Source organism: Pseudomonas sp. MWU16-30322, assembly GCF_020515535.1.
GTDB classification, from domain to species: domain Bacteria; phylum Pseudomonadota; class Gammaproteobacteria; order Pseudomonadales; family Pseudomonadaceae; genus Aquipseudomonas; species Aquipseudomonas fluorescens_H.
Genome location: NZ_JAIWYL010000005.1, coordinates 57,672 through 115,342, shown reverse-complemented (window position 1 = coordinate 115,342; position 57,671 = coordinate 57,672). Strand labels below are relative to the sequence as shown.

The window sequence follows — 57,671 nt, the reverse complement described above, 5'->3', positions numbered from 1 at the left end:
CGCCACTTCGAGCACCAGCAAAACCGTGATCCTGTCGAAAAGCAGCAAGGCCGATCACGACGTCGATTACCTGTTCGGTCAGGTCTCCATCGACAAGCCGTTCGTGGACTGGAGCGGCAATTGCGGCAACCTCTCGGCGGCGGTCGGTTCGTTCGCCATCAGCAACGGTCTGGTGGATGCCAGTCGCATTCCGCACAACGGTGTGGCGGTGGTGCGCGTATGGCAGGCCAACATCGGCAAGACCATCATCGCCCACGTGCCGATCACTAACGGCGAAGTGCAGGAAACCGGTGATTTCGAACTCGACGGCGTGACCTTTCCGGCCGCCGAAGTGCAACTGGAGTTCATGGATCCGGCAGCGGAAGAAGAGGGCGGCGGCGGTTCGATGTTCCCCACCGGTAACCTGATCGACGAGCTGGAAGTGCCGGGTGTCGGCACGTTCCAGGCGACCATGATCAACGCCGGGATTCCGACGATTTTCGTCAACGCCGCAGACATCGGCTACACCGGCACCGAGCTTCAGAGCGCGATCAACAGCGATCCGAAAGCGCTGCAGATGTTCGAAACCATCCGCGCCTACGGTGCATTGCGCATGGGGCTGATTGCGAATCTGGACGAAGCGGCCAAGCGACAGCACACGCCGAAAGTCGCGTTCGTCGCCAAACCTGCGGATTACGTGGCGTCCAGCGGCAAGGCGATTGCCGCCGGCGATGTGGATCTGCTGGTGCGCGCATTGTCGATGGGCAAATTGCACCACGCGATGATGGGCACGGCGGCGGTGGCAATCGGCACGGCGGCAGCGATCTCCGGGACTCTGGTGAATCTCGCGGCGGGCGGTGTCGAGCGCAACGCGGTGCGCTTCGGCCATCCGTCCGGGACGCTGCGCGTAGGCGCCGAGGCCAGCCTGGAACACGATGAGTGGGTGGTGAAAAAAGCCATCATGAGCCGCAGTGCACGCGTCCTCATGGAAGGCTACGTACGCATCCCCGGCGACGCCTTCTGACCCAACACCGAACAAAACTGTGGGAGCGGGCTTGCTCGCGAAAGCGGCGTATCAGGCAATAGAGATGTCGACTGACACGACGCCTTCGCGAGCAAGCCCGCTCCCACACTGGATTGCATTTCAACCGGGATAATCAATCCGCAAAGTAATGCTCGTGTGCCAGGCGATACTTTCTGACACTACACCGACCAAAAACTGTGGGAGCGGGCTTGCTCGCGAAAGCGGCGTATCAGGCAACAGAGATATCGACTGACACGACGCATTCGCGAGCAAGCCCGCTCCCACAGTGGATTGCATTTCAACCGGGATAATCAATCCGCAAAGTAATGCTCGTGTGCCAGGCGATACTTTCTGACACTACACCGAACAAAACTGTGGGAGCGGGCTTGCTCGCGAAAGCGGAGTAGCAGGCAATAGAGATGTCGACTGACACGACGCCTTCGCGAGCAAGCCCGCTCCCACAATGGATTGCATTTCAACCGGGATAATCAATCCGCGAAGTAGTGCACGTGTGCCAGGCGATACTTTCTGACACTACACCGACCAAAACTGTGGGAGCGGGCTTGCTCGCGAAAGCGGCGTATCAGGCAACAGAGATATCGACTGACACGACGCCTTCGCGAGCAAGCCCGCTCCCACAATGGATTGCATTTCAACCGGGATAATCAATCCGCAAAGTAATGCTCGTGTGCCAAGCGATACTTTCTGACACTACACCGACCAAAAACTGTGGGAGCGGGCTTGCTCGCGAAAGCGGAGTATCAGGCAATAGAGATGTCGACTGACACGACGCCTTCGCGAGCAAGCCCGCTCCCACAGTGGATAATTGCAACCTGACATCTCCCACAGTGAATTGCATTTCAATCATAAGAAAAATTAGTCCTGAACCGAGGTCCCATCAACGAACCACTGCAAGAGTGAATCGAACATGAGCGCCAACGTCGACCTGAACAACCGCCCAGACTACGACCGTGTCCTGCAGGACATCGCCGATTACGTCCTCACCTTCAACATCGAATCTGCCGAAGCCCTCGACACTGCCCGCAACTGCCTGATGGACACCCTCGGTTGTGGCTTGCTGGCGCTGCGTTTTCCCGAATGCACCAAACACCTTGGCCCTCTGGTCGAAGGCACCGTGGTGCCGTTCGGGGCGCGGGTGCCGGGCACTTCCTATCGCCTCGACCCGGTGAAAGCCGCGTGGGACATCGGCTGCATCGTGCGCTGGCTCGACTACAACGACACCTGGCTCGCCGCCGAGTGGGGGCATCCGTCGGACAACCTTGGCGGAATTCTCGCGGTGGCCGATCACCTGTCGCAAAAACGCGTTGCCAATGGTGAGAAACCGCTGACGATTCGCGATGTACTTGAAGCGATGATCATGGCCCACGAAATTCAAGGCGTGATCGCGCTGGAAAATTCCTTCAATCGCGTCGGCCTCGACCACGTGCTGCTGGTGAAAGTCGCTTCGACCGCCGTCACCGCCAAACTGATGGGCGCCAATCGCGAGCAGTTGCTGTCGGCGTTGTCCCATGCGTTTGCCGATGGTCAGGCGCTGCGCACCTATCGCCATGCGCCGAACGCCGGGTCGCGCAAGTCATGGGCGGCGGGGGATGCGACCAGTCGTGGCGTGCGTCTGGCCGACATCGCCCTGCGTGGCGAGATGGGTATTCCCGGGGTGTTGACGGCCAGGCAGTGGGGCTTCTATGACGTGTCGTTCAGCCACACCAACAATGATCTGGCGCTCAAGCCCGAAGGCAAACGTGCCTTCAGTTTCTCACGGCCCTACGGCAGTTACGTGATGGAAAACGTGCTGTTCAAGATCAGCTTCCCCGCCGAGTTCCACGCGCAAACGGCCTGCGAAGCGGCGGTGACCCTGCATCCGTTGGTGCGCAACCGCTTGCATGAAATCGACCGCATCGTCATCACCACCCATGAGTCGGCGATTCGCATCATTTCCAAGGTCGGGCCGCTGGCCAACGCTGCCGACCGCGACCACTGCCTTCAGTATATGACCGCCGTGCCGCTGGCGTTCGGCAATCTGGTGGCCGAGCAATACGAGGACGATTTCCACGCCGCGCACCCGATCATCGATGTGTTGCGCGAGAAGATGGTCATCGTCGAAGACCCGTGTTTCACCCGCGAGTATCTGGAGGCCGACAAGCGCTCGATTGCCAACGCGGTGCAGGTGTTTTTCAAGGACGGATCGAGCACCGAGAACGTGGTGGTGGAATACCCGATCGGCCACCGTCGCCGCCGCGCCGATGGCATCCCGTTGCTGGAGGACAAGTTCAAGGCCAACCTGGCGACGCGTTTCACCGGCCAGCGCAGCAACGAGATCTTCACCCTGTGCAAGGATCAGCAAGCGCTCGAAGCCACGCCGGTCAATCGCTTCGTCGACCTGTTCGTGATCTAGGCCAACGCCAGAGGTGTCGCGGGCTACAGGCTGCCCTCGACATCCTCCAGGCTGAAGGTTTCGGTGTGGTCGTCGTAGGAGAAAATCTCCGCATAACGACCCCAGGCGATCACCACTTCCAGGGTTCTCTCGACGAACGCTTCGGTCAGCGAGTCCTGCAGTTCCTGCTCGAAACGCACCCGTGGCGCGCGGTGACCATTGCGCTCCAGCAGCACCTGACGGATGCGCGCGGCCAGCGGTACGTGGCGAATCAGGTGTTCGGCGAACAGGGTTTTGCGTTCCTGGGTGCCGTAGTCGGCGAACAGTTTGCCGGCGTCGGTCAGGGTGATGTCGGCGCCTTTGAGTTCAGCGAAACCGAGGTGCTCGATCATCTCGGCCACGGGGAACAGGTCATCGACTTCCAGCAGACGCCGTTCAGCCACGGTGGGCAGGCCGGCGTGGCCGTTGTAGGGTTCGGCGGCGATGGTTTCGATCAGACCGGCCATCAGGTTGGTCGAGACCTCAGGCAGCGGACTGCTCATTTTCAGCTCGGGCTTGCCGACGCTGGCATCGGCGCTGCGCCGGTCAGTCATCTGCGCGTAAATGTCGTCGACCATCTGCCGGAAAGCCGGATCCAGGCGGTTGCGTGGATGGGCGAACGGCACTTTGATTTCCGCCACCACCCGACCCGGGTTGGACGACAACACCAGAATGCGGTCGCACATCAGCACCGCTTCTTCGATGTTGTGGGTGACGATCAGGATCGATTTGATCGGCAGTTGCTTGCCGCTCCACAGGTCCAGCAGATCCGTGCGCAGGGTTTCGGCGGTCAGTACGTCCAGTGCCGAAAAGGGTTCGTCCATCAGCAACAGGGTCGGGTTGACCACCAGCGCGCGCGCGAAGCCCACGCGCTGGCGCATGCCGCCGGACAACTCGCGCGGGTAGGCGTTTTCGAAACCGTCGAGGCCGATCAGGTCGATCGCCGCCAGCGCCCGTTTACGCGCAGCCTTGCGTTCGACCTGCAAGGCTTGCAGGCCGGCCTCGACGTTTTCCAGCACCGTCAGCCACGGGAACAGGGCAAAGGTCTGGAACACCATCGCCACACCTTCGGCCGGGCCGTGCAGCGGCTGGCCGTTGTACAGGACATCGCCCGATGACGGTTCGATCAGGCCGGCAATGATCCGCAGCAAGGTGGATTTGCCGGAGCCGGAGCGCCCGAGCATGCCGACGATCTCGCCTTCGCGCAGGGTCAGATCGACCCCGCTGAGCACTTGCAGTTCTTCCTTGCCCTTGCCAAACACCCGGTTCACATCGCTGAGCGAGTAGATTTCGGGGCTGGCGGCGGTTTGTTCGGTATAGGTATTCATCGCAGCGAGTCCCATCAGTTCAGGCGCAGTTTGTTTTCGGCCACGGCGTACATCGGTCGCCAGACCAGACGATTGAAGGCCACGACAAAGATCGCCATGACCACCACGCCGAGGGTGATTTTCGGAAAATCTCCGGCGGCGGTGGTCTGGGCGATATAGGCCCCGAGACCGTGGGCAACGACTTTGTCCTGCCCCCAGGAGACGAATTCGGAAACGATACTGGCGTTCCACGCACCGCCCGAGGCGGTAATGGCGCCGGTCACGTAGTACGGGAAAATGCCCGGCAGCATGACCTTGCGCCACCACAACCAGCCGCGAATGCGGAAGTTGGCGGCGGCCTCCTTGTAGTCATTGGGGAAGGCGCTGGCCCCGGCGATCACGTTGAACAGGATGTACCACTGCGTGCCGAGCACGATCAGCGGGCTGAGCCAGATGTCCGGGTTCAACTGGTAGCGCAGGATCACGATGACGAATACCGGGAACAGCAGGTTCGCCGGAAACGCCGCGAGGAACTGCGCCAGCGGCTGGATCTTTTCCGCCAGCGCCGGACGCAGGCCGATCATCACTCCCAGCGGCACCCAGATCAGCGAAGCAATGAGAATCAGACCGGCCACTCGCAGCAAGGTAAAGAACCCCAGCAGCAATACATGGCCGACCTCGGCGAGCGTCACTTCTGTGCCGACATACAGGACGATGTGATAAAGCGCATAAGCCGTCAGCAGCGCGATCAAGGTGCCCCAGATCCAGTCGATCATTTTCGATCTGCTCGGGTTGTCCGCGCTGAGGGTGTGGCGCGCCGCACGCGGCAGGTTCAAGCGCATGTTGCCCAGCCGGCTGATGGCGCGGCTGAACGGGCGCAGCAGGCGCTGGATCAAGCGGGTGCGCTGGATCAGGTTCAGTACCCAGGATTCGGGCGCGGCGGTCTGCGAGGCGGTGTTTTCCATGCGGAACTTGTCGGCCCAGGCCACCAGCGGGCGGAACAGGAACTGGTCGTAGATCAGGATCACCACGATCATCGTCAGGATCACGTAACCCACCGCGTGCAGGTCTTTCTGCGCGATGGCCATAGCCAGATACGAGCCGATACCCGGCAGGGTGATGGTCTGGTCCCCCACCGTGATTGCTTCCGACGCCACCACGAAGAACCAGCCGCCGGACATGCTCATCATCATGTTCCACACCAGCCCGGGCATGGCAAAAGGCACGTCGAGTTTCCAGAAACTCTGCCAGCCGGACAGTTGCAGGTTGGTCGACACCTCCACCAGATCCCGCGGCAGCATGCGCAGCGACTGATAGAAGCTGAACGTCATGTTCCACGCCTGACTGGTGAAAATGGCGAAGATCGCAGCAAATTCCGCCCCGAGTACCCGGCCGGGAAACAACAGCAGAAAAAAGGTCACGGTGAACGAGATGTAGCCCAGGACCGGCACCGATTGCAGGATGTCCAGCACCGGCACCAGCAGTTTTTCGGCGCGCCGGCTTTTCGCGGCCAGGGTGCCGTAAAGCAGGGTGAACACCAGTGCCGCGACCATCGCCGCGAGCATGCGCAGGGTGGTGCGCATGGCGTATTCAGGCAGGTTGCTCGGGTCGAGGGAAATCACCTCGCTCTGCAAGGTGGCGATCGGTGCCCAGGTTTCCCGGGCGGTGATCGAGAAAAACAACAAGAAGCCGATCACCAGCGGCATGGCGATCAGGTCCCAGCGATTGGGCAGCAAGCGCCGGGTCGTGGCCGGGATGTAGTGACGGAACACTTTCTTCATACGCAGTGATTCCAGCGGTGTCCAAAGGGGCGCGGCAGTCTGAGCGTAGCTTCTGTCTGCACGACCCACCGAGAATGAGCGGATGCTCGTTCTTCAGGTTCAAGTGGGAGGTGAATGTTGCGGGCCCGCTGAATTCATCAGGCCAGGAGGGCTGGCGCATCCGGTTTGGGAACCGGATGCGCTGCTTGCGCGAATTGTATATTTCCAGATGTTACAAAGACGTAAAGACAGTGTCTGTTTTAAGTGAAGAAATTTTCATCCGGTAAATGCCCGTCTGCCTACGCGAAACGCAGGATTACCCGGCGATTGTTGCGGCTTTTCTTCTCGATTTTTTCGCAATACACCCGGCCGATTTCCCGGGTGTTGTGCACATGGGTGCCGCCACAGGGCTGGATGTCGACGCCGCTGACCTCGACCATGCGCAAGTCACCCTGAATGACGGGCGGCTTGACCGTCTTGCTGCCGGTCCTCTCCAGCAAGGCGGGGTACTCGGCGGCCGGCATCGACAGGGTATTGACCGTGCAGGCCTGTTCGATCAGCGCGTTGAGGTCGCGGGTGATGCTGTCCTTGTCGAGGGTCATTTCCGGCAGATCGAAATCCAGTCGGCCCTTGTCGGCGCTGATGCTGCACCCGGTGACCGGCGCATTGATCAGCGCACCGAGCAGATGCAGGCAGGTATGCATCTTCATGTGCTGATAGCGCCGCTCCCAGTCGAGGCTGGCGTTGACCAATGCGCCGGTACACAGCTGCGGCGGGCACTCCTGCACTTGATGCCAGATGATCGACGGCAGCAGGGGATCGCGCACCGTTCCGGTGACTTCGATCCGCGTGCCATCCACCAGACTGAAATGCCCGGTGTCACCCGGTTGCCCGCCACCGGTTGGGTAGAAAAGGGTGTGTTCCAGCACGACGGCCTGATCGACCACTGCGATGACTCGGGCACCAAAGGCGCGCCGGTAGGGTTCGCTGTTAAACAGGCTGAGGGTTTCCATGGTGTGTACCGACATTTGAACCTCCGATGTTCAAAGTTGAGTGGTGTGTGAGCCCTTGTGCTCACGTCGGGTCGTGAGTTTTCAGCGTTTGAGCGGTAGCTTGGTGATCGCGAAACCGGCAAGCAGGATTGCCGAGTACAGCATCAGGTCCCGCGAGATCGGCGTGCCTTCGTACCAGGCGCCGATGAGCAGGGCGAATACCGGGAAGATGATGAACACGAACGACAGCAGCACCGGGCTCAGGCGTTTGAGCAGGATGAAATACACGATAAAGCCGCCCACTGACGCCACCAGTCCGAGGTACAGCAGAGCGCCCCATGAGCGCGCGGTCACGTCCTTGAATACCGGTGCTTCCACGTTCAAGCCGACAATAAATAACATCAGCCCGGCGATGCCGATCGGCAGGGTGTTGTAGGTGATCACGCTGATCGCGCTGCCGTGCTTTTTGGTCACCACGTAGCACAGCGCATGCAGGATCGCTGCGCACAGAATCGCCAATACGCCGAGCCATTCCGCCTGATCCAGATGCAGGCCCTGGCTGCGAATGATCATGAACAGACTGGCGAAACCGATGGCGATACCGAGCATCTGTGTGGGGAGGATTTTCTCGCGCAGAAACAGCGCGGAAAAAATCAGGATAAACACCGGCATGCAACTGAACAGCAGCGCTGTCAGACCGGACGAAACGTGCATCTCGCCGTAGTTGAGCAGGTAGTACGGCAGGCTGAAGTACGACAGCGTGACGAACACGAAAAACCAGCGGCTCTGTCGCGGGAACAGCAGCGGTTCCCTGCGCAGTGCGGCGAAGCTCAGGAACAGCGGAAAGGCGATCAGAAAGCGCAGGCCCGCGGCGGTCAGTGGCGGCACGCTTTCCACGGCAATCTTGATCCCCAGCCACGTAGTGCCCCAGCTCAGGCAGACGATCAGAAACAAGGTGCTGGTGAGCAATCCGGCGAGCCAGGGTTTGCTGATGTTCAGCGGTGCGCTGATGGCAGTCGACATGCTTGGTGCTCCGCAGCAATGGAATTGACCCGGTTGTTGAAAAGGGCTATCCCTGATTGAACCTGTTTTCAGCACGCTATTCGGGGCGACAATGACTGTCAAAGTAAGTATTGCCATGGTGTCAATCCTCCGCGACGGCCTCGCCAACGGGGTGGGGGTGAAGTACAAGCGCCTGGCGGATGCGGTGCAGCAGGCCATCGCCGAAGGCGTGATTGCGGCGGGAGCGAAATTGCCGCCGCACCGGCTGTTGGCCGATAGCCTGGGCGTGACCATCGGCACCATCAGTCGCGCCTATGGCGAACTGGAGCGGGTCGGTCTGGTGGTGGCCCGCGTCGGCGATGGCACTTATGTGCGTGAGCGCGGGATGGAGCGGCCGCAGGACAAGGGCTTTCGCAATGTCAGCGATGAGCCGCGCGCCTGTTTCGACATGAGCCGCAATCAGCCGATCCCTGGGCAGGAAGCGGCATTCATGAGCCAGACCCTGCACAGCCTCGCCAGTGATCCACGAGGCTTGCAGCAGTTGACCGGTTACACCGTCGAAAGTGGTTTGCTGCGGCATCGGCAGGCGGGGGCGCGTTGGTTGAGTCATGGCGCGTTTCAGCCGCACGCCGATCAGGTGTTGTGCGTCAATGGCGGCCAGCATGGCTTGCTGTGCGCCTTGATGGGCCTGCTCAAGGCCGGCGATACGCTGGTTACCGAGCATCTGACTTACCCGGGGCTGATCAGCGTCGCACGCCAGTTGGGGATCAAACTCATCGGTGTCGCAATGGATGACGAAGGGCTGCTGCCGGCAGCGCTGGACGACGTCTGCCGGCAGCATCGCGTCTCGGCGCTGTACTGCACGCCGACGATTCAGAACCCGACGGCGGCAGTCATGTCGGTGCCACGGCGTGAGGCGATTGCCGACATCTGTCGCCAACACAATCTGCTGATTTTCGAAGACGACGCACATGCGGTACTGGCCCGCCAGCGACCGTTGCCGCTGAGCCATTTCGCCGCCGAGCGCGCGGTGTTGATCGGCAGTCTGAGCAAGGCGGTTTCAGCCGGTCTGCGGGTCGGTTATCTGCATGCACCGCAAGCGCTGATCGGGCGCCTGAGTGCGGCCATTCGCGGCACCTGCTGGATGGCCAATCCGCTGGCGATGGAGTTGGCGAGCCGCTGGATCGACAACGGCATGGCCGAGCGTTTGCTGGATGAGCAGATCAGCGAAATCGGCCGGCGCAAGGCGCTGGTCGCGCCGGTGTTGGCGGGGCTCAATTACAAGGCGGATGCGCATAGCCCGCACTTCTGGATTGAGGTGCCGGAGCTGTGGCGCGCATCGCAGATTGCTGCGGAGCTGAAGGAAAACAACTACCTGGTGGCCACCGCCGAGGCCTTTGCGGTCGGGCATGCAGCGGTGCCGCAGTTCATTCGAGCGAGTGTATGCAATGCGGTGGGAGATGACCGGTTGTTGCTGTCCGGGTTCGAGGCTTTGGCGCGGGCATTAACGGAAACCGTGTAATCGTTCTTCGCGAGCAAGCCCGCTCCCACAGGCGATCGCGTTTCAACTGGAGGAACTCGATCAACCTGTGGGAGCGGGCTTGCTCGCGAAGGCGTCAGAACAGACGCCACAAATCTATTTGAACCGCCGCTCCACGCCTTTCTCCACCAGAATCTTCGCCGAAATCTCTTCCACCGAAAAATGCGTGGAGTTGATGTGCGGGATGTTCTCGCGGCGGAACAGGTTTTCCACTTCACGCACTTCGAATTCGCACTGGGCGTAGCTCGAATAACGGCTGTTGGGCTTGCGCTCGTTGCGGATCGCGGTGAGGCGATCCGGGTCGATGGTCAGGCCGAACAGCTTGTGCTGATGGGCGCGCAGGGCGGTCGGCAGGGTCAGGCGCTCCATGTCGTCTTCGGTCAGCGGATAGTTGGCCGCGCGAATGCCGAATTGCATCGCCATGTACAGGCACGTCGGCGTCTTACCACAACGCGACACGCCCACTAGTATCAGATCGGCCTTGTCGTAATAGTGGGTGCGCGCGCCGTCGTCATTGTCGAGAGCGAAGTTCACCGCCTCGATCCGCTCCATGTAATTGGAGTTGTGCCCGATCGAATGCGACTTGCCGACGGTATAGGAAGAATGCTCGGTCAGTTCCTGCTCCAGCGGGGCGAGGAAGGTCGAGAAAATGTCGATCATGAAACCATTGGAGGTCGCGAGAATCTCACGGATGTCCTGATTGACGATGGTGTCGAAGATGATCGGGCGCATGCCGTCGGTTTCAGCGGCTTTGTTGATTTGTTGTACCATGGCCCGCGCTTTGTCCGCGTTGTCGATATACGGCCGCGTGACTTTGCTGAAGGTAATGTTTTCGAACTGCGCCAGAAGGCTTTGACCCAGGGTTTCGGCAGTGATGCCGGTGCCATCGGAGATAAAGAAAGCAGATCGTTTCATTTGCACCTTGGGCCTTAAGCTAGTCATCAATCTTGGATATGATAGGCGCGATTGCCGGCCGCCAATGGCCCGCATTCTCACTTATTTTCCAGGTCCAGGCCATACAGCCGGCCAACGCTCCCCCGAGCTGCCGGTTTCTGAGCTTTTCCAACACAGTTAGTGGAGAGATCACCTTGGTAGAGTACGTAGTTTCCCTCGATAAGCTCGGCAAACACGATGTTGAGCATGTGGGGGGCAAGAACGCATCCCTGGGCGAGATGATCAGCAACCTGGCGGGTGCCGGTGTGTCGGTCCCCGGCGGCTTTGCCACCACCGCGCAGGCCTATCGCGACTTTCTCGAACTGAGCGGCCTCAACGATCAGATCCACAAGGCTCTCGACGCCCTGGACGTCGATGACGTCAATGCACTGGCCAAGACCGGTGCGCAGATCCGTCAATGGATCATGGACGCCGAATTCCCTGAAACACTCAATGCCGAGATCCGCACCGCGTTCGCCGCGTTGTCGGCCGGTAACCCTGATGTGGCCGTGGCCGTGCGTTCTTCCGCCACCGCCGAAGACTTGCCGGACGCCTCGTTCGCCGGTCAGCAGGAAACCTTCCTGAACATCCGTGGCGTGGAAAACGTCATCCGCGCCGCCAAAGAGGTGTTCGCTTCGCTGTTCAACGACCGGGCGATTTCCTACCGCGTGCACCAGGGCTTCGACCACAAACTGGTCGCCCTGTCGGCCGGCGTGCAGCGCATGGTGCGTTCGGAAACCGGCACTGCCGGCGTAATGTTCACCCTCGATACCGAATCCGGTTTCCGTGACGTGGTGTTCATCACCGGCGCCTACGGCCTGGGCGAAACCGTTGTTCAAGGCGCGGTCAACCCCGACGAATTCTATGTGCACAAGGGCACGCTGGAAGCCGGTCGTCCGGCGATCCTGCGTCGCAACCTCGGCAGCAAGGCGATCAAGATGATCTACGGCGACGAGGCCAAGGCCGGTCGTTCGGTGAAGACCGTCGATGTCGACAAGGCCGAGCGTGCGCGTTTCTGCCTGACCGACGCCGAAGTCAGCGAGCTGGCCAAGCAGGCGATGATCATCGAGAAGCACTACGGCTGCCCGATGGACATCGAGTGGGCCAAGGACGGTGACGACGGCAAGCTGTACATCGTGCAGGCCCGTCCGGAAACCGTGAAGAGCCGCACCCAGGCCAACGTCATGGAACGTTACCTGCTGAAAGAAACCGGCACCGTGCTGGTGGAAGGTCGTGCCATCGGCCAGCGCATCGGCGCCGGTAAAGTGCGGATCATCAAGGACGTCTCGGAAATGGACAAAGTCCAGGCCGGCGACGTGCTGGTCTCCGACATGACCGACCCGGACTGGGAACCGGTGATGAAGCGCGCCAGCGCCATCGTCACCAACCGTGGCGGGCGTACCTGTCACGCGGCGATCATCGCCCGTGAGCTGGGGATTCCGGCGGTTGTGGGTTGCGGCAACGCCACCCAACTGCTGAAGGATGGCCAGGGCGTGACCGTGTCCTGCGCCGAAGGTGACACCGGTTACATCTTCGAAGGCGAGCTGGGCTTCGACGTCAAGAAGAACTCCGTGGACGCCATGCCGGAGCTGCCGTTCAAGATCATGATGAACGTCGGCAACCCGGACCGCGCCTTCGACTTCGCGCAACTGCCGAACGCCGGTGTCGGCCTGGCCCGTCTGGAATTCATCATCAACCGCATGATCGGCGTGCACCCGAAAGCACTGCTGAACTACGACGGCCTGCCGCAGGAAATCAAGGACAGCGTCGACAAGCGCATCGCCGGTTACGACGATCCGGTTGGCTTCTACGTCGAAAAACTGGTTGAGGGCATCAGCACCCTCGCTGCCGCGTTCTGGCCGAAGAAGGTCATCGTGCGTCTGTCGGACTTCAAGTCCAACGAATACGCCAACCTGATCGGCGGCAAGCTGTACGAGCCGGAAGAAGAAAACCCGATGCTGGGCTTCCGTGGCGCTTCGCGTTACATCAGCGAAGCGTTCCGCGATTGCTTCGAACTCGAGTGTCGCGCGCTGAAACGCGTACGCAACGAGATGGGCCTGACCAACGTCGAAATCATGGTGCCGTTCGTCCGTACCCTCGGCGAAGCCAGTCAGGTGGTCGATCTGCTCGCCGAAAACGGCCTGGCCCGTGGCGACAATGGCCTGCGCGTGATCATGATGTGCGAACTGCCATCCAACGCGATTCTCGCTGAAGAATTCCTCGAATTCTTCGACGGTTTCTCGATCGGTTCCAACGACCTGACTCAGCTGACCCTGGGCCTGGACCGTGACTCCGGGATCATCGCGCACCTGTTCGACGAGCGTAATCCGGCGGTCAAGAAGCTGTTGGCCAACGCGATTGCCGCGTGCAACAAGGCCGGCAAGTACATCGGCATCTGCGGCCAGGGCCCTTCGGACCACCCGGATCTGGCCAAGTGGCTGATGGAGCAGGGCATCGAAAGCGTGTCGCTGAACCCGGACTCCGTACTGGAAACCTGGTTCTTCCTCGCGGAAGGTCAGGCCCAGGCTTGATCCATATGTGAACGGCCATCCTCCCCTGTGGGAGCGGGCTTGCTCGCGAAGACGGAATAAGATCCGCCAAAAATGTTGGCTGATACACCGCTTTCGCGAGCAAGCCCGCTCCCACAAAGGTCGGGGGCTTTGAGATTGAAGTAGGGCGGGCTCCTGTAGATGCCGCCCTTTTTTGTGCAAGAGCATTATGCAAAGCAGCAGCAACCTGTTTCCTGTCGCCCTGATCAGCGCCGAACGTCGCGGTGATCTGAGCGAAGATGTGTATCGATTGAAACCCGGCAACAGTCCCGACTGGTCCGTGGAAATCGCCGTGACCCGCCTGGGCATGGCCGATGACACGACACCGCGCGGCGTGCCGGTGATTTTGCTGCACGGCAGTTTTTCCAATCGGCGCTTCTGGTTTTCCCCCAAAGGGCTGGGGCTGGGCGCGTACCTGACGCGTCTGGGTTTTGATGTATGGATTCCGGAGATGCGCGGCCATGGCCTGTCGCAGCGCAACCAGGACTACCGCCGCAACCGCGTGGCTGACTACGCCCGGTACGATCTGCCGGCGATTGCCGCGTTCGTGCGCGAGCAGAGCGGGCAGGTGCCACACTGGATCGGTCATTCGCTGGGCGGCATTACATTGGCGGCGGCGCTGGGTGGCGAATACCTTGGCGAGCCAGCCGTGGCTTCCGCGGCGTTTTTCGGCACGCAGGTCAGTCGCACGTACTGGCCGCTGAAGATTCCACCGGTGGAGTGGAGCGGGCGCTTCATTCTCAAGCGTTTCGCGCAATTGTCCGGCTCACGCCTCAAGCGCGGCCCGGAGGACGAGCCGATCGGTCTGGCGCTGGAAAGCATGCGCTGGTACGGCTTGTTTGGACGTTTTGGTGACAAGGACAAGGATTGGTGGGCCGGCCTGGCCGAGGTACAGGTGCCGGTGCTGGCCGTGACGGCAGCGGGCGATCATCAGGATCCGGCGTGGGCCTGTCGCAAGCTGTTCGAGCAGATCGGCTCCGAGCACAAGCAATTCGTCAATCTGGGGCGTGAGCAGGGCTTCAGTGACAATTTCGGTCACGTCGAGATGCTGGTGAGCAAGGCTGCACAGGCCGAAGTCTGGCCGCTGGTGGCGCGCTGGCTGCAGGACCAGCAGACGCCATTGCTCGGCGACAAGCCGGATCTGGCGGCCGCGGGTTGAGGCCAAGGCTCTGAAAAGGGCATTTCGCTCAGGTCGGCTTGCGGCTAAGATATGACGCATTGTGCGGTTCTGGTCATAATTGATGGCTGTTTAGCTATTACGTTTCAGCGTATGTTCAGGTTCATTCAGCGAACATTGCATGAATCAGGGTAAACAGCGACTGCCGGAGCTCGTCTCAAAAGAATGCGGCATCCTAGATCGTCTTCCTTTAACAGGAGTTTCTCGATGAACCATTACCTCACGCCTGACCTGTGCGACGCCTATCCGGAGCTGGTGCAGGTGCTGGAACCGATGTTCAGCAATTTCGGCGGCCGTGATTCTTTCGGCGGCGAAATCGTGACCATCAAATGTTTCGAAGATAACTCGCTGGTCAAAGAGCAAGCCGAACTCAAGGGTGATGGCAAAGTGCTGGTGGTCGATGGCGGCGGTTCGCTGCGTCGCGCGCTGTTGGGCGACATGATCGCCGAGAAAGCCGCGAAAAACGGTTGGGAAGGGTTGGTGATCTACGGTTGCATTCGTGACGTCGACGTCATCGCCCAGACCGATCTCGGTGTCCAGGCCCTGGCCAGCCATCCGATGAAGACCGAAAAACGCGGTCTCGGCGACCTTAACGTACCGGTGACTTTCGCCGGCGTGACGTTCCACCCGGGCCAGTACATTTATGCGGACAACAACGGCGTGATCATCTCGCCGAGCCCGCTGAAGATGCCTGAATAAACAGCGGCAGAACAAAGGGATGCGGATGTTCGAGGAAGAAAACGCGCAGTGGGGGCTGGTGCATGCCCTGGTGCTGGACGGTAAGGGCGGTGCGCGTTCGATAGCCAGGACCGAGCTCGACGATCTGCAGCTACAGGCCCATGAGAGTCTGTGGCTGCATTGGGATCGCAGTCATCCGCAAACCCAGACCTGGCTGCGCAAATCCAGCGGCCTGAATGAATTTGCCTGCGACCTGCTGCTGGAAGAGAACACTCGGCCGCGCCTGTTGCCATTGCCCGATGCCGAACTGCTGCTGTTTCTGCGCGGGGTCAACCTGAATCCAGGTGCCGAGCCGGAAGACATGGTTTCGGTGCGGATTTTCGCCTCGGCGCAACGGGTCATCTCCCTGCGTCTGCGCCCGCTGCGCGCCACCGATGAGTTGTTGGCGCTGTTGAGCGAGGGCAAAGGTCCGAAAACGTCCTCCGAACTGATCCTGTATCTGGCGCAATTCCTCACCCACAAGGTGCAGGATCTGGTCACGTGCCTGTCGGAACTGGTCGATGAAGAGGAAGAGCGGCTGGATGCCGACGAACGGTATACCCCCGAGCATGGCTCGATTTTGCACATCCGCCGCCGGGCTGCCGGACTGAAGCGTTTCCTCGCGCCGCAGCGGGATATTTTCGGACAGCTGACGCGGATAAAACTGCCATGGTTTGTCGACGATGACGCCGACTACTGGAACGAATTGAACAACAGCCTGACCCGCTATCTCGAAGAGCTCGAATTGACCCGAGAGCGCATGGGGCTTGTGCTGGAGGCTGAAGACCGGCGTTTGAACGTGCGCATGAATCGCACGATGTATCGCTTCGGCATCATCACCTGTATTTTTTTGCCGATGAGTTTTCTCACCGGTCTGTTGGGCATAAACGTGGGCGGAATTCCGTTCTCGAGCAGCCCTTACGGCTTCCTGATCGCCTGTCTGACGGTGTTGGCGATGGCCTTTGGTCAATGGTGGTTATTCCGCCGTTTGCGCTGGGTATGAATATGCAATATGTGACCCGACCAAATTTGCCCGCGTCTTTCACAGACATCACGAGAGGTGCGTATGCACGATCCGTTTGAACAGTCTTTGCGCGACATGCTCAACGCCTCGCCGTCCAGCCGTGACGACGATGCATGCCTGGGTCGCGTGCTCAAAACCGCCAACCGCCAGGTTGGCGCCGGTGATCTGTTCAGCCTGCTGGGCCGCTGGCTGCCCGCGCTGATGATCGCCCTGAATAATGGATCGGCCCACGTTTCGCCGGTTTCCCGTCTTCGTAAAACTACCGCTCGCACTGCTGATAAGGCTGATTGAATATGGAACTTGATCTCTGGACTCAGAGCCTCGTCACTGCAATGACTGCGTTGTGGACCAAAGTCGCTAATTTCATTCCGAACCTGTTCGGCGCACTGGTGGTGCTGCTGTTGGGTTTCGTGGTGGCCAAGCTGCTCGATACCTTGCTCTCCAAATTGCTCGCCAAACTGGGCCTTGATCGCCTGATGGGCGGCACCGGACTGACCAAGTTGATGTCGCGTGCCGGGCTTCAGGTACCGATCTCGACCTTGATCGGCAAGATCGTCTACTGGTTCGTTTTGCTGATTTTTCTGGTTTCCGCGGCAGAGTCCCTTGGACTTGAGCGAGTTTCAGCTACGCTGGACATGCTGGCGTTGTATTTGCCGAAAGTTTTCGGCGCCGCGCTGGTGTTGCTGGTGGGCGTATTGCTTGCGCAACTGGCCAACGGGCTGGTGCGCGGCGCGGCAGAAGGCGTAGGGCTGGACTATGCTTCAGGTTTGGGCCGAATTGCCCAGGGGCTGGTGATCATCATCAGCATCTCGGTCGCGATCAGTCAGCTTGAAGTCAAGACCGACCTGCTTAACCATGTAATTGTCATTGTATTGATTACCGTTGGTCTGGCGGTTGCGCTGGCGATGGGATTGGGAAGCCGGGAAATTGCCGGTCAGATTCTTGCGGGAATCTATGTGCGTGAGTTGTATCAGGTTGGGCAACAAGTGCGTGTTGGCGAGGTCGAAGGCCAGATCGAAGAGATCGGCACGGTTAAAACCACATTGCTGACCGATGACGGTGAGCTAGTCTCACTCTCCAATCGGATCCTGCTGGAACAGCATGTGAGTAGCCGCTAACCCGGCAAACCCTGCTAATGTATGCCGCCGCAAAATGCCCTGAGAGGGTAGCGGCGGACATTGACCTGACTGTCGGCACGACTTGTTTTGAATAAAGCCCAAACGCTATCCACGCGCTATGACCCCCGTGAGCTCTCTGATGAGGAGTTGGTCGCGCGCGCGCATACCGAGCTGTTTCACGTAACGCGCGCCTATGAAGAGCTGATGCGGCGTTACCAGCGAACATTATTTAACGTTTGTGCGAGATATCTTGGGAACGATCGCGACGCAGACGATGTCTGTCAGGAAGTGATGCTGAAGGTGCTGTACGGCCTGAAGAATTTCGAGGGGAAATCGAAGTTCAAAACCTGGCTGTACAGCATCACTTACAACGAATGCATCACGCAGTATCGGAAAGAACGGCGAAAGCGTCGCTTGATGGACGCCTTGAGTCTGGACCCCCTGGAAGAAGCGTCGGAAGAAAAGGCGCCGAAACCCGAGGAGAAGGGCGGACTCGATCGCTGGCTGGTGTATGTGAACCCGATTGACCGTGAAATTCTGGTGCTACGATTTGTCGCAGAGCTTGAATTTCAGGAAATCGCAGACATCATGCACATGGGTTTGAGTGCGACAAAAATGCGGTACAAACGTGCTCTAGACAAATTACGTGAGAAATTTGCAGGCATTGCTGAAACTTAGTTCAGCGCAAATATCTCTTACGTGTAGGCAAGTTCTGATAGACTTGCCGCCGAGTTGTCCCCCGGTTTGCGGGACTGCTTCACAATCACCAGATGGGGATTTAACGGATGAAACTGAAAAACACCTTGGGCTTGGCCATTGGTTCTCTTATTGCCGCTACTTCGTTCGGCGCATTGGCACAAGGCCAAGGCGCAGTTGAAGGCGAGATCAACTACAAGAAGCAGTACAACGACAGCATTGATCATGTCGAAGACGGCTTCAACCCAGGCGCCAAAATCGGTTACTTCCTGACCGACGACGTCTCGATCAACTTCGGCTGGGATCGTAACAACCACACCCGTTCGAACGACGGTACCGGTAGCCAGAAACTGCGCGGTGACAACTTCGGTCTGACTGCTCAATACCACTTCAACAACGCTGGCGACGCTCTGCGTCCATACGTTGAAGGTGGCGTTAAGCACGGCAACCTGACCAACGTAGCTGCTGACGGCCACACCGGTCGCGACCAGTCGACTTTCCTGACTGCTGGCGCTGGCGTTAAGTACTACTTCGCCGAAAACTTCTTCGCCCGTGCTGGCGTAGAAGCTGACTACAAACTGGACAACGGCCGTTGGGACTACGCTCCATCGGTTGGTCTGGGCGTGAACTTCGGTGGTGGCGGCAAGCCAGCTCCGGCTCCAGTTCCAGCTCCAGAGCCAGTTGCAGAAGCTCCAGTTGAAGCTCCAGTTGCTGAAGTTGTTCGTGTTGAGCTGGACGTCAAGTTCGACTTCGACAAGTCGGTCGTCAAGCCTAACAGCTACGCTGACATCAAGAACCTGGCTGACTTCATGAAGCAGTACCCAGCGACTCACACCACTGTTGAAGGTCACACTGACTCCGTCGGTCCTGACGCTTACAACCAGAAACTGTCTCAGCGTCGTGCAGACGCTGTTAAGAAAGTTCTGACTCAGCAGTACGGTGTTGAATCGTCCCGCGTTAACTCGGTTGGCTACGGCAAAACCCGCCCAGTTGCTGACAACAGCACTGAAGCTGGCCGCGCTGTAAACCGTCGCGTAGAAGCGCAGGTTGAAGCTCAAGCTAAGTAATTAGCTCGCCGCTTTGAGAAAAGCCCGGCCTAGGCCGGGCTTTTCTTTGTCTGCGATTTGGTGTTGAAGCCATAAGCCCGGCTATAATCGCCACCTCTTTTCGCCGCCCGAGTCATCGCCGCCCATGTACACCCTGGCCCGTCAGCTGTTGTTCAAACTTTCCCCGGAAACTTCCCACGATCTGTCGCTTGATCTGATCGGCGCGGGTGGGCGTTTGGGCCTCAACGGCTTGCTGTGCAAGAAGCCGGCGAACGTTCCGGTGACGGTCATGGGCCTGGACTTCCCGAACCCGGTGGGTCTTGCGGCCGGTCTGGACAAGAACGGCGCGGCCATCGACGGCTTCTCGCAGTTGGGTTTCGGTTTCGTCGAAATCGGCACCGTGACCCCGCGTCCGCAGCCGGGCAACCCGAAACCACGGATCTTCCGCCTGCCGGAAGCCGAGGCGATCATCAACCGCATGGGCTTCAACAACCTGGGTGTGGATAACCTGCTGGCGCGGGTCGCCGCGGCCAAATACACGGGTGTGCTGGGGATCAACATCGGCAAGAACTTCGACACCCCGGTCGAGCGTGCAGTGGATGACTACCTGATCTGCCTGGACAAGGTGTATGCCCACGCCAGCTATGTCACGGTCAACGTCAGCTCGCCGAACACCCCGGGCCTGCGCAGCCTGCAGTTCGGTGATTCGCTCAAGCAGTTGCTGGCGGATCTGGCCACGCGCCGCGCCGAACTGGCCCTGCGCCACGGCAAGCACGTACCGCTGGCGATCAAGATTGCCCCGGACATGACCGACGAAGAAACCGCGCAGGTTGCCCAGGCATTGATCGAAACCGGGATGGACGCGGTGATCGCCACCAACACCACCCTGAGCCGCGTTGGCGTCGAAGGCATGGAGCATGGTGACGAGGCGGGCGGTCTGTCCGGCGCTCCGGTGCGCGACAAGAGCACGCATACCGTGAAGGTGTTGGCGGCTGAGCTGGGTGGTCGTTTGCCGATCATCGCGGCGGGCGGGATCACTGAAGGCAAGCATGCGGCGGAGAAGATCACCGCGGGTGCGAGTCTGGTGCAGATTTACTCGGGCTTTATCTATAAAGGCCCGGCGCTGATTCGCGAATCGGTCGACGCCATCGCCGCCCTGCGCTGAGGATTGCTGAGGGCTTCTGTGGCGAGGGAGCTTGCTCCCGCTGGGTTTCGAAGCTGCCCCAGGTTTTTCAGGTCGCGAGGATTCAGCATTTGCGACTGCTGCGCAGCCGAGCGGGAGCAAGCTCCCTCGCCACAGGGGATTGCATTTTCAGGCATAAAAAAGGGCTCCTCGAAGGAGCCCCTGGGCCGCAGCCCGCCGTCCGGGAAGGACGTGCATGGTAAGTCGCTATAAATTCAGATTGTCGTATTGCAATAAGTGCCCTGTGTTAGCCGACGGCGTGAAGTTCGTTGAGTCTGTGGATCCCCGCAGTGCCGGTCATACCGTCCCAGTTGTCGCCGCGTCCTTCTCGCCAGCCGTTGATCCAGGCTTGGCGTACCGACGGTAGAGTAAATGGGCAAAGCTCGCGGGATTTGCCACCAACGCCATATTGATATCCGCGCAAAAATGCTCTTTCCAACGGATCACGCTTAAGTCTTCTCATAGGGTGTTTCCCTCACTTGTTGACTGTTTTTGTCGCGTTGACCTCAACCGAGGTCTGGCAGAAAAAACTCTGCCGTTGGGCGGCTCGCTGCCGGCGTGGCGAGCCAAGGTGTTGACGCCGTTGCGACGTCAACCTGTGTCCAGTTCTAACCAATGAGTCACATTGAGGGAATGATCGTTTTGTCATAAGGACGTAACGAAAATAGTGCTACAGCCATAAGTAACGAGTGGTTTCATGAACGAATTTTCACCAAACCCCGGTATGATCGGCCCCGCGCTGGATGATGGGGTTAATCCTTTAGTGAGAATGACCCACGTTTACGCTCGGTTACTAAGCGACGAAGGGTCGCTTTAAGACTTTTTGTTTCATCAACTTTTTTATCTGTCCCGGCATCTAAGCTCTTTTAACCCGAGCAGCGGGGATGGAACGGCACACCTTCGTGCCACGCGGGCGCTCTTTTAGAAAAGCGCCTGATTGAAAACCGGATCGGCAATGCGTTGCCGATTCACTAGCCAAAGGCTCTGGAAATACCATGTCCGATCGTTTCGAACTCTTCCTCACTTGCCCCAAAGGCCTTGAAGGCCTGCTTATCGAGGAAGCCGTCGGGCTTGGCCTTGAAGAAGCTCGCGAGCACACCTCCGCCGTGCGTGGCATGGCCACGATGGAAACCGCTTATCGCCTGTGCCTGTGGTCGCGTCTGGCCAACCGGGTGCTGCTGGTGCTCAAGCGCTTCCCGATGAAAGACGCTGAAGACCTGTACCACGGCGTGCTCGACGTCGAGTGGCAGGATCACATGCTCTCCGACGGCACCCTGGCTGTTGAATTCAGCGGTCACGGTTCGGGCATCGACAACACCCACTTCGGCGCACTGAAAGTCAAAGACGCCATCGTCGACAAACTGCGTACCCCGCAGGGCGACCGCCCAAGCATCGACAAACTCAACCCGGATCTGCGCATTCACCTGCGCCTGGATCGCGGCGAAGCGATCCTGTCCCTCGACCTTTCCGGCCACAGCCTGCATCAGCGCGGTTACCGCCTGCAGCAGGGCGCGGCGCCGCTGAAGGAAAACCTCGCGGCAGCGATCCTGATCCGTTCCGGCTGGCCGCGCATTGCGGCCGAAGGTGGCGCGCTGGCTGACCCGATGTGCGGTGTCGGTACGTTCCTCGTCGAAGCCGGGATGATCGCCGCCGACATGGCGCCGAACCTGCGTCGCGAGCAGTGGGGCTTCACCGCATGGCTGGGTCACGTCCCGGCGCTGTGGAAAAAACTCCATGAAGAAGCGGTTGAGCGCGCCGCTGCCGGTCTGGCCAAGCCGCCGCTGTGGATTCGTGGTTACGAAGCCGATCCGCGCCTGATTCAACCGGGCCGCAATAACGTCGAGCGCGCCGGTCTGAGCGAGTGGATCAAGATCTATCAGGGCGAAGTCGCGACCTTCGAGCCGCGTCCGGATCAGAACCAGAAAGGTCTGGTGATCTGCAACCCGCCGTACGGCGAGCGTCTGGGCGACGAAGCCAGCCTGCTTTACCTCTACCAGAACCTTGGCGAGCGTCTGCGTCAGGCCTGCCTGAACTGGGAAGCGGCGGTGTTCACTGGCGCGCCGGATCTGGGCAAGCGCATGGGCATTCGCAGCCACAAGCAGTATTCGTTCTGGAACGGCGCACTGCCGTGCAAGCTGCTGTTGATCAAGGTGCTGCCGGATCAGTTCGTCACGGGCGAGCGGCGTACCCCGGAACAGCGTCAGGCCGAGCGTGAGCAAGCGGCTTACGATCAGACCCCGAACGAGCCGCAAGAGCGCAAGTTCAACAAGAACGGCAACCCGATCAAACCGACGCCCGCCCCGGCGCCAGTGATCGAGCAGCCGCGCCTGAGCGAAGGCGGGCAGATGTTTGCCAACCGCCTGCAAAAGAACCTCAAGGCGCTGAGCAAGTGGATCAAGCGCGAAGGCATCGACTGCTATCGCGTCTATGATGCCGACATGCCGGAATACGCCATGGCCATCGACCTGTATCACGACTGGGTGCACGTGCAGGAATACGCGGCGCCGAAGTCGATTGATCCGGAAAAGGCCTCGGCGCGCATGTTCGACGCGTTGGCGGCGATCCCGCAGGCGCTGAACGTCGACAAGAGCCGCGTGGTGGTCAAGCGCCGCGAGCGTCAGAGCGGTACCAAGCAGTACGAGCGTCAGGCGGCGCAGGGCAAGTTCAACGAGGTCAGCGAAGGCGGCGTCAAGCTGCTGGTGAACCTCACCGACTACCTCGACACCGGTCTGTTCCTCGACCACCGGCCGATCCGCATGCGCATTCAGAAAGAGGCTGCCGGCAAGCGCTTCCTCAATCTGTTCTGCTACACCGCGACCGCCAGTGTGCACGCGGCCAAGGGCGGTGCGCGCAGCACCACCAGCGTCGACCTGTCGAAGACTTATCTGGACTGGGCGCGCCGCAACCTGTCGCTGAACGGTTTCTCCGACAAGAACCGTCTGGAGCAGGGCGACGTGATGGCGTGGCTGGAAAGCTGCCGTGAAGAGTACGACCTGATCTTCATCGATCCGCCGACCTTCTCCAACTCCAAGCGCATGGAAGGCATCTTCGACGTGCAGCGTGATCAGGTGCAGTTGATCGATCTGGCCATGGCGCGCCTGGCGCCGGGTGGCGTGCTGTACTTCTCGAACAACTTCCGCAAGTTCCAGTTGGAGGAGAACCTGGCCGAGCGTTACGCGGTCGAGGAAATCAGCGCGCAGACCATCGATCCGGATTTTGCCCGCAACACCAAGATTCACCGCGCCTGGAAAATCACGGCTCGTTGACGCTTGACCTGGTTGGATCCACAGAGCCTTGATTTTAAAAGGCTCTTGGATCCGATCAGAGCTAGCCAAATTAATGGCTAATAGCTATAACTCAACTCATGGCCAATGGGGTTTTTCCCTGAACAGTGGCGTCGTGAGTTGCCCCTATGTCGTTGCACCCCGTGCGCCCAAAGATACTGGGTTTTATCAGCGAAGAAGTCTCGGCCTGGCTGGTCGCGCTGCTGGTATTGCTCGCCGGCGGGATTCTCACGGGGCTGCTCGCCTGGGCCACCCTCACTCAGTTTCATCATCAACTGCATCAACGCTTTCAGCTGCTGGCCAATGAGCGTTACAGCCGCATCGAAGAACGTTTCCAGGATCAGGAGCAGCGCCTTGACGGCCTGCGCCGCTTCTTCGCCAACTCCGATTCGGTCTCACGCAGCGAATTCGATGGCTATGCCAAACCTCTTTTATTACGCACCCAGGCCTATTCCTATGCGCCGCGGGTCAGTCGTGCCCAGCGCCCGGCGGTTGAGCAAGCGGTGCGCAACGAAGGTTTCAGCACCTTTACCTTTCGTGAACTGACCGCTGACGACCAGCTCCAGGCAGCCGGTGATCGCCCCGAATATGTGCCGGTGATCTACACCCAGAGTCAGAGCCACTTGCCTACGCCACTGGGTTACGACCTGCTGGCGCAACCCCTGCGCCGAGCGACACTGGAGCGCGCCGACCGTACCGGGCACATGGTGGTGTCCCAGCCGTTGCATCTGGTGGGCGTTGATCCGGCGTATGCCCGGGGCGTATTGCTGGTGGCGCCGGTCACTCGCGAAGGGGCGCCGAAAAGTCCGCCGGAAGGCTATGTAATGGCGGTGATCAGCATGCAGCAGTTGCTGGCCGACGGGTTGCCCGAAGACAACCAGGATTTCCTCAGCGTACGCATTCTTGACCTGTCCACCGACGATCAGCATGAAGTGCTTTACGAGTCGGCCAACAAGGCGGGGGCCAGTGATCTGTCGGCCACGCAGTTGTTGCGCATGGCCGACCATGACTATCAGGTGGACATACAGCCCAGCGAAGCCTTTCTGCAGGCCAACCATTCGTCAATCAGCAGCCTGGTGGTGCTGGGCGCGCTGCTGAGTGTGTTGCTCAGCGCATTGCTCTATGTGTTGGTGAGCCAGCGTCAACGCGCCTTGCGCATGGTCGAACTGCGCACCCAGGAATTGCACGCCCGGGAGCAGGAATTGCGCGGCACGCACGGCCAGTTGCGCGGCGTGCTGAATGCCGCGACCCAAGTGGCAATCATTGCCACCGACCTGCGCGGGGTGATCAACACCTTCAACCCTGGCGCCGAACAGATGCTCGGCTACAGCAGCGCTGACGTGGTCGGCCATATGACGCTGGAAAACCTGCATCTGCCGCGAGAGCTGGCCGCGCGTTCGGCGGAGTTGAGTGCGCGTTACGGCAAGAGCATTCCGACCTGCCACGCGATGCTGGTCGAGGGCGGCGAGGTCGGCGGTCATGAGGCGCGCGAGTGGACGCTGGTACGCAGCGACGGCAGCCATCTGCCGGTGAACATGCTTGCCACCCCGGTGCTCGATGAGCAAGGGCTATGGGTCGGTCATCTGGCAATCTGCATCGACATCACCGAGCGCAAGCGTGTGCACGAAGCACTGGCGGCGCGCGATGTACTGCTGAAAAAACTCAGCGCCCACGTGCCCGGCGGCATCTATCAATTCAAGATGGAATTCGACGGGCGCTTCAGCGTGATCTACGCCAGCGACGGCATCCGCGAGATCTACGAGCTGGAGCCGGACGTGCTGCTGCTCAATGCCGAGGCGATTTTCACCCGTATCCACCCGCAGGACATCACCCGCGTGCGCACCTCGATCCGCGCCTCGGCGGACAATCTCAGTCCATGGCGCGAGGAGTACCGCGTGCAGTTGCCCGAGCGCGGCCTGCGCTGGGTGCGCGGCGAGGCGACGCCGGAAGAACTGCCGGGCGGCGGCGTGCTGTGGCACGGCTACATCTCGGACATTTCCGATCTGAAGCGGGTTGAAGAGGAGCTGCGGGCGCTGTCGGTCACCGACTCACTGACTGGCATTCACAACCGTCGCTACTTCCAGGAACGCCTGACCACCGAGATGGCCCGGGTCGAACGTGGCGGCGGCGAGCTGTCGGTGATCATGCTCGACATCGACCACTTCAAGCGCATCAACGACCAGTACGGCCATGCCGTGGGCGACCGGGTGCTGCAGGCGGTGTGCGAACGCATCGCTCATCGCTTGCGCCGAACCGATGTGTTCTGCCGCCTGGGCGGTGAAGAGTTCATGGTGTTGTGCCCGGACATCGACGGCGAGCACGCGTACATCCTCGCCATGGAGCTATGGCAAGGCCTGCGCAGTGCGCCGGTGGATGTGGTCGGGGTGGTGACGGCCAGTTTCGGCATCGCCAGCTGGCGCCCGGGGGAGGGCGCGGATGCGCTGCTGCTGCGGGCGGATTCGGGGGTGTATGCGGCGAAGCAGGGCGGGCGCGATCGGGTCGAGCAGATGAGCTGAGCCTTGGCACGATCTACCTGTGGGAGCGGGCTTGCTCGCGAAAGCGGTGTGTCAGCCAGCAAAAATACTGACTGATCTGACGCCTTCGCGAGCAAGCCCGCTCCCACATTAGAGCGGCTGTGTTTTTACAGCGCCGAAGCCGTCTGCGGCAGGCGCGGCTGCTTGTACAGATCCAGCAGCACCTGATCCAGCACCGACGACGCGCCGAACGGGGCCTTGTCGTTGAGGATCGCCACCACCGCCCAGGTGTTGCCGTTGACGTCGCGGCTGAAGCCGGCGATTGCCCGTACGGTGTTCAGGGTACCGGTCTTGACGTGGGCTTCGCCGCGCATCGCGGTGGTCTTCAGGCGTTTGCGCATGGTGCCGTCCATGCCGGCAATCGGCAGCGAGCTGATGTACTCGGCGGCGTACGGGCTATGCCAGGCAGCTTGCAGCATGTTGGCCATCTCGCGGGCGCTGACGCGTTCGGCGCGCGACAGTCCGGACCCGTTCTCCATCACCAGGTGCGGCGCGGTGATGCCTTTCTTCGCCAGCCACTGGCGAACCACGCGTTGCGCAGCCTTGGCGTCATCACCGTCGGCTTCGTTGCGGTACTTCTGACCGAGGCTCAGGAACAGCTGCTGCGCCATGGTGTTGTTACTGTATTTGTTGATGTCGCGGATGATTTCCGCCAGATCCGGCGAGTACGCGCGGGCCAGCAGCTTGGCGCTGCTCGGGGTCGCGGCGAGGCGATCCTTGCCCTGGATGCTGCCACCCAGTTCTTTCCAGATCGCGCGCACGGCACCGGCGGTGTAGGTCGCGTGGTCGAGCAGCGACAGATAGGTCTGCGAGCTGCAGCCCTCGCCCAATTGACCGGCGACGGTCACGGTCACGCTGCCGTCCGCCTGGGTCACCGGGTTGTAGCGCACGCCACCGGTGCACTGCTTGGAGTTGAGCGCCTTGACCGTGTTTTCGATGCGCACGCTGGCAATCGGCGGCTCCACCGAGATCAGCACCCGGCCGCTGTCATTACGTGCAACGAAGCGCAGGGCCTTGAGGTTGACCAGCAGCGAGTCCGGTTTGACCAGGAATGGTTTGTTCTCGTCGTTGCCGTCGTCGTTGAATTCGGGCAGTTGTGGCTGGATGAAGAAGCTGCGGTCGAGGATCAGGTCGCCGGTGACCTGGGTCACGCCGTTAGCGCGCAGGTCGCGCATCAGCAGCCAGAGTTTTTCCATGTTCAGCTTCGGATCGCCGCCACCCTTGAGGTACAGGTTGCCATTGAGGATGCCGCCGCTCAGGTCGCCGTCGGTGTAGAACTCGGTTTTCCACTGATGGTTGGGGCCGAGCATTTCCAGCGAGGCGTAGGTGGTCACCAGTTTCATGGTCGAGGCCGGGTTGACCGAGACGTCGGCGTTGTACACGGTCGGATTGCCCGGGCCGTCGAGCGGGATCATAACCAGCGACAGCGCGGTTGGCTGCAGTTTGCTGGCCTTGAGGGCTTTTTCGACGTTGGGGGTGAGGGCGGTGTTGATGGTGGCAGCGGCAACCGGCAGGGCCAGGGGCAGAAGAAGGCCGGCGAGAAAGAGAGGACGCAACGATTTGATCATATGAAATAGAACCCTGCAGAAGAGGGGGAAAATAACGAAGGCATGAATGAAAAAGCCCTCAGTGGTCATGAAAGTGTCGGCATTATGCCCCAAGGTGTAACAGCTTGTGCCTTGCCCGAGGCGGCCATTTCGTTATTTTTTTTACAGGCGGTCGGCCACCGCGCCCAGAGAGTCGGGCAATTGACCGCTTAAGCTGGTAAAGTGCCGGCCGTTATTACTTAAGAGGATTGTTCCAATGGCGACTAACCGTTCCCAGCGTCTGCGCAAAAAACTGTGCGTTGATGAATTCCAAGAGCTGGGTTTCGAACTGAACCTGGACTTCAAAGAAGACTTGTCCGAAGAAGCCATTGACGCTTTCCTCGAAGCATTCATCAAAGAAGCCATGGAAGCCAACGGTCTGGGTTATGTTGGCGGCGATGACTTCGGTCTGGTTTGCCTGCAGAAGCGTGGCTCGGTCAACGAAGAGCAGCGCGCTGCCGTTGAAGCCTGGCTGAAAAACCGTAGCGAACTGACCGGCATGACCGTCAGCCCGCTGCTGGACGTCTGGTATCCGGAAAAGCCGATCAACGCGGCTAAGTGATACTGAAAAAAACGGCGACCTGAGGGTCGCCGTTTTTTATGCCTGGGTTTTGCGCCAGTTGAGGATCAGCAAGGTCAGTACCCCCGCGACAATCCCCCAGAACGCCGAACCAATGGAAAACAGCGTCAGCCCCGACGCCGTGACCATGAAGGTGATCAGCGCCGCCTCGCGTTCCTTGACCTCGGTCATGGCGATGCTCAGGCCATTGATGATCGAGCCGAACAGCGCCAGCGCGGCAATCGACAGCACCAGTTCCTTCGGCAGCGCGGCAAACAGCGCCGCCAATGTAGCGCCGAACACCCCGGCGATCCCGTAGAAAATCCCGCACCACACCGCAGCTGTGTAGCGCTTGTTGCGATCTTCATGGGCGTGCGGCCCGGTGCAGATCGCCGCGCTGATTGCCGCAAGGTTGATGCCGTGGGAGCCGAACGGCGCCAGCAGTAGCGAGGCGATGCCGGTGGTGGTGATCAGCGGCGAGGCCGGCACGTTGTAGCCGTCGGCGCGCAGCACGGCGATGCCGGGCATGTTCTGCGAGGTCATCGCCACCACGAACAGCGGGATACCGATGCTGATGGTCGCGGCCAGCGAGAAGTGTGGGGTGGTCCATACCGGTGTCGCTACCTCCAGATGGAAACCGCTGAAATCCAGCAGACCCATGAAGCCCGACAGCGCGGTACCGATCAGCAGCGCGGCGAGCACCGCGTAACGCGGTGACAGGCGTTTGACCACCAAATAGGTGAAGAACATCCCCAACACCAACCCGGTACGGTGCTGCGCGGCGACGAAGATTTCGCTGCCGATCTTGAACAGAATCCCCGCCAGCAGCGCCGCTGCCAGCGACGCCGGGATCTTTTTCACCAGGCGTTCGAAGCTGCCGGTCAGGCCGCAAATCGTCACCAGCACCGCGCAGGTGATGTAGGCGCCGATGGCCTCGCCATAGGTGACGCCGCCCAGGCTGGTGATCAACAAGGCTGCACCCGGTGTCGACCAGGCGATGGTGATCGGTGTGCGATAGCGCAGCGACAGGCCGATCGAGCACACCGCCATGCCGATCGAGATCGCCCAGATCCACGAAGAGATCTGCGCGCTGCTCAAACCCGCCGCTTGCCCGGCCTGGAACATCAGCACCAGCGAACTGGTGTAGCCGGTCATCATCGCGATGAAACCGGCGACGATCGCCGAGGGCGAAGTGTCGGCGAGGGGGCGCAGGCGAGTGTAGGCGGTGTCGTTCATGACGGCGGTGTTCCTTATACAGATGGAGATGTCCGTAGCAACGCTGAACCCAGTGGGAGCGGGCTTGCTCGCGAAAGCGGTGGGTCATTCAAGGCAGATGTCGCCTGACACGCCGCCTTCGCGAGCAAGCCCGCTCCCACAGGGGGATTTTTGTTCTGGCAGCGGATTCTGCGATCAAGCCTAAACTCAATCGTAACGGATCGTTGCAATACAGCGGTGGACACAAACAGCCATACAGTCGTGTTGCCACCATCCATTGTGTACAATCGCGCTGTTTTTTACGCGATACTTGCCAGCGACCTACTGTGCCGTATTACAGTCACGGTCTATTCGCCGCAGTTCTCCCGACTCGAGTGCCCATGAACGAACAGTTGCAACCCCTCAAGAAACAACCGCGAGCAGGCAAAGCCGGCCGCAGCGGAACCCAGGACGATATTGTCTACGCGCATATCTTCGAGGCCATCCTCGAACAGCGTCTGGCGCCCGGCACAAAATTGAGCGAAGAAGCGCTGGGGGAAATCTTCGGGGTCAGCCGCACCATCATTCGCCGCGCGTTGTCGCGTCTGGCCCATGAAGGCGTGGTGCTGTTGCGGCCGAACCGTGGCGCGGTCGTCGCCAGCCCGAGCGTTGAAGAAGCGCGTCAGGTGTTCATGGCCCGCCGTCTGGTGGAGCGCGCGATTACCGAACTGGCCGTGCAGCACGCCACTGCCGAGCAGATCGCCGAATTGCGCCAGATGGTCAACGACGAACGCGACAGTTTCTCCCGTGGCGATCGCGGCGCCGGTATTCGTCTGTCGGGCGAATTCCACCTGAAACTGGCCGAAGCTGCGAAAAACGCGCCACTGATCAGCTTCCAGCGCAGCCTGGTCTCGCAGACCTCGCTGATCATTGCCCAGTACGAAAGCGGCAACCGCTCGCATTGCTCCTACGACGAGCACACCCAGTTGATCGACGCCATCGAAGCGCGCAACGGTGAGTTGGCGGTGGACCTGATGATGCATCACATGGACCACATCGACAGCAAGCTCAACCTCGATGAGGAAAGTGCGTCGGATGATTTGCATGCGGTGTTCTCGCATTTGTTGCAGACCAAAAAGCCTGGGCGCCCTGCGGCGAAACTCTGACTGATACCGAGTCGCGGCCTTCGCGAGCAAGCCCGCTCCCACATTGGATCTTCAGTGAATATAAAATTTGGCATCGACTGAGATCCCCTGTGGGAGCGGGCTTGCTCGCGAATACGGTCTGACAGGCAACAAAAATCCCCCGGGGCTAACACCGCCGGGGGATTTTTTATGCCTCGGGAAAACTCAGCGCTGATGCACCAAAGCCCCTGCCGCATAAGTCTGCTGCACCGTGCGGTCATCGCCCAGCGTCATCAGCACGAACAACGTCTCGGCAATGTTGTTGGCCTGTTTCAGGCGATAGCTGAGCAGTGGGGTGGCGTTGTAATCCAGCACCAGGAAGTCCGCATCAGAACCCGGCTGCAGGTTGCCGATCTTGTCTTCCAGGCGCAGTGCCCGCGCACCGCCCAGCGTCGCCAGGTACAGCGACTTGAACGGGCTCAACCGCGCGCCCTGCAGTTGCATGACTTTGTAAGCTTCGTTCAGCGTTTGCAGCAGCGAGAAACTGGTGCCGCCGCCGACGTCAGTGCCGAGGCCGACGTTGAGCTTGTGCTTCTCGGCCATTGGCAAGTTGAACAGGCCGCTGCCGAGGAAGAAGTTCGAGGTCGGGCAGAACGAGATTGCCGAGCCGGTTTCCGCCAGCCGCGCACATTCGTCGTCGCACAGGTGTACGCCGTGAGCGAACACCGAGCGTTCGCCGAGCAGTTGGTAGTGGTCGTAAACGTCGAGGTAACCCTTGCGCTCCGGGAACAGTTCCTTGACCCACTCGATTTCCTTGAGGTTTTCGCTGATGTGGGTCTGCATGTACAGATCCGGGTATTCGGTCAGCAGTTGGCCGGCGAGAGTCAGTTGTTCCGGGGTGCTGGTCGGGGCGAAGCGCGGGGTGACCGCGTAGTGCAGGCGACCCTTGCCGTGCCAGCGTTCGATCAGCGCCTTGCTCTCGACGTAGCTCGATTCGGCGGTGTCGGTCAGGTAGTCCGGGGCGTTGCGGTCCATCATCACCTTGCCGGCGATCATCCGCAGATCAAGTTTCTCGGCGGCCTCGAAGAACGAATTCACCGACTGCGGGTGCACGCTGCCGAACACCAGCGCGGTGGTGGTGCCGTTGCGCAGCAGTTCCTTGATGAAAATGTCCGCGACTTCATCGGCGTGGGCCTTGTCACCGAACTGGCTTTCGCAGGGGAAGGTGTAGGTGTTGAGCCAGTCCAGCAGTTGCTCGCCGTAGGCGCCGACCATGCCGGTTTGCGGCAGGTGGATGTGGGTGTCGATGAAGCCCGGGGTGATCAGCGCGTCCTGATAGTGGGTGATCTCGATGTCCGCCGGCAGGGTCGGCAGCAGGTCGCTGGCGTGGCCGAGGGCGCTGATCTTGCCGCCATCGACCACCAGCAGGCCGTCCTCGAAATATTCGTAGGAGGCTTCGATCCCGACTTCGGCGGGGTCGGCGATGCTGTGCAGGATGGCGGCGCGGTAGGCTTTGCGAGTCAGAGGCATGAGGGTTCTCTAATCAGTTTGAGGCTTTGAGTTTGGCGGCCTGACTGCGCCGGGAAACGGGCAGCAGTTTGGCAATCGGTTCGGCGCTGGCGGTGTGCTGGCCGAAATTGGCGTTATAGGTGGCGATGATTTCGCCGGCGATGGAGATGGCGATTTCCACAGGCAGTTTGCCTTTGACTTCGCCGATGCCCATCGGGCAGCGCATGCGTTGCACGACGCCGCTGTCGAAACCGCGATCACGCAGGCGATGTTCGAACTTGGCCCGTTTGGTCTTCGAGCCGATCAGGCCGAAGTAGGCGAAGTCGTTGCGCTTGAGGATCGCGGCGGTGAGTTCCAGGTCCAGCTGATGGTTGTGGGTCATGACGATGCAGTAGCTGCCGACGGGCAGGTCATCGATTTCATCCACAGGCTCTTCGGCGACGATTTTACGCACGCCGTGGGGGATCTGTTCGGGGAATTCCTCTTCCCGCGAGTCGATCCAGCGCACCCGGCACGGCAGGCTGGCGAGCAACGGCACCAACGCCCGGCCGACATGCCCGGCGCCGAACACGGCGATTTGCGCTTGCACCTGGCCCATCGGTTCGAACAGCAACACGGTGGCGCCGCCGCAGCACTGGCCGAGGCTGGCGCCAAGGCTGAAACGCTCCAGATGGGTGTCCTGCTTACCGCTGGCGAGCATCTCGCGGGCGATCTGCATGGCTTTGTATTCCAGATGCCCGCCACCGATGGTGTCGAAGGTCTGTCTGGCGCTGACGACCATTTTCGAACCGGCGTTGCGCGGGGTCGAGCCGAGTTCTTCGATGATCGTCACCAGAACACAGGGTTCGCCCTGGTTCTGCAGGTCGGCGAGGGCGTCGATCCAGTTGTACATGTTCACCTCGACATCTTCGTTGTCTGTCAGTCCGCCATCGCGAGCAGGGCTCACTCCTACAGTTGAATTGCATTCCCCTGTAGGAGTGAGCCTGCTCGCGATAGCCGCACCTCGGTCCCTAGAGCGGAGCCAACTCAGCTTCAGCAGCAACCGCTTTCACAGTCTTGAGCTGACGCATCTGCTCACACCCCCACAACACTCGCTCCGGAGTCGCCGGCGCGTCGATCTTTGGCTGATGCTTATAGTCACCGAGGCTCGCCACCGCATCCTTGATCGCGCACCACGCGGCAATCCCGAGCATGAACGGCGGCTCACCCACAGCCTTGGAATGGAACACTGTGTCTTCCGGGTTCTTGCGGTTCTCGACCAGCTTCACCCGCAGGTCCAGCGGCATGTCGGCCACGGCCGGGATCTTGTAGCTGGCCGGGCCGTTGGTCATCAGCTTGCCCTTGTTGTTCCAGACCAGCTCTTCCATGGTCAGCCAGCCCATGCCCTGGACGAAACCGCCCTCGACCTGACCGATGTCGATTGCCGGGTTCAGCGAGGCGCCGACGTCGTGGAGGATGTCGGTACGGAGCATCTTGTACTCGCCGGTCAGGGTATCGACGATCACTTCGCAGCACGCCGCGCCGAAGGCGAAGTAGTAAAACGGCCGACCACGGGCCTGGCTGCGGTCGTAGTAGATTTTCGGGGTCTTGTAGAAGCCGGTGCTCGACAGCGAAACCTGATTGAAATACGCCAGTTGGATCAACGCTTCGAAGGTCATGATGTGGTCACGCACGCGCACATGGCCGTTGTGGAATTCCACATCTTCTTCGCTGACCTTGTAGTGTCGCGCAGCGAACTCTACCAGACGCTGCTTGATGATCTCGGCGGCGTTCTGCGCAGCCTTGCCGTTGAGGTCGGCACCGCTGGAAGCCGCAGTCGGCGAGGTATTCGGCACTTTGTCGGTGTTGGTCGCGGTGATCTGCACTCGATCCATTTCCACCTGGAACACTTCGGCCACCACCTGCGCGACCTTGGTGTTCAGGCCCTGGCCCATTTCCGTGCCACCGTGGTTCAAGTGGATACTGCCATCGGTGTAGACGTGGATCAGCGCGCCGGCCTGGTTCAAAAAGCTGGCTGTGAAGGAGATACCGAATTTCACCGGGGTCAGCGCCAGGCCTTTTTTCAGGATCGGGCTGTTGGCGTTGTAGCGGCGGATCGCTTCGCGGCGCTCGGCGTACTGGCTGCTTTCTTCCAGTTCGGCGGTCATCTCTTCGAGCATGTTGTGCTCGACGGTCTGGTAGTAGTGGGTGACGTTGCGCTCGGTCTTGCCGTAATAGTTGGCCTTGCGCACCGCCAGCGGATCGAGGTTGAGGTGACGGGCAATCGCGTCCATCACTTCTTCGATCGCAACCATGCCCTGCGGGCCGCCGAAACCACGGTAAGCGGTGTTCGACGCGGTGTTGGTCTTGCAGCGGTGACCGTTGATGGTCGCGTCACCGAGGTAGTACGAGTTGTCCGAGTGAAACATGGCCCGGTCAACGATCGACGCCGACAGGTCCGGCGAGCAGCCGCAGTTGCCGGCCAGGTCCATGGCGATGCCGTGCAGGCGCCCGGAGCTATCGAAACCGACGTCGTACTCGACATAGAACGGGTGGCGCTTGCCGGTCATCAGCATGTCTTCGACCCGTGGCAGACGCATCTTGGTCGGCTGACCGGTGAGGTGCGCGACCACCGCGCACAGGCACGCCGGGCTGGCGGCCTGGGTTTCCTTGCCGCCGAAACCACCGCCCATGCGGCGCATGTCGACGACGATCTTGTTCATCGACACGTCGAGCACTTCGGCCACCAGTTTCTGCACTTCGGTGGGGTTCTGCGTCGAGCAGTAGACGATCATGCCGCCGTCTTCGGTGGGCATTACCGAGGAGATCTGGGTTTCCAGATAAAAGTGTTCCTGACCGCCGATGTGCAGCGTGCCTTGAATACGATGTTCGGCGGTGGCCAATGCCGAAGCCGAATCGCCACGTTGATGCGTGTGGCTGTCGAGCACGAAGTGGCGTTTGCGCAAGGCTTCGACCACGTCCAGCACCGGTTCGAGATCCTCGTACTCGATGATCGCCGCCATTGCTGCTTTGCGCGCGGTTTCCAGGTCTTTGGCGGCGACGGCCAGCACTGGCTGACCGACGAATTGCACGTCATCAATCGCCAGCAGCGGATCGCCCGGCAGCAGCGGGCCGATGTCTTTCAGGCCCGGCACGTCTTCGTGGGTGATCGCAATGCGCACGCCTTCGAAGGCGTAGCAGGGCTTGGTGTCGATGCTGATGATTTTCGCGTGGGCGCGGTCCGACAGCCGTGCGTAAACGTGCAGCTGATTGGGAAATTCCAGACGATCATCGATGTACTGCGCTTCACCGGACACATGCTTGGCGGCGCTGTCGTGCTTGACGCTGCGGCCGACACCGGTGGTCAGGTCCTTGGCAAACAGTTCCGCCAATTCGGCTTGGGTCTTCTCTACGGCGTGATGGTTAGACATAAGCGGTCACCCGAGTCTCGATGTGCGGTGTTTGCAGTTCGATGAAGTATTTGCGCAGCAGGTTCTGTGCGCTGAGCAGGCGATATTCCTTGCTGGCGCGGAAGTCCGAGAGCGGCGTGAAGTCTTCGGCCAGTGCGGCGCAGGCGCGTTCGATCACGGCGTTGTTGAACGGCTGGCCGAGCAGTACGGCTTCGCAATGGGCGGCGCGTTTCGGGATCGCGGCCATGCCGCCGAATGCCATGCGCGCGTCGGTGATCACGCCGTTTTCCACGCGCAGGTTGAACGCGGCGCAGACGGCGGAGATGTCATCGTCCAGACGCTTGGAGACTTTGTAGGCGCGGAAGCGCTGTTCGGCGCTGGCACGCGGGACGATGATTTTCTCGATGAACTCGCTTTCCTGGCGGGCGGTGACCTTGTAGTCGATGAAGTAATCTTCCAGGTTCAGCGTGCGCCGGGTTTCACCTTTGCACAGCACCACCTGCGCGCCGAGGGCGATCAGCAGTGGTGGCGAGTCACCGATTGGCGAGGCGTTGCCGATGTTGCCGCCGAGGGTGCCCTGGTTGCGGATCTGCAGCGAAGCGAAACGGTGCAGCAGCTCGCCGAAGTCCGGATACTCGGCATTGAGTGCTTCGTAGCAGTCGGAGAGGGCGGTGGCAGCGCCGATTTCGATGCGGTCATCGAAGGTTTCGATGCGCTTCATTTCGGCGACGTTGCCGACGTAGATCATCACCGGCAGGGTGCGGTGGAACTGGGTGACTTCCAGTGCCAGATCGGTGCCGCCGGCCAGCAGTCGGGCTTGTGGGTAAGCGTCGTAGAGGTCGGCCAGATCGGCGACGGTCAGCGGCACCAGGCAACGCTTGTCGCCACTGTTGAGCTCGCCGATATCGGTCGGGGCGATGGCTTTGAGGCGGGCGATGGTCTCGGCTTCGCGGGCGTCGAACTGGTCCGGCTGCTTGCCACAGCAGGATTGCTCGGCGGCGGCGAGGATCGGCCGATAGCCGGTGCAGCGGCAGAGGTTGCCGGCCAGCGCTTCGTGCGCCTTGGCCTGATCCGGTGCATCGCTGTTCTTTTGCAGGGCAAACAGCGACATGACGAAACCGGGAGTGCAGAAGCCGCACTGCGAGCCGTGGCACTCGACCATGGCTTTCTGCACGCTGTGCAATTCGCCCTGGTGTTTGAGGTCTTCGACGCTGATCAGTTGTTTGCCGTGCAGCGACGAAACAAAGGTCAGGCACGAGTTGAGGCTGCGATAGCGAATGTGTTCGCGGCCGGCGTCATCCGTTTGCAACTCGCCGACCACCACGGTGCAGGCGCCACAGTCGCCGCTGGCGCAGCCTTCTTTGGTGCCGGATTTGCCCACGTGTTCGCGCAGGTAATTGAGCACGGTCAGATTCGGGTCCAGGGCGTGCTCGCTACGGAGTTCCTGGTTAAGTAAAAACTGGATCACGGAAGGCCTCGCAGACTCATTATTGTTGTTAACCGACTTCAACCGAATTTAGCAGGTCTGACTTTTCGGTCAATGGTTTTCTGACTTAAAGGTCAGGAAAAACGGTTTTGTCGATTAACGCGTGCTCTATTGAGTATTGACCCTGAGCGGATCCACTGCTTTTTTGCTTGAATCGTGCCAAAAAGCGCCGTGCGGGCACTCCGCCATGTACTTGCATTTGCGCTACACTGCGCCGCTTGTGCAGATCGAAGAGTTTGAAGGACAACCATGACGTTCAAGGCGCCGGACAGCCTCGCCGAGCAAATTGCTCACCACCTCGCCGAACGCATCATTCGCGGCGAAATGAAGCCGGGAGAGCGCATTCAGGAACAGAAGGTCACGCTGGCCCTTAATGTCAGCCGCGGATCGGTCCGCGAAGCCCTGCTGATCCTCGAACGCCGCCACCTGATCGCGATCCTGCCGCGACGTGGCGCCCATGTCACCGAACTCACCGCGCACAAGGTGCAGAGCCTGTGCACGCTGATGAGCGAGCTGTACATCCTGCTCGGCAATGCGGTCGCCAATGGCTGGCAGACCCAGGCCGACATGGCGCCGTTCGTGCAGATCCAGCAGCGCCTGGGCGCCAGCTACGAGCGTCAGGACATCCGCACCTTCGTCGACGACAGCTTCGCCGTGATGCGCGCTGCGTACCCGTTTGCCAACAACCCGTACCTGCAAGAGACCGTCGAGAACCTGCAGCCGGCCATGAGCCGTGCGTACTTCCTCGCCCTCGAACAGCGCAAGGCCGAAATGAGCGAGTTCCTCGAACTGTTCGAACGCCTGCTGGCCGCTGTGCTCGCCCGTGATTTGCCGCAGATCCGCATCGTGCTGACGGCTTACGCCCAGCGCAGCTGCGATCTGGTGGTTTCCGCCCTGACGGTTGCCTGAGCGTGCGGCTAAAGTGCATCAAACTGGCGGGGTTCAAGTCCTTCGTCGACCCGACCACGGTGAACTTCCCCAGTAACATGGCGGCGGTTGTCGGGCCGAACGGTTGCGGCAAGTCGAACATCATCGACGCCGTACGCTGGGTGATGGGCGAAAGTTCGGCGAAGAACCTGCGTGGCGAGTCGATGACCGACGTCATCTTCAACGGCTCGACCAGTCGCAAACCGGTGAGCCAGGCGAGCATCGAGCTGGTGTTCGACAACTCCGCCGGCACGCTGTTGGGCGAATACGCGGCTTACGCGGAGATTTCCATCCGTCGTAAGGTGACCCGCGACAGCCAGACGACTTATTACCTCAACGGCACCAAATGCCGTCGTCGCGACATTACCGATATCTTCCTCGGCACCGGTCTGGGCCCGCGCAGCTACTCGATCATCGAGCAGGGGATGATCTCCAAGCTGATCGAGTCCAAGCCTGAAGACTTGCGCAACTTCATCGAAGAAGCGGCGGGCATCTCCAAGTACAAGGAGCGCCGGCGCGAGACCGAAAACCGCATCCGCCGCACCCACGAAAACCTGGCGCGTCTGACCGACCTGCGCGAAGAGCTCGAACGCCAGCTCGAACGCTTGCACCGTCAGGCCGAATCTGCCAGGAAGTATCAGGAATACAAGAGCGAAGAGCGTCAGCTCAAGGCGCAACTGTCGGCCCTGCGCTGGCAGGATCTGAACGATCAGGTCGGCCAGCGCGAGTCGATCATCGGCACGCAGGAAGTCAGTTTCGAAGCGCTGGTCGCCGAGCAGCGCAATGCCGATGCCGCCATCGAGCGCCTGCGCGACGGGCACCATGAACTGTCCGAGCGCTTCAATCTGGTGCAGGGGCGCTTCTATTCGGTCGGCGGCGATATTGCCCGGGTCGAGCAGAGCATCCAGCACGGCCAGCAGCGCTTGCGTCAGTTGCAGGACGATCTGAAAGAAGCCGAGCGCGCGCGCCTTGAAACCGAATCGCACCTGGGTCACGACCGCACACTGCTGCTGACCCTTGGCGAAGAGCTGGACATGCTCACTCCCGAGCAGGAAGTCACCAGCGCCGCCGCCGAAGAAGCTGCTGCTGCGCTGGAAGAAGCCGAGCTGACCATGCACGGCTGGCAGGAGCAGTGGGACACCTTCAACCTGACCGCCGCCGAACCACGGCGCCAGGCCGAAGTGCAGCAGTCACGGATCCAGCAGCTGGAAACCAGCATGGAGCGTCTGGCCGATCGGCAAAAGCGTCTGGCTGAAGAGCGCGACTTGCTTTCCGCCGACCCGGAAGACGCGGCGATCATGGCGCTCAACGAGCAGCTCGCCGAATCCGAAGCGACCCTCGAAGATTTGCAGACCAGCGAAGAAGCACAGGTCGAAAAGCTTGAACAGCTGCGTCAGGAACTGCAGCAGGCACTGACCGCGCAGCAACAGGCGCAGGGCGATTTGCAGCGTCTCAACGGGCGACTGGCCTCGCTGGAAGCCTTGCAGCAAGCCGCGCTCGATCCGGGCACCGGCACTGCCGAATGGCTGCGCGAACAGAATCTCGCCGAGCGCCCGCGTCTGGCCGAAGGGCTGAAGGTCGAGGCCGGTTGGGAGCTGGCGGTGGAAACCGTGCTCGGCGCCGATCTGCAAGCGGTGCTGGTGGATGATTTCAACGGCTTCGATCTGTCCGCGTTCACCCAAGGTGATCTGCGCCTGCTCAGTCCCGCCAGTGATGGTGTGCGAGTGGCGGGCAGTTTGCTGGACAAGGTCGAGGCGCAAATCGATCTGTCGCCGTGGCTCGGCCAGGTCAAACCGGTCGACTGCCTCGAGCAGGCGCTGGCTCTGCGCGGCCAGTTGAGTGCCGGGCAAAGTCTGATCAGTCGCGACGGTTACTGGGTCGGTCGGCACTTTCTGCGCGTGCGTCGCGCCAGTGAAGCCGAAAGCGGCATGCTCGCCCGTGGCCAGGAAATCGAGACGCTGCAAGCCGAACGCGAAGAGCGCGAAGCCACGGTCGAAGCCATGGAAACCCGTTTGCAAACCCTGCGTGCGCAACAGCGACAGCAGGAAAACGGTCGCGAACATTTGCGCCGTTTGCTGCAGGACGAAGCGCGTTCCCAAGGTGAGTTGAAAGCCCAGTTGTCCGCCGGTAAAGCCAAGGCCGAACAACTGATGTTGCGTCGCACGCGGCTTGACGAAGAGCTGATCGAACTCGGCGAGCAGCGCGAGCTGGAACACGAACAAGTCGGCGAAGCGCGCATGCAATTGCAGGAAGCGCTCGACGCCATGGCGCTGGACACCGAGCAGCGCGAGTTGCTGCTGGCTCAGCGCGACAGCCTGCGCGAACGCCTCGATCGCGTGCGTCAGGAAGCCCGGCAACACAAGGATCACGCCCACCAACTGGCCGTGCGCCTCGGTTCGTTGCGCGCGCAACATGATTCCACGCGGCAGGCGCTGGAGCGGCTGGAAATGCAGGCCGAGCGCCTGACCGAAAAGCGTGAGCAGTTGAGCCTGAATCTGGAGGAGGGCGAGGCACCGCTGGAAGAGCTGCGCCTGAAACTCGAAGAACTGCTCGACAAACGCATGACCGTCGACGAAGAACTGAAGACCGCGCAGATTGCGCTGGAAGACGCCGACCGCGAACTGCGCGAAGCGGAAAAGCGCCGAACCCAGGCCGAGCAGCAATCGCAAATGATCCGTGGCCAGCTCGAACAGCAACGCATGGAATGGCAAGCGCTGACCGTGCGACGCAAGGCGCTGCAGGATCAATTGCTCGAAGACGGCTACGATCTCAATGGCGTGCTCGCGACGTTGACGCCCGAGGCCAGTGAACGCGCCGCCGAAGAAGAACTCGAACGGATCAATGCGCGGATTCAACGCCTGGGCGCGATCAACCTCGCGGCCATCGACGAATACACGCAACAGTCCGAACGTAAACGTTATCTGGATGCGCAGGACGCCGATCTGGTGGAAGCACTGGAGACCCTGGAAAACGTCATCCGCAAGATCGACAAGGAAACCCGTAATCGCTTCAAAGATACCTTTGATCAGATCAATGGCGGTTTACAGGCACTTTTCCCGAAAGTTTTCGGTGGCGGGCGCGCGTATTTGGAACTGACGGGCGAAGATCTACTCGATACAGGGGTAACGATCATGGCGCAGCCGCCAGGGAAGAAGAACAGCACCATCCATTTGCTCTCCGGCGGGGAAAAAGCCCTGACCGCGCTGGCACTGGTTTTTGCGATCTTCAAATTGAATCCGGCGCCGTTCTGCATGCTCGATGAAGTTGACGCGCCACTGGATGACGCTAACGTTGGACGCTACGCACGATTGGTTAAAGAGATGTCGCAGACCGTGCAGTTCATCTATATCACCCACAACAAGATCGCCATGGAAATGGCCGATCAACTGATGGGCGTGACGATGCACGAGCCGGGTTGTTCGCGACTGGTTGCAGTGGATGTCGAGGAGGCGATGGCGATGGTGGACGCCTGAGTCAGCGTGGTGTCGGAAGGGTATTGATGTTCTGTAGGACTTTTTTACCGACTTCGACTTGCTGGCCAATCGACATATTCGCGCAAGCCAATGTGACAGACGGTGTAAAGTTGTCTTTGGTCGTGCTAGTTTAATGTCAATTTTTCGTATACGTGGGCAAAACGCCTGTCAGAACATAGAGTTGGCGCCACGTTTTAAAGCGGTTTGCAAAATGTAAACCCCTTATTTTTCAGCATTTTTTATAGAGGCACGGGATTACATGGAAATCGGTCTGCGCGAGTGGCTGATCGTCATCGGCATCATTGTGATAGCCGGTATTCTTTTCGATGGCTGGCGCCGTATGCGCGGCGGCAAGGGAAAACTGAAATTCCGTCTTGACCGAAGTCTGTCCAACCTGCCGGACGAGGACACCAGCGCTGAGCTGTTGGGCCCGGCCCGCGTGCTGGATACGCATAAAGAACCGCAACTGGACGAACACGATCTGCCGTCGGTGAGCATGCCGGCCCGCGAAGCTCGCGAGCCTCGCGAATCCGGTTCGAAACGTGGCAAGCGCGGGAGCAACGGTCCGGCCCAGGGCGACCTGAACCTCGACCTGGACCTGGACGGCGGCCCGAGCTTCAGCAGCCGTGATGATGACTTCGTCGAAGACATCAAGCCGTCGCCAGCGGTGGTCGACAAGGATCAGCCGCAAGCCGAAGAAGTGCTGGTGATCAGCGTGATCTGCCGCGACGCCGCCGGCTTCAAAGGCCCGGCCCTGCTGCAGAACATTCTCGAAAGCGGTCTGCGTTTTGGCGAGATGGATATTTTCCACCGCCACGAAAGCATGGCCGGCAACGGTGAAGTGCTGTTCTCCATGGCCAATGCGGTCAAGCCGGGCATCTTCGATCTGGACGACATCGACCATTTCAGCACCCCGGCGGTGAGCTTCTTCCTCGGCCTGCCAGGCCCGCGCCATCCGAAGCAGGCTTTCGACGTGATGGTCGCGGCAGCGCGCAAGCTGTCGCAGGAACTGAACGGCGAGCTGAAAGATGACCAGCGCAGCGTACTGACCGCGCAGACCATCGAGCACTACCGTCAGCGCATCGTCGAATTCGAACGCCGCGCCCTGACCCAGAAGCGCTAAGGCCAGAGCGCAGTTGTGGCGAGGGAGCTTGCTCCCGCTCGGTGGCGAAGCCGCCGTAAATCCTGCAACCTGGTTGTGCCTGATGCAACACGGTGGATGGTATTGGGGCTGCTTCGCAGCCCAGCGGGAGCAAGCTCCCTCGCCACAATGTCCATAGCCTTGAGCTATTGTGATTTAGAAGATAGAGCAGCCTCGGCTGCTCTTTTGCTTTATGAGAGAACACCCATGACCGCCGCCAAAAACCGCATCCTAGAGCTGCGCGCTGAACTTGATCAGCACAACTACCGGTACCACGTCCTCGACGAGCCGAGCATTCCGGACGCCGAGTACGACCGGTTGTTCCACGAGCTCAAGGCACTGGAAGCGGCCAATCCGGAACTGATCACCAGCGACTCGCCGACCCAGCGCGTCGGCAGCGTGGCGTTGACCGCGTTCACCCAGGTACGCCACGAAGTGCCGATGCTCAGCCTCGGCAACGCCTTCGAAGAAACCGACATGCGCGAGTTCGACCGCCGGGTGACCGAAGGTCTGGATCTGCCGGCCGGTGATCTGTTCGGTGGCGGCGCCGCGGTGGAATACAGTTGCGAGCCGAAACTCGATGGCCTGGCGGTCAGCCTGCTGTATCAGGACGGCGTGCTGGTGCGTGGCGCCACCCGCGGCGATGGCACCACCGGTGAAGACATCAGCGTCAACGTGCGCACCGTGCGCAACATCCCGTTGAAGCTGCATGGCGAGGGCTGGCCGGCGACCCTGGAAGTGCGCGGTGAAGTGTTCATGTCCAAGGCCGGTTTCGAGCGCCTCAACGCCTCGCAACTGGAAGTCGGCGGCAAGACCTTCGCCAACCCGCGCAACGCCGCTGCCGGCAGCCTGCGTCAGCTGGATTCGAAGATCACCGCCAACCGCCCGCTGGAGTTCTGCTGCTACGGCATCGGTCAGGTCTCCCACGATATTTCCGACACCCACATCGGCAACCTCAAGCAATTGCAGAAGTGGGGCATGCCGATCAGCCACGAGCTGAAACTGGCCAAAGGCATCGACGAGTGCCTGGATTACTACCGCGACATCGGCGAACGGCGTAACTCGCTGGCGTACGAAATCGACGGTGTGGTGTTCAAGGTCAACAGCATCGCCGATCAGCGTGAGCTGGGCTTCCGTGCCCGCGAACCGCGCTGGGCGATTGCGCACAAATTCCCGGCCATGGAAGAACTCACTGAACTGCTCGACGTGGAATTCCAGGTCGGTCGCACTGGTGCGGTCACTCCGGTGGCGCGGCTGAAACCGGTCAAGGTCGCAGGCGTCACCGTCGCCAATGCCACCCTGCACAACATGGACGAGGTGGCGCGCCTGGGCCTGATGATCGGCGACACGGTGATCATCCGCCGTGCCGGTGACGTGATCCCGCAGGTGGTGCAAGTGGTCACCGAACGCCGCCCGGAGAATGCGCGTCCTGTAGCGATTCCGGAGAACTGCCCCGTCTGCGGCTCCCATGTCGAGCGCACGCAACTGGTCAAGCGCAGCAAGGGCAAGGAAACCATCAGCGAAGGTGCGGTGTACCGCTGCGTCGGCCGTCTGGCCTGTGGCGCGCAACTGAAGCAGGCGATCATTCACTTCGTCTCGCGCCGGGCGATGGACATCGAAGGCCTCGGCGACAAGAGCGTCGAGCAACTGGTCGACGAAGGTCTGGTCAGTTCGCCGGCCGATCTGTATGCGTTGAAGTTCGACGACATTGTCGATCTGGAAGGCTTTGCCGAGGTCTCCAGCAACAAGCTGCTGGCAGCCATCGAAGACAGCAAGCAACCGGGTCTGGCGCGATTCATTTACGCCCTCGGCATTCCCGATGTCGGCGAGGAGACGGCCAAGGTTCTGGCGCGCTCGCTGGGGTCGCTGGAGCGCGTGCAGCAGGCGTTGCCGCAAGTGCTGACCTACCTGCCGGACATCGGCCTGGAAGTGGCGCACGAGATTCACAGCTTCTTTGAAGATGCGCATAACCAGCAAGTGATCACCGAGTTGTTGGGGCATGGCCTGCAGATTCAGGATCAGGGTGAACTCGGCGCCGAATTTGCCGCCAGCACCACGCTCGGCGGCTTGCTCGACAAGCTGCACATTCCCTCGGTAGGCCCGGGCGGTGCGCAGAAACTGGCGGACAAATTCGGCTCGCTGGACGCGGTAATGAATGCTGATTGGCTGGACATGCGTCAGGCGTTGCCGGAGAAGCAGGCCAATTCTGTTCGCGAGTTTTTTGCTGTGCCTGAGCACCGGCAAATCGCCGAGTCTGCCGAGAAGCAGTTGCGGGATTTCGGCATGCACTGGCTGAGCGAGAAGAAAGTCGTCGAAGGCCTGCCGCTGTCCGGCGAGACCTGGGTGCTGACTGGCAAGGTCGAGTTGATGAGCCGTGATGTGGCCAAAGAACACCTGGAAAGCCTCGGCGCCAAGGTTGCCGGATCGGTATCGGCCAAGACCCACTGCGTGGTGGCGGGGCCGGGGGCTGGCTCGAAGCTGACCAAGGCCAATGAGCTGGGCGTGAAGGTGATGGATGAAGAGGCGTTTATCGCGTTCCTCAAAACCCATGGCATCTCGGCCTGATACCTTTTCGGTCGGCAGTCTGTTTTTGTGGCGAGGGAGCTTGCTCCCGCTCGGCGACGAAGTCGTCGCAAAACCACCATCCTCGGTGTTTCAGGATAAATGAGGTCGCATGGTTTCGGGGCTGCTTCGCAACCCCGGCGGGAGCAAGCTCCCTCGCCACATCGGCAGTGTCACTCATTAGCTGCGCTGTATTCGGGAACATTGTTGTCTTCAGGATGATCTAGTCTTGGCAAGCCCCAGGGAGAGATCGCCATGTACCGCTTTTTCGAGCAGCTCAGTTCTCGCATCGTCGCGCCGTTCATGGGCGAGTCTTCACGCAACAGCAAAATCTGGCCGTGCCGCTGCGGCCAGTCGCTGTTCTTTCGCAACAGTCAGTGCCTGGCGTGCAGCGCCATGCTGGGCTATCAGCCTGAAGAAAGTCGCCTGACCTCGCTGCAGCCGGGGCCGCGGGACGGCAGTTGGACACTCGATGCCGATCCCGGCGCCGGATTGTTTCGTCGCTGCGCCAACCTCGACACGCCCGCTGCGTGCAACTGGCTGCTGCCGGATAACGGCCGCGACAGCCTATGCATCGCCTGCAGCCTCAATCGCACCATCCCCGATCTCTCGGTGCCGGAAAATCCCGAACGCTGGCGCAAGGTCGAAATCGCCAAGCGCCGACTGGTGGCGCAACTGATCACCCTCGGCCTGCCGGTCATCCCGAAAACCGTGGACGAAGCGACCGGTCTGGCCTTCGACTTCATCGGCGTCGACCTCGAAGGCAACGCGCCGATGACCGGCCACGCCAACGGCCTGATCACCCTCGACATCAAAGAAGCCGACGACGCTCATCGCGAGCAGGTGCGGGCGGCGATGCATGAGCCCTATCGCACGCTGCTCGGGCATTTTCGGCATGAGGTCGGGCATTACTACTGGGACCGTCTGATCGCCAACGGCCCGTGGCTCGAGTCGTTCCGCCAGCTGTTCGGCGACGAGCGCGCCAGTTACGCCGAAGCACTAGACCGTCATTATCAGCAAGGTGCCCCGCTGGACTGGCCGCAACACTACGTCAGCGCCTACGCGACCATGCACCCGTGGGAAGACTGGGCCGAAACCTGGGCGCATTACCTGCACATGATGGATGCGGTGGATACCGCGCTGGGTTTCGGCATGAGCGCGCGGGAAATGGATTTCGACTACCAGCCGTTCCCGTCCAGCACGCTGTACGACCCGGAGCACCCCGGCGGCGCGGCGTTCCTGTCGTTCGTCAACGCCTGGATCGAACTGGCGGGCATGCTCAACGAGCTGTCACGCAGCATGGGGCAGCCGGATTTCTACCCGTTCGTGCTGCCGGCGGCGGCGATTGCCAAGTTGCACTTCATCCATCTGGTGATCCAGCAGGCGGGCGGCAAGGCGGACGAGGTGTTGCAGGCGCAATAGCAAGTGCTTGAAGCCCTTCATATTTTTTATCTGAAACCAACGGTTGTAACTTCGCTTCAGATAGGTACAATGGCGCGGCTCGCCGACAGGTGAGTGTCGTTATGGTGACCCCATCGGTCCCCCCGCAACGATTACCCGTGAACCTGGTCAGAGCCGGAAGGCAGCAGCCACAGCGGGAACATTGTGTGCCGGGGTGTGGCTGGTGGGGTTACCACCTTAACGAACAACCAACGCTTCAACAGAACTGCATGGGTTTCGCCCACTGCGGTTTTTTTATGCCTGCGATTCGAGCTGTCACGCCAGCCCCTGTGGGAGCGAGCCTGCTCGCGAAGGCTGCCCCCCGATGCCTGTTCAGTCACCAAGGCTGAACAGTGGCATACTCCACCGTCTTGCTGCGCGCGTCGTTGACAAGTTCGCGCCCTGGCTACGAGGTTGTATGCACCCGGAACATCACGATTTATCCACCGCCGTGTACTTGCCTGTGACGGACGAGACCTGCGCGAGCCTGTTGCAGCCCGAGGGCGCGAAAATCCTCGGCGAGTTGACGGATGCGCAATTGGCCGCCGTGCTGGTCATCCAGAATCTGGCCCAGGCCGCCGAAAAGGATCTCACCGCCACGGCGGCGGAGAAGGTGCTGGCGCGGCTGATCGCCTGGGCGGTCGATGGCGGGGCAGGGCTGCTGTCCGAGGCGCAGCGGCTGTTCGATCCGCGCCAGTTGTACTTCGGCCTGAACGCCATCAGGGGATTGAACCTGCGTCTGCTGTTGGCCGAAGAGGTGTCGGCGCAGGATTACCTGCTGCCCGATGGCAAGTGGGATGACGAGTTCAAGACGCGCCACCACGCGGTCAACAATCCGTTCAGTCAGCAGATGATCAGCCCGGCGCACCGCGAGCGCTGGCTCAGCGCTGCGCAAGACAAACTGGTCAGAACCTTCCGCGCCAACCTCGATGAAGACCTGCACGTTCAAGGCTACGCCGGGATCGGCAAGAGCCATCTGGTCGGCGCGTTGACCGAGTGCCTGCGCCCAGAGAAAACCCTGCTGCTGGCACGCACCCCGGAAAAACTCGCGACCCTGTGCCAGCGCATGGGCGTAGGCAGTGAGCGCAAGCCCGGCATCACCTTTGAGGCGTTCGCGCGCGGGCTGATTTACGGGCGCAAGCCGCAGCCGGCAGGCGCCGCTGGCCGAGTCGCGAGCAAGCAGAGCCTGGCGCAGGAGCTGAACATCCTCGGCTTTCGCGAGCATGACGCGCAAAGGACCCTCAACGTCTGTCTGGAAACCCTCGAGCGCTATTGCCACTCCCGGGATTACAGCCTGTCGGCGCATCATCTGCCGTATTTCAAACTGTCCTTGTCCAGCCTTGAGTCCAAGGTGCTGCTGGAATATTCGAGTCGCGTGTGGACTTACCTCGAGGCCAACCCGGCGTGGGGCCGGCAGAGCGGCTTTGAAGCCTTGTTGCTGATCAAACGGGCGAGCCTTGCGGGCTGCGTGGTGCCGCCGCGTTATACCCACGTGCTGATCGACGAGAGTCAGGACATTCCCGCTTCGCTGCTGCAGATTATCGAGCGCGGCCGGCAGGTGCTGATCACGCTGGGGGATGAGTATCAGCATGCCGAGCGCGATCTGGTGAAAAGAAAGCGTGAAGTGCGCCAGAGCGATATCACCTATTCGGTGCGCTCGGGGCGCAATGTCGAGCGTCTGGTCAATCCGCTGATTTCCCGGCACTCGGAAAAGAGCAAGGTGCCTTTCGAAGGCGCGCGTGAGGCGGACGTCGGCATCGAGTTTTACCCACAGGGCTTTGTCCCGCCCGAAGGTTGTGTGGTGCTGACGGCGTCCCCTTGGGACACCATGAAGTGGGCCATGCAACTGCACGATGCCAATTGCCTGTTCTGCTTCGCCGACATGCAGGCGCAGCGCGACCTCGAGCACTTCATGACCAGCGCCATCGAGTTGTTCAAGGTGGATTACTACAGTTCCACGCACAGCGAGAAGGGCCCGCATCGCTATTTCAGCGACTTGCCGAAGTGGCAACAGGTGCGCGATGCCAATCAGTTCGACGAGGCGTTTCTGTGGGTCGAGGCCGAGCTGGAGAAAGGCTTCAAGGTCGCTGACCTGACCCGGCTCAACCGGATGATCGGCGGCCGCGGCAAGAGCTGTTTGCTGATGCAGGCGCAGGAGGCGGGCGGCATGGAGTTCGACCGCGTTTTGCTGACGCCTGAGCTGCTGACCAATGTGCAGTTCAAGGACGCCTACGCGTTCGACCAGCGGATCTGCGCCGTGTACATCGCCATCTCCCGCGCCCGGCAGCAGCTTTACCTGCCGTACGATGTGGTCGAGTGGATCGAGTTTCACGACTACCAGAAATTCCGCGAGTCGCACGGTTACTGAATAATTCTCCGTCGGAAATGTCCTCCTGTGGGAGCGGGCTTGCTCGCGAAGGCGGTGTGCCAGTTAACGAATCAGGTGACTGACACAACGCCTTCGCGAGCAAGCCCGCTCCCACAATGGGTTATGGGATGGCTTCAGCGGACCCGGTATACAACCGGATAATGTCATCAATCTCCCCCGACATTTTCATCCGCAACAACGTGCGCAAGATCCGCTGCACCGGCACCTGCGGGTCATTCCTCACATAGCAGCCGACCTGCTGCTCCTGCAGCACCGCCACCCCGTGCAGTTGTTGCGCGGGCAGCAGGCGCTGGTTGAACCAGTCCAGTGTCCATTGATTGCTCACCGCATAGCGGTAGCGCCCGGCCAGGAGTTTTTCCAGCACTTGTTCCTGATTACGCGCGTCGTCGCGTTGCAGGCGATCGGCGTCGAACAGCGGTTGCAGGGTCGGGTAGGTGTAGCCGAGCACGGTGCCGATCGATTGGCGTGCAAGGTTCGCCGGATCGACGCGTGGTGGTTGATCCTGGCGACCGATCAGCAAATCGCGCTGGAACAGCAGCGGAATGCTCCAGATATAATCGCCGGACTGATTCGGCAGCCACGATTGTGCGGCATAGCAGCGCACATCGACTTCACCGCGCTCCATGGCACTTTGTACTCGGGTGCGCGGCAGGACGTGGAATTCGGCGGGCACGCCGACCTGCGTCGCGAGGCTGAGCATGATGTCGTGGAGGATGCCCTGGGTCGGGCGGCCGTGGTCGATCTGCACCATCGGCATCGCCCAGCTGTCGGCCACGACAAAGCGCAGCGGCGGTTCGGACGCGCTCACGCTCAGACTGATCCCCAATAATGCTCCCAAGGCCCAACGCATAAATGCTCCGATGAGTCCCGATCCCGAGCCGATATTTCCCCGCCAACAGCAGCTTAGCCAGATTAGACGAGCACACCGGATGCAATTTTGCCCTTGCTCCGCTAGCATTAGCCGCTTCAGCTTCCTTCGTTGCGACGGTTTTCGATGAGTTATCAGGTTCTTGCACGTAAATGGCGTCCGCGCTCGTTCCGCGAAATGGTCGGCCAGACCCATGTGCTCAAGGCTCTGATCAATGCCTTGGACAGCCAGCGGCTGCACCACGCGTACCTGTTCACCGGTACCCGCGGGGTCGGTAAGACCACCATTGCGCGGATCATTGCCAAATGCCTGAACTGTGAAACAGGTATCACCTCCAGCCCCTGCGGCGAGTGTTCGGTGTGCCGCGAGATTGATGAAGGGCGTTTCGTCGACCTGATCGAGATCGACGCCGCGAGCCGGACCAAGGTCGAGGACACCCGCGAGCTGCTCGACAACGTGCAGTACGCGCCGAGCCGCGGGCGCTTCAAGGTCTACCTGATCGACGAAGTGCACATGCTCTCCAGCCATTCCTTCAATGCGCTGTTGAAAACCCTTGAAGAGCCGCCGCCGTACGTCAAGTTCATCCTGGCGACCACTGATCCGCAGAAACTTCCGGCAACGATTTTGTCGCGCTGCCTGCAGTTCTCCCTGAAGAACATGACGCCTGAGCGCGTGGTCGAGCATTTGACCCACGTCCTCGGCGCCGAAAACGTGCCGTTCGAAGACGACGCCCTGTGGCTGCTGGGCCGCGCCGCCGACGGCTCGATGCGTGACGCCATGAGCCTGACCGACCAGGCCATCGCCTTCGGTGAAGGCAAGGTGCTGGCCGCCGACGTGCGGGCGATGCTCGGCACCCTGGATCACGGCCAGGTCTTCGACGTGCTGCACGCGCTGATCGAAGGCGATGCCAAGGCGTTGCTCGAAGCCGTGCGTCACTTGGCGGAGCAGGGGCCGGACTGGAATGGCGTGCTCTCGGAAATACTCAATGTGCTGCACCGTGTCGCCATCGCCCAGGCATTGCCTGAAGGTGTCGACAACGGCCATGGCGACCGTGACCGCGTGTTGGCGCTGGCGCAGGCGCTACCGGCCGAAGATGTGCAGTTCTATTACCAGATGGGCCTGATCGGTCGCCGCGACTTGCCGCTGGCGCCGGACCCGCGTGGTGGTTTCGAGATGGTCTTGCTGCGGATGCTGGCCTTCCGGCCCGCGGACACGGCGGACGCCCCGAGGCAACCGCTAAAGCCAGTGGGGATCAGCCAGGCCACAGTTGATTCCGCAAACTCAGTGGCTGCCGCGCCCAAGCCTGCGCCGGTAGTCGCTGCGGCTGTTGCGCCTGCACCGGTTGTTGCGCCAGCGCCAGCCCCGACTCCTGAGCCAGCGCCTGTGGTGTCCGCTGCGCCGGTACATGCGCCAGAACCAGAACCTGAGCCAGTCGTCGCCGAAGCGGTAGTCGACTTGCCGTGGAACGATCCGGTCGAACCCGAGCCACAGCCCGAGCCGGTGCAACAACCAGCCGTTGAACCGGTGCTGGAAACCGCCGCCGAGCAGCCCGAGTTGCCGCCGATGCCGCTGCCGACCCCGGACAGCGTGGTGCCTGATGCACCGGAGTGGGCCGCGGCGCCGATTCCCGAGCCGTCGGTCGCCGACGTCGATGCCGCCACGCCGGGCATGGACCTCGACGACGAGCCGCCGCTGGACGAAGACTACATCGAGCCGGACATGGATTCGGCCTACAGCTACCTCGACGACCTGGCCAGCGAACACACCGCCGAGCCGGCCCCGGAACCCGAGCCGGAGCCTGCCGCTGCGCCGGCCACCGGTCTGGCGTTGCAATGGCTGGAGCTGTTCCCGCAACTGCCGATCTCCGGCATGACCGGCAGCATCGCCGCCAACTGCACGCTGATCGCGGTCGATGGCGACCATTGGCTGATGCACCTGGACCCGGCGCACAGCGCGCTGTTCAACGCCACGCAACAGCGGCGCCTGAACGATGCGTTGAACCAGTTCCACGGTCGCACGCTGACCCTGACCATCGAGCTGATCAAGCCCGAGCAGGAAACCCCGGCGCAGGCCGCGTCCCGTCGCCGGGCCAACCGTCAGCGCGAGGCGGAGGAATCGATCCACGGTGATCCGTTCATCCAGCAGATGGTCCAGCAGTTCGGTGCGGTCGTGCGACACGATACTATTGAACCTGTCGATGCCTTGGTCACCCAAGGCTAATAACTGAGGGCGTTCGGCGTTAAGCGCCGGGCGCTGTTTTGATCCAAGTACTTTTGAGGTGATTCCCATGATGAAAGGTGGCATGGCCGGCCTGATGAAGCAGGCACAGCAGATGCAGGAAAAAATGGCCAAGATGCAGGAAGAACTGGCCAACGCCGAAGTCACCGGCAAGGCCGGTGGCGATATGGTCACCGTGGTGATGACCGGTCGTCACGACGTGAAAAGCGTCAGCATCGACCCAAGCCTGGTTGAAGGCCTGAGCGAAGACGACAAGGAAATGCTCGAAGCCGTGGTTGCTGCCGCCGTCAACGACGCCGTGCGCAAGATCGAAGCCAACAGCCAGGAAAAAATGGGCAGCATGACCGCCGGCATGAACCTGCCAGCGGGTATGAAACTGCCATTCTGATTCGCCTTTGCGGGTTGGATGAGCTACACAAAATGCCAGGCATTGCGCCTGGCATTTTTGTTTCCGTCTCTCGGCCCTTCGGTATTCATTTGTGGCGAGGGAGCTTGCTCCCGCTCGGCGACGAAGTCGTCGTAAACCCTGAAAACCCGGTATACCTGAAAGAAAGCAGGGGGAGCGCTTCGCACTCCAGCGGGAGCAAGCTCCCTCGCCACAGGAGTCGAGTAGAAACATCGAACGCTGTGATGTCACCAAGGTCTGCTCCCTATACCCCCGAATTCCCAATCACAGGAGACGCTGACATGTCCGACCCTCTGACCCTCAATCAACGCTTCGTCCTCGCCTCGCGCCCGGTTGGCGCGCCGACCCCGGAAAACTTCCGTCTGGAGCGCGAAGCGTTGCCGGACCTCGAAGACGGGCAGGTGCTGCTCAAGACCCTGTACCTGTCGCTGGATCCGTACATGCGCGGACGCATGAGCGACGCGCCGTCCTACGCCGCGCCGGTACAAATCGGCGAAGTGATGACCGGTGGCGCTGTCAGCCGCGTCGAGGAATCACGTCATCCAAAATTCCACCCGGGCGATCTGGTGGTCGGTCTGACCGGCTGGCAGAGCCACAGCATCAGTGACGGGCGCAACATCATGCCGATCCCGTCCGGCCTGCCGAGCCCGTCGATGGCCCTCGGTGTGCTGGGCATGCCGGGGATGACCGCGTACATGGGGCTGATCGACATCGGTCAGCCGAAAGAAGGCGAAACCCTGGTGGTGGCTGCCGCGTCCGGTGCGGTCGGCTCGGTGGTCGGTCAGGTCGCGAAGATCAAGGGCCTGCGCGCTGTCGGCGTGGCCGGTGGCGCCGATAAATGCAAATACGTGGTCGAGGAGTTGGGTTTTGATGCCTGCATCGATCACAAGGCGCCGGACTTTGCCGAACAACTGGCCAAGGCTTGCCCGAAAGGCATCGACATCTATTACGAGAACGTCGGCGGGCATGTGTTCGATGCCGTGGTGCCGCTGCTCAACCCCAAGGCGCGGATCCCGCTGTGCGGGCTGATCGCCGGTTACAACGCCTCCGAAGCGCCGAAAGGCCCGGATCGTCTGCCGATGCTGCAACGAACGCTGCTGACCAAGCGGGTGCGAATTCAGGGCTTCATCGTCTTTGATGACTACGGCGACCGTCAGCCGGAATTCATCAGCCACATGGTGCCGTGGGTGCGCGACGGCAAGGTGAAATTCCGTGAGGACGTGGTCGAGGGCCTGGAGCAGGCGCCCGAGGCGTTTATCGGTCTGCTGGAAGGGCGCAACTTCGGCAAACTGGTGGTGAAGGTTGCCCAGGACTGAGCATTTGACGCTGGCCGGAGGCGCGGGTATAAACCGCGTCTCGTTGTTTTGTCGGACTTTTTACCCATGAGCTTCAGCCCTTTGATTCGCCAACTGATCGACGCCCTGCGCACTTTGCCGGGTGTGGGTCAGAAAACCGCCCAGCGCATGGCGTTGCAGTTGCTCGAACGTGATCGCAGCGGCGGCACGCGCCTGGCCCAGGCCCTGAGCCAGGCCATGGAAGGGGTTGGTCACTGCCGTCAGTGCCGTACGCTGACCGAAGACGATCTGTGCCCGCAATGCGCCGACACGCGCCGCGACGATACGCTGTTGTGCGTGGTGGAAGGGCCGATGGACGTGTATGCAGTGGAACAGACCGGTTTCCGTGGCCGCTACTTCGTGCTCAAGGGCCACCTGTCGCCGCTCGACGGCCTGGGCCCGGAAGCCATCGGTATTCCGCAATTGATGGCGCGTATTGAAGAGGCGGGCACGTTTACCGAGGTCATCCTCGCCACCAACCCGACGGTGGAAGGTGAGGCGACCGCGCATTACATCGCCCAACTGCTCAGCAACAAAGGCCTGATCGCCTCGCGGATTGCCCACGGCGTACCGCTGGGCGGGGAGTTGGAGTTGGTAGATGGCGGAACGCTGGCGCATTCGTTTGCCGGGCGTAAGCCGATTTCCCTCTGAGTTACAGGGTGTCTGAACAGACGCCTTCGCGAGCAAGCCCGCTCCCACAATGGAATGCATCCTCCTGTGGGAGCGGGCTTGCTCGCGAATGGCGCACCTCGGTCTGACTGATTCACACAAACCTATTGAAAACCAAGCAAGCGCTCGGTTAAGTTCGGTAAACCCTTCAGTGGAGTTCGCCGATGCCTGCCTTCCAGGAATACTTCGACCCCAGCCACCAAATGGTCCGCGACAGCGTCAGACGTTTCGTCGAGCGCGAGATCCTGCCGGACATCGATGCGTGGGAAGAAGCCGAAGGCTTTCCCCGTGAGCTGTACCTGAAGGCCGGGGCGGCTGGGATTCTCGGCATCGGCTACCCCGAAGCGCTGGGTGGCAGCCACGAAGGTGATGTGTTCGCCAAGGTTGCCGCCAGCGAAGAGCTGATGCGCTGCGGCTCCGGTGGTTTGGTCGCCGGCCTCGGTTCGCTGGATATCGGCCTGCCACCGATCGTCAAATGGGCCCGGCCCGAGGTGCGCGACCGCGTCGTGCCGTCAGTGCTCAGCGGCGAGAAAATCAGCGCACTGGCGATTACCGAACCCGGCGGCGGTTCCGACGTCGCCAACCTGCAAACCCGCGCCGTGCGTGACGGCGATGTCTACCGGGTGAGTGGCAGCAAGACCTTCATCACCAGTGGCGTACGCGCCGATTTCTACACCGTCGCAGTGCGCACCGGAGCGCCGGGTTTCGGCGGCATCAGCCTGCTGTTGATCGAGAAGGGCACCCCTGGCTTCAGCGTAGGCCGCCAGCTGAAGAAAATGGGCTGGTGGGCCTCGGACACCGCTGAACTGTTCTTCGACGATTGCAGGGTGCCTGTGGGCAATCTGATTGGCGCGGAGAACATGGGCTTCGCCTGCATCATGGGCAATTTCCAGAGCGAACGGCTGGCGCTGGCGCTGATGGCCAACATGACTTCGCAGCTGGCATTGGAACAGGCGCTGAAATGGGCGCGCGAGCGTGAGGCGTTCGGCAAACCGATCGGCAAGTTCCAGGTGATCAAGCATCGGCTGGCCGAAATGGCCACGGCACTGGAAGTATCGCGCGAGTTCACCTACCGCCAGGCGGCGAAAATGGCGGCGGGGCAGAGCGTGATCAAGGAGATTTCCATGGCGAAGAACGTTGCCACGGACACCTCCGACCGGATCACCAGTGAAGCGGTGCAGATTCTTGGTGGTCTGGGTTACATGCGCGAAAGTCTGGTGGAGCGGCTGTATCGGGATAACCGCATTCTGTCGATCGGCGGCGGGACGCGGGAGGTGATGAACGAGATCATCAGCAAGCAGATGGGGCTTTAGGTTTTGCGGTGAGGCTGCAGGCCCCTTCGCGAGCAAGCCCGCTCCCACATTGGATCTGTGGCGTTCACAAATCCTCTGTGGGAGCGGGCTTGCTCGCGAAGGCGGCAGTACAGACGCCGCTTACTTGTCAGTCAAAGCAAACTGCGTCAGACAGAACGTCGGAATCCCCATGTCTTCCAGACGCTGCGACCCACCCAGCTCCGGCAGATCAATGATCGCCGCCGCTTCATGCACCCGCGCGCCCATGCGGCGGATCAGGTTGGCGGCTGCGATCAGCGTGCCACCGGTGGCAATCAGGTCATCGAACATCACCACCGAATCGCCTTCACACAGGCTGTCGGCGTGCACTTCGAGGAACGCTTCGCCGTATTCGGTCGCATAACCCTCGGCCAATACGTCCGCCGGCAGTTTGCCCTGCTTGCGGAACAGCACCAGCGGCTTGTTCAGCTGGTAGGCCAGCACCGAGCCGATCAGGAAACCGCGCGCATCCATCGCGCCGATGTGAGTGAAGTCGGCTTCCACATAACGGTGGGCGAAGCTGTCCATCACAAGGCGCAGGGCCTTGGGCGACTGGAACAGCGGGGTGATGTCGCGAAAGATCACGCCCGGTTTCGGGAAGTCGATCACGGGGCGGATCAGGGATTTGATGTCGAAGGAGTCGAAGACCATCGTCGAGGTGTCCTGGCAGGGCTGCAAACGGCGCAGTATACCCGCGGCTGAAACGCTTCGCTCAACCGCGGATCGAGATCAGCCTTCGAGCGAGCCGCCGGCCAGGGCGCAGAGCTGGATCGGGTCGAGGATGTGGATCTCTTTGCCCTCGGCGGCGATCAGTTCGTTCTGCTGGAACCGGGTAAACACCCGCGACACGGTTTCCACCGCGAGGCCCAGATAGTTGCCGATTTCGTTGCGCGACATGCTCAGGCGGAACTGGTTGGCCGAGAACCCGCGAGCGCGGAAACGTGCCGACAGGTTGACCAGGAACGTGGCGATGCGCTCGTCGGCGGTTTTCTTCGACAGCAGCAGCATCATTTGCTGGTCGTCGCGGATCTCGCGGCTCATCACCCGCATCAACTGACGGCGCAGCTGCGGCAGTTGCAGGGCCAGTTCGTCGAGGCGTTCGAAGGGGATTTCACAGACCGAGGTGGTTTCCAGGGCCTGGGCCGACACCGGGTGTTTCTCGGTGTCCATGCCGGACAGGCCGACCAGTTCGCTCGGCAGGTGGAAACCGGTGAGCTGTTCTTCGCCGCTGTCGCTCAGGCTGAAGGTCTTCAGGGCGCCGGAGCGTACTGCATAAACGGAATCGAAAGTGTCGCCCTGGCGGAACAGGAACTCGCCCTTTTTCAGCGGGCGGCCACGTTTAACGATTTCGTCCAGCGCATCCATGTCTTCCAGATTCAGAGAAAGTGGCAGGCAGAGAGGAGCCAGGCTGCAATCCTTGCAATGGGCCTGGTTGTGAGCGCGCAGTTTAACTGGCTCGGACATTTCTTAAATCCTTGTGGGAAAACACACATAAGCCGTAAGGGTAACCCACGGGAGGACATTCAGGCCAGTCTGCGGCGAGTTTGTCCCACGGGCGTAAAGCCGCAGGGCAAGTGGCCGATAAAGGGGTATCACCATGCATGCAAGGAATCGCTTCGATGGCTGCCATTGACACACTGAACCCCGGTAACAGCGGCGTTGCGTCTGTACCGGGCACCGCCAGGACGGTGTCCGGCGACGAGCAGGATGCCGACTCGGCGTCGCTGGCAACCCCGACCTTGGTCGAGGG

The 57,671-nt window shown here is 60.9% G+C and carries 43 protein-coding genes, 1 other RNA gene and 1 pseudogene (2 of these 45 cut by a window edge); 29 read left to right on the top strand and 16 right to left on the bottom strand.

The window, feature by feature from the left end; translation table 11 throughout:
* On the top strand, window positions 1-1,003 hold the 3' portion of the coding sequence (gene prpF / locus LCH64_RS11525) for a 2-methylaconitate cis-trans isomerase PrpF (protein WP_226500320.1). 200 nt of this gene lie to the left of the window's left edge; 1,003 of the gene's 1,203 nt are visible here — the last part of the coding sequence; its start codon lies beyond the left edge, outside the window; the stop codon is at window positions 1,001-1,003.
* 17 nt (window positions 1,004-1,020) lie between these two features.
* On the opposite strand, the pseudogene LCH64_RS11520 reads toward prpF, so the two are convergent.
* Window positions 1,021-1,122, bottom strand: a pseudogene (locus tag LCH64_RS11520) (metal ABC transporter ATP-binding protein); the annotation flags it as partial.
* 809 nt (window positions 1,123-1,931) lie between these two features.
* Between LCH64_RS11520 and prpD the strand changes: the two are divergent.
* Window positions 1,932-3,416 (top strand): 2-methylcitrate dehydratase, encoded by a 1,485-nt coding sequence (gene prpD / locus LCH64_RS11515; protein ID WP_226500319.1) that lies wholly within the window; start codon window positions 1,932-1,934, stop codon window positions 3,414-3,416.
* 23 nt (window positions 3,417-3,439) lie between these two features.
* On the opposite strand, the gene LCH64_RS11510 is transcribed toward prpD, so the two are convergent.
* The 4 genes from LCH64_RS11510 to LCH64_RS11495 form a co-directional block, all read right to left on the bottom strand.
* Entirely contained in the window at window positions 3,440-4,762 is a 1,323-nt protein-coding gene (locus tag LCH64_RS11510; RefSeq protein ID WP_103484626.1) for a nitrate/sulfonate/bicarbonate ABC transporter ATP-binding protein, read from the bottom strand.
* Between the two features lie 14 nt (window positions 4,763-4,776).
* Window positions 4,777-6,522, bottom strand: coding sequence for an ABC transporter permease subunit (locus LCH64_RS11505; RefSeq protein WP_103521145.1), 1,746 nt, complete (start codon window positions 6,520-6,522; stop codon window positions 4,777-4,779).
* A gap of 278 nt (window positions 6,523-6,800) precedes the next feature.
* The gene (locus LCH64_RS11500) at window positions 6,801-7,529 is read right to left on the bottom strand and encodes an alanyl-tRNA editing protein (protein WP_003223279.1); all 729 of its coding nucleotides are present in this window, start codon (window positions 7,527-7,529) and stop codon (window positions 6,801-6,803) included.
* A gap of 66 nt (window positions 7,530-7,595) precedes the next feature.
* Complete coding sequence (locus LCH64_RS11495) at window positions 7,596-8,516, bottom strand: EamA family transporter (protein WP_201138287.1); 921 nt, start codon at window positions 8,514-8,516, stop codon at window positions 7,596-7,598.
* Window positions 8,517-8,607: 91 nt separating this feature from the next.
* Between LCH64_RS11495 and LCH64_RS11490 the strand changes: the two genes are divergently transcribed.
* Window positions 8,608-10,017 (top strand): PLP-dependent aminotransferase family protein, encoded by a 1,410-nt coding sequence (locus LCH64_RS11490; RefSeq protein WP_226500318.1) that lies wholly within the window; start codon window positions 8,608-8,610, stop codon window positions 10,015-10,017.
* A gap of 114 nt (window positions 10,018-10,131) precedes the next feature.
* Here LCH64_RS11490 and LCH64_RS11485 read toward each other — a convergent pair whose 3' ends face one another.
* Window positions 10,132-10,950, bottom strand: coding sequence for a pyruvate, water dikinase regulatory protein (locus tag LCH64_RS11485; protein ID WP_003223283.1), 819 nt, complete (start codon window positions 10,948-10,950; stop codon window positions 10,132-10,134).
* Window positions 10,951-11,123: 173 nt separating this feature from the next.
* Here LCH64_RS11485 and ppsA point away from each other — a divergent pair, with 173 nt between their 5' ends.
* The 9 genes from ppsA to LCH64_RS11440 all read left to right on the top strand — a co-directional run bounded on the left by ppsA (window position 11,124) and on the right by LCH64_RS11440 (window position 20,460).
* Window positions 11,124-13,499 (top strand): phosphoenolpyruvate synthase, encoded by a 2,376-nt coding sequence (gene ppsA / locus LCH64_RS11480; protein WP_226500317.1) that lies wholly within the window; start codon window positions 11,124-11,126, stop codon window positions 13,497-13,499.
* A gap of 187 nt (window positions 13,500-13,686) precedes the next feature.
* Window positions 13,687-14,676 carry an alpha/beta fold hydrolase gene (locus LCH64_RS11475; protein WP_201138284.1) on the top strand — a complete coding sequence of 330 codons (990 nt, stop codon included), beginning with the start codon at window positions 13,687-13,689 and terminating at the stop codon, window positions 14,674-14,676.
* A gap of 225 nt (window positions 14,677-14,901) precedes the next feature.
* Complete coding sequence (gene rraA / locus LCH64_RS11470) at window positions 14,902-15,393, top strand: ribonuclease E activity regulator RraA (protein WP_226500316.1); 492 nt, start codon at window positions 14,902-14,904, stop codon at window positions 15,391-15,393.
* 25 nt (window positions 15,394-15,418) lie between these two features.
* Window positions 15,419-16,414 (top strand): zinc transporter ZntB, encoded by a 996-nt coding sequence (locus tag LCH64_RS11465; protein WP_003223291.1) that lies wholly within the window; start codon window positions 15,419-15,421, stop codon window positions 16,412-16,414.
* Window positions 16,415-16,477: 63 nt separating this feature from the next.
* The gene (locus LCH64_RS11460; RefSeq protein WP_003223293.1) at window positions 16,478-16,726 is read left to right on the top strand and encodes a hypothetical protein; all 249 of its coding nucleotides are present in this window, start codon (window positions 16,478-16,480) and stop codon (window positions 16,724-16,726) included.
* Window positions 16,727-16,728: 2 nt separating this feature from the next.
* Window positions 16,729-17,553: a mechanosensitive ion channel domain-containing protein gene (locus LCH64_RS11455; protein WP_003223294.1), complete on the top strand. Its 825-nt coding sequence runs from the start codon at window positions 16,729-16,731 to the stop codon at window positions 17,551-17,553.
* A gap of 87 nt (window positions 17,554-17,640) precedes the next feature.
* Entirely contained in the window at window positions 17,641-18,231 is a 591-nt protein-coding gene (sigX, locus tag LCH64_RS11450) for an RNA polymerase sigma factor SigX (RefSeq protein WP_064116922.1), read from the top strand.
* A gap of 107 nt (window positions 18,232-18,338) precedes the next feature.
* The gene (locus LCH64_RS11445) at window positions 18,339-19,316 is read left to right on the top strand and encodes an OmpA family protein (protein WP_226500315.1); all 978 of its coding nucleotides are present in this window, start codon (window positions 18,339-18,341) and stop codon (window positions 19,314-19,316) included.
* Window positions 19,317-19,440: 124 nt separating this feature from the next.
* Window positions 19,441-20,460, top strand: coding sequence for a quinone-dependent dihydroorotate dehydrogenase (locus LCH64_RS11440; RefSeq protein WP_003223297.1), 1,020 nt, complete (start codon window positions 19,441-19,443; stop codon window positions 20,458-20,460).
* A 265-nt stretch (window positions 20,461-20,725) separates the two neighbouring features.
* Here LCH64_RS11440 and LCH64_RS11435 read toward each other — a convergent pair whose 3' ends face one another.
* On the bottom strand, window positions 20,726-20,941 hold the full coding sequence (locus tag LCH64_RS11435) for a ribosome modulation factor (protein ID WP_003223300.1): 216 nt from the start codon (window positions 20,939-20,941) through the stop codon (window positions 20,726-20,728).
* A 532-nt stretch (window positions 20,942-21,473) separates the two neighbouring features.
* Here LCH64_RS11435 and rlmKL point away from each other — a divergent pair.
* Together rlmKL and LCH64_RS11425 are read left to right on the top strand one after the other, a co-directional pair.
* Window positions 21,474-23,744, top strand: a complete 2,271-nt coding sequence (rlmKL, locus tag LCH64_RS11430; RefSeq protein WP_226500314.1) for a bifunctional 23S rRNA (guanine(2069)-N(7))-methyltransferase RlmK/23S rRNA (guanine(2445)-N(2))-methyltransferase RlmL — start codon at window positions 21,474-21,476, stop codon at window positions 23,742-23,744.
* Between the two features lie 146 nt (window positions 23,745-23,890).
* Window positions 23,891-26,278, top strand: a complete 2,388-nt coding sequence (locus LCH64_RS11425) for a diguanylate cyclase (RefSeq protein WP_226500313.1) — start codon at window positions 23,891-23,893, stop codon at window positions 26,276-26,278.
* Between the two features lie 125 nt (window positions 26,279-26,403).
* Here the strand turns inward: LCH64_RS11425 and dacB are convergent, their stop codons facing one another.
* Complete coding sequence (dacB, locus tag LCH64_RS11420; protein ID WP_103484611.1) at window positions 26,404-27,864, bottom strand: D-alanyl-D-alanine carboxypeptidase/D-alanyl-D-alanine-endopeptidase; 1,461 nt, start codon at window positions 27,862-27,864, stop codon at window positions 26,404-26,406.
* Window positions 27,865-28,099: 235 nt separating this feature from the next.
* On the opposite strand from dacB, the gene LCH64_RS11415 reads away from it, so the two are divergent.
* Entirely contained in the window at window positions 28,100-28,444 is a 345-nt protein-coding gene (locus tag LCH64_RS11415) for a YggL family protein (RefSeq protein WP_003223308.1), read from the top strand.
* 36 nt (window positions 28,445-28,480) lie between these two features.
* Here LCH64_RS11415 and LCH64_RS11410 read toward each other — a convergent pair whose 3' ends face one another.
* Window positions 28,481-29,677 (bottom strand): benzoate/H(+) symporter BenE family transporter, encoded by a 1,197-nt coding sequence (locus LCH64_RS11410; RefSeq protein ID WP_003223310.1) that lies wholly within the window; start codon window positions 29,675-29,677, stop codon window positions 28,481-28,483.
* Window positions 29,678-30,036: 359 nt separating this feature from the next.
* Between LCH64_RS11410 and LCH64_RS11405 the strand changes: the two genes are divergently transcribed.
* A complete protein-coding gene (locus LCH64_RS11405; protein WP_007961054.1) occupies window positions 30,037-30,801 on the top strand; it encodes a GntR family transcriptional regulator in 765 nt (254 codons plus the stop codon).
* 183 nt (window positions 30,802-30,984) lie between these two features.
* Here the strand turns inward: LCH64_RS11405 and guaD are convergent, their stop codons facing one another.
* The 4 genes from guaD to xdhA form a co-directional block, all read right to left on the bottom strand.
* Window positions 30,985-32,289, bottom strand: a complete 1,305-nt coding sequence (guaD, locus tag LCH64_RS11400) for a guanine deaminase (RefSeq protein ID WP_201138280.1) — start codon at window positions 32,287-32,289, stop codon at window positions 30,985-30,987.
* Between the two features lie 13 nt (window positions 32,290-32,302).
* The gene (gene xdhC / locus LCH64_RS11395) at window positions 32,303-33,160 is read right to left on the bottom strand and encodes a xanthine dehydrogenase accessory protein XdhC (RefSeq protein ID WP_003223314.1); all 858 of its coding nucleotides are present in this window, start codon (window positions 33,158-33,160) and stop codon (window positions 32,303-32,305) included.
* 118 nt (window positions 33,161-33,278) lie between these two features.
* Window positions 33,279-35,678: a xanthine dehydrogenase molybdopterin binding subunit gene (gene xdhB, locus LCH64_RS11390; RefSeq protein ID WP_226500312.1), complete on the bottom strand. Its 2,400-nt coding sequence runs from the start codon at window positions 35,676-35,678 to the stop codon at window positions 33,279-33,281.
* Window positions 35,671-37,125, bottom strand: a complete 1,455-nt coding sequence (gene xdhA / locus LCH64_RS11385; protein WP_226500311.1) for a xanthine dehydrogenase small subunit — start codon at window positions 37,123-37,125, stop codon at window positions 35,671-35,673. The genes xdhB and xdhA overlap by 8 nt, the downstream gene beginning before the upstream one ends.
* Window positions 37,126-37,392: 267 nt before the next feature.
* On the opposite strand from xdhA, the gene LCH64_RS11380 reads away from it, so the two are divergent.
* The 7 genes from LCH64_RS11380 to LCH64_RS11350 all read left to right on the top strand — a co-directional run bounded on the left by LCH64_RS11380 (window position 37,393) and on the right by LCH64_RS11350 (window position 49,054).
* Window positions 37,393-38,052, top strand: a complete 660-nt coding sequence (locus LCH64_RS11380; RefSeq protein ID WP_045122360.1) for a GntR family transcriptional regulator — start codon at window positions 37,393-37,395, stop codon at window positions 38,050-38,052.
* 2 nt (window positions 38,053-38,054) lie between these two features.
* Entirely contained in the window at window positions 38,055-41,543 is a 3,489-nt protein-coding gene (smc, locus tag LCH64_RS11375) for a chromosome segregation protein SMC (protein WP_226500310.1), read from the top strand.
* Between the two features lie 259 nt (window positions 41,544-41,802).
* Complete coding sequence (gene zipA, locus LCH64_RS11370; RefSeq protein WP_103484605.1) at window positions 41,803-42,666, top strand: cell division protein ZipA; 864 nt, start codon at window positions 41,803-41,805, stop codon at window positions 42,664-42,666.
* Window positions 42,667-42,891: 225 nt separating this feature from the next.
* Complete coding sequence (gene ligA, locus LCH64_RS11365; protein WP_226500309.1) at window positions 42,892-45,249, top strand: NAD-dependent DNA ligase LigA; 2,358 nt, start codon at window positions 42,892-42,894, stop codon at window positions 45,247-45,249.
* A 252-nt stretch (window positions 45,250-45,501) separates the two neighbouring features.
* Window positions 45,502-46,668, top strand: coding sequence for a putative zinc-binding metallopeptidase (locus LCH64_RS11360; RefSeq protein WP_226500308.1), 1,167 nt, complete (start codon window positions 45,502-45,504; stop codon window positions 46,666-46,668).
* A 111-nt stretch (window positions 46,669-46,779) separates the two neighbouring features.
* An RNA gene (ffs, locus tag LCH64_RS11355) (signal recognition particle sRNA small type) lies at window positions 46,780-46,876 on the top strand.
* Between the two features lie 228 nt (window positions 46,877-47,104).
* Window positions 47,105-49,054 carry a hypothetical protein gene (locus LCH64_RS11350; RefSeq protein WP_226500307.1) on the top strand — a complete coding sequence of 650 codons (1,950 nt, stop codon included), beginning with the start codon at window positions 47,105-47,107 and terminating at the stop codon, window positions 49,052-49,054.
* 121 nt (window positions 49,055-49,175) lie between these two features.
* Here the strand turns inward: LCH64_RS11350 and LCH64_RS11345 are convergent, their stop codons facing one another.
* Window positions 49,176-49,925 (bottom strand): transporter substrate-binding domain-containing protein, encoded by a 750-nt coding sequence (locus LCH64_RS11345; protein WP_226500306.1) that lies wholly within the window; start codon window positions 49,923-49,925, stop codon window positions 49,176-49,178.
* Between the two features lie 144 nt (window positions 49,926-50,069).
* On the opposite strand from LCH64_RS11345, the gene dnaX reads away from it, so the two are divergent.
* The 5 genes from dnaX (at window position 50,070) to LCH64_RS11320 (ending at window position 55,903) form a co-directional block, all read left to right on the top strand.
* A complete protein-coding gene (dnaX, locus tag LCH64_RS11340) occupies window positions 50,070-52,163 on the top strand; it encodes a DNA polymerase III subunit gamma/tau (RefSeq protein ID WP_226500305.1) in 2,094 nt (697 codons plus the stop codon).
* A 67-nt stretch (window positions 52,164-52,230) separates the two neighbouring features.
* Window positions 52,231-52,569, top strand: a complete 339-nt coding sequence (locus tag LCH64_RS11335) for a YbaB/EbfC family nucleoid-associated protein (RefSeq protein WP_003223337.1) — start codon at window positions 52,231-52,233, stop codon at window positions 52,567-52,569.
* 299 nt (window positions 52,570-52,868) lie between these two features.
* Window positions 52,869-53,903 carry an NADP-dependent oxidoreductase gene (locus tag LCH64_RS11330; RefSeq protein WP_226500304.1) on the top strand — a complete coding sequence of 345 codons (1,035 nt, stop codon included), beginning with the start codon at window positions 52,869-52,871 and terminating at the stop codon, window positions 53,901-53,903.
* Window positions 53,904-53,969: 66 nt separating this feature from the next.
* On the top strand, window positions 53,970-54,572 hold the full coding sequence (gene recR, locus LCH64_RS11325; protein ID WP_003223341.1) for a recombination mediator RecR: 603 nt from the start codon (window positions 53,970-53,972) through the stop codon (window positions 54,570-54,572).
* A 182-nt stretch (window positions 54,573-54,754) separates the two neighbouring features.
* Window positions 54,755-55,903 (top strand): acyl-CoA dehydrogenase family protein, encoded by a 1,149-nt coding sequence (locus LCH64_RS11320; protein WP_226500303.1) that lies wholly within the window; start codon window positions 54,755-54,757, stop codon window positions 55,901-55,903.
* Between the two features lie 120 nt (window positions 55,904-56,023).
* On the opposite strand, the gene LCH64_RS11315 is transcribed toward LCH64_RS11320, so the two are convergent.
* Together LCH64_RS11315 and fnr are read right to left on the bottom strand one after the other, a co-directional pair.
* Entirely contained in the window at window positions 56,024-56,572 is a 549-nt protein-coding gene (locus tag LCH64_RS11315; RefSeq protein ID WP_003223345.1) for an adenine phosphoribosyltransferase, read from the bottom strand.
* A gap of 78 nt (window positions 56,573-56,650) precedes the next feature.
* The gene (gene fnr, locus LCH64_RS11310) at window positions 56,651-57,385 is read right to left on the bottom strand and encodes a fumarate/nitrate reduction transcriptional regulator Fnr (RefSeq protein WP_003223347.1); all 735 of its coding nucleotides are present in this window, start codon (window positions 57,383-57,385) and stop codon (window positions 56,651-56,653) included.
* 155 nt (window positions 57,386-57,540) lie between these two features.
* On the opposite strand from fnr, the gene LCH64_RS11305 reads away from it, so the two are divergent.
* On the top strand, window positions 57,541-57,671 hold the 5' end (the start) of the coding sequence (locus LCH64_RS11305; protein WP_226500302.1) for a hypothetical protein. 352 nt of this gene lie beyond the right edge of the window; only the first 131 of its 483 coding nucleotides appear in the window; it begins with the start codon at window positions 57,541-57,543; the stop codon falls past the right edge of the window.

Coding starts and splice junctions, on each gene's coding strand:
- prpD (WP_226500319.1), top strand. CDS start 1,932: ATGAGCGCCAACGTCGACCTGAACAACCGCCCAGACTACGACCGTGTC.
- LCH64_RS11510 (WP_103484626.1), bottom strand. CDS start 4,762: ATGAATACCTATACCGAACAAACCGCCGCCAGCCCCGAAATCTACTCG.
- LCH64_RS11505 (WP_103521145.1), bottom strand. CDS start 6,522: ATGAAGAAAGTGTTCCGTCACTACATCCCGGCCACGACCCGGCGCTTG.
- LCH64_RS11500 (WP_003223279.1), bottom strand. CDS start 7,529: ATGTCGGTACACACCATGGAAACCCTCAGCCTGTTTAACAGCGAACCC.
- LCH64_RS11495 (WP_201138287.1), bottom strand. CDS start 8,516: ATGTCGACTGCCATCAGCGCACCGCTGAACATCAGCAAACCCTGGCTC.
- LCH64_RS11490 (WP_226500318.1), top strand. CDS start 8,608: ATGACTGTCAAAGTAAGTATTGCCATGGTGTCAATCCTCCGCGACGGC.
- LCH64_RS11485 (WP_003223283.1), bottom strand. CDS start 10,950: ATGAAACGATCTGCTTTCTTTATCTCCGATGGCACCGGCATCACTGCC.
- LCH64_RS11475 (WP_201138284.1), top strand. CDS start 13,687: ATGCAAAGCAGCAGCAACCTGTTTCCTGTCGCCCTGATCAGCGCCGAA.
- rraA (WP_226500316.1), top strand. CDS start 14,902: ATGAACCATTACCTCACGCCTGACCTGTGCGACGCCTATCCGGAGCTG.
- LCH64_RS11465 (WP_003223291.1), top strand. CDS start 15,419: ATGTTCGAGGAAGAAAACGCGCAGTGGGGGCTGGTGCATGCCCTGGTG.
- LCH64_RS11460 (WP_003223293.1), top strand. CDS start 16,478: ATGCACGATCCGTTTGAACAGTCTTTGCGCGACATGCTCAACGCCTCG.
- LCH64_RS11455 (WP_003223294.1), top strand. CDS start 16,729: ATGGAACTTGATCTCTGGACTCAGAGCCTCGTCACTGCAATGACTGCG.
- LCH64_RS11445 (WP_226500315.1), top strand. CDS start 18,339: ATGAAACTGAAAAACACCTTGGGCTTGGCCATTGGTTCTCTTATTGCC.
- LCH64_RS11440 (WP_003223297.1), top strand. CDS start 19,441: ATGTACACCCTGGCCCGTCAGCTGTTGTTCAAACTTTCCCCGGAAACT.
- LCH64_RS11435 (WP_003223300.1), bottom strand. CDS start 20,941: ATGAGAAGACTTAAGCGTGATCCGTTGGAAAGAGCATTTTTGCGCGGA.
- rlmKL (WP_226500314.1), top strand. CDS start 21,474: ATGTCCGATCGTTTCGAACTCTTCCTCACTTGCCCCAAAGGCCTTGAA.
- LCH64_RS11425 (WP_226500313.1), top strand. CDS start 23,891: ATGTCGTTGCACCCCGTGCGCCCAAAGATACTGGGTTTTATCAGCGAA.
- dacB (WP_103484611.1), bottom strand. CDS start 27,864: ATGATCAAATCGTTGCGTCCTCTCTTTCTCGCCGGCCTTCTTCTGCCC.
- LCH64_RS11415 (WP_003223308.1), top strand. CDS start 28,100: ATGGCGACTAACCGTTCCCAGCGTCTGCGCAAAAAACTGTGCGTTGAT.
- LCH64_RS11410 (WP_003223310.1), bottom strand. CDS start 29,677: ATGAACGACACCGCCTACACTCGCCTGCGCCCCCTCGCCGACACTTCG.
- LCH64_RS11405 (WP_007961054.1), top strand. CDS start 30,037: ATGAACGAACAGTTGCAACCCCTCAAGAAACAACCGCGAGCAGGCAAA.
- guaD (WP_201138280.1), bottom strand. CDS start 32,289: ATGCCTCTGACTCGCAAAGCCTACCGCGCCGCCATCCTGCACAGCATC.
- xdhC (WP_003223314.1), bottom strand. CDS start 33,160: ATGTACAACTGGATCGACGCCCTCGCCGACCTGCAGAACCAGGGCGAA.
- xdhB (WP_226500312.1), bottom strand. CDS start 35,678: ATGTCTAACCATCACGCCGTAGAGAAGACCCAAGCCGAATTGGCGGAA.
- LCH64_RS11380 (WP_045122360.1), top strand. CDS start 37,393: ATGACGTTCAAGGCGCCGGACAGCCTCGCCGAGCAAATTGCTCACCAC.
- zipA (WP_103484605.1), top strand. CDS start 41,803: ATGGAAATCGGTCTGCGCGAGTGGCTGATCGTCATCGGCATCATTGTG.
- ligA (WP_226500309.1), top strand. CDS start 42,892: ATGACCGCCGCCAAAAACCGCATCCTAGAGCTGCGCGCTGAACTTGAT.
- LCH64_RS11360 (WP_226500308.1), top strand. CDS start 45,502: ATGTACCGCTTTTTCGAGCAGCTCAGTTCTCGCATCGTCGCGCCGTTC.
- LCH64_RS11350 (WP_226500307.1), top strand. CDS start 47,105: ATGCACCCGGAACATCACGATTTATCCACCGCCGTGTACTTGCCTGTG.
- LCH64_RS11345 (WP_226500306.1), bottom strand. CDS start 49,925: ATGCGTTGGGCCTTGGGAGCATTATTGGGGATCAGTCTGAGCGTGAGC.
- dnaX (WP_226500305.1), top strand. CDS start 50,070: ATGAGTTATCAGGTTCTTGCACGTAAATGGCGTCCGCGCTCGTTCCGC.
- LCH64_RS11335 (WP_003223337.1), top strand. CDS start 52,231: ATGATGAAAGGTGGCATGGCCGGCCTGATGAAGCAGGCACAGCAGATG.
- LCH64_RS11330 (WP_226500304.1), top strand. CDS start 52,869: ATGTCCGACCCTCTGACCCTCAATCAACGCTTCGTCCTCGCCTCGCGC.
- recR (WP_003223341.1), top strand. CDS start 53,970: ATGAGCTTCAGCCCTTTGATTCGCCAACTGATCGACGCCCTGCGCACT.
- LCH64_RS11320 (WP_226500303.1), top strand. CDS start 54,755: ATGCCTGCCTTCCAGGAATACTTCGACCCCAGCCACCAAATGGTCCGC.
- LCH64_RS11315 (WP_003223345.1), bottom strand. CDS start 56,572: ATGGTCTTCGACTCCTTCGACATCAAATCCCTGATCCGCCCCGTGATC.
- fnr (WP_003223347.1), bottom strand. CDS start 57,385: ATGTCCGAGCCAGTTAAACTGCGCGCTCACAACCAGGCCCATTGCAAG.